The 57,382-nt window shown below is 60.0% G+C and carries 51 protein-coding genes and 5 pseudogenes (1 of these 56 cut by a window edge); 32 read left to right on the forward strand and 24 right to left on the reverse strand.

Going from position 1 to position 57,382, the window contains the following annotated elements; all coding sequences use genetic code 11:
• Window positions 1-919, reverse strand: a pseudogene (locus tag FHJ30_RS20640) (ParB/RepB/Spo0J family partition protein); the annotation flags it as partial.
• A 504-nt stretch (window positions 920-1,423) separates the two neighbouring features.
• Here FHJ30_RS20640 and FHJ30_RS20645 point away from each other — a divergent pair.
• Window positions 1,424-1,636 carry a hypothetical protein gene (locus FHJ30_RS20645; RefSeq protein ID WP_139031123.1) on the forward strand — a complete coding sequence of 71 codons (213 nt, stop codon included), beginning with the start codon at window positions 1,424-1,426 and terminating at the stop codon, window positions 1,634-1,636.
• A gap of 85 nt (window positions 1,637-1,721) precedes the next feature.
• Here the strand turns inward: FHJ30_RS20645 and FHJ30_RS21480 are convergent, their stop codons facing one another.
• From FHJ30_RS21480 to FHJ30_RS20690, 9 genes are all read right to left on the reverse strand, one after another.
• Window positions 1,722-1,871 carry a hypothetical protein gene (locus FHJ30_RS21480; RefSeq protein ID WP_171059156.1) on the reverse strand — a complete coding sequence of 50 codons (150 nt, stop codon included), beginning with the start codon at window positions 1,869-1,871 and terminating at the stop codon, window positions 1,722-1,724.
• A gap of 152 nt (window positions 1,872-2,023) precedes the next feature.
• On the reverse strand, window positions 2,024-2,707 hold the full coding sequence (locus FHJ30_RS20650; RefSeq protein WP_139031124.1) for an SAVMC3_10250 family protein: 684 nt from the start codon (window positions 2,705-2,707) through the stop codon (window positions 2,024-2,026).
• A 3-nt stretch (window positions 2,708-2,710) separates the two neighbouring features.
• Window positions 2,711-3,907 carry a hypothetical protein gene (locus FHJ30_RS20655; RefSeq protein WP_139031125.1) on the reverse strand — a complete coding sequence of 399 codons (1,197 nt, stop codon included), beginning with the start codon at window positions 3,905-3,907 and terminating at the stop codon, window positions 2,711-2,713.
• 203 nt (window positions 3,908-4,110) lie between these two features.
• Complete coding sequence (locus FHJ30_RS20660; RefSeq protein WP_139031126.1) at window positions 4,111-5,094, reverse strand: DUF4192 family protein; 984 nt, start codon at window positions 5,092-5,094, stop codon at window positions 4,111-4,113.
• Between the two features lie 658 nt (window positions 5,095-5,752).
• Window positions 5,753-6,028 carry a hypothetical protein gene (locus tag FHJ30_RS20665; RefSeq protein ID WP_139031127.1) on the reverse strand — a complete coding sequence of 92 codons (276 nt, stop codon included), beginning with the start codon at window positions 6,026-6,028 and terminating at the stop codon, window positions 5,753-5,755.
• An 80-nt stretch (window positions 6,029-6,108) separates the two neighbouring features.
• Window positions 6,109-6,537, reverse strand: coding sequence for a hypothetical protein (locus FHJ30_RS20670; RefSeq protein WP_139031128.1), 429 nt, complete (start codon window positions 6,535-6,537; stop codon window positions 6,109-6,111).
• Window positions 6,538-7,737: 1,200 nt separating this feature from the next.
• Window positions 7,738-10,494, reverse strand: a complete 2,757-nt coding sequence (locus tag FHJ30_RS20680; RefSeq protein WP_171059157.1) for a class I SAM-dependent DNA methyltransferase — start codon at window positions 10,492-10,494, stop codon at window positions 7,738-7,740.
• Between the two features lie 195 nt (window positions 10,495-10,689).
• The gene (locus tag FHJ30_RS20685) at window positions 10,690-11,037 is read right to left on the reverse strand and encodes a DUF2188 domain-containing protein (RefSeq protein ID WP_139031131.1); all 348 of its coding nucleotides are present in this window, start codon (window positions 11,035-11,037) and stop codon (window positions 10,690-10,692) included.
• A gap of 269 nt (window positions 11,038-11,306) precedes the next feature.
• On the reverse strand, window positions 11,307-11,804 hold the full coding sequence (locus FHJ30_RS20690) for a hypothetical protein (RefSeq protein ID WP_139031132.1): 498 nt from the start codon (window positions 11,802-11,804) through the stop codon (window positions 11,307-11,309).
• A 234-nt stretch (window positions 11,805-12,038) separates the two neighbouring features.
• On the opposite strand from FHJ30_RS20690, the gene FHJ30_RS20695 reads away from it, so the two are divergent.
• Both FHJ30_RS20695 and FHJ30_RS20700 read left to right on the forward strand, forming a co-directional pair.
• Window positions 12,039-12,986 (forward strand): hypothetical protein, encoded by a 948-nt coding sequence (locus tag FHJ30_RS20695; protein ID WP_139031133.1) that lies wholly within the window; start codon window positions 12,039-12,041, stop codon window positions 12,984-12,986.
• Window positions 12,987-13,894: 908 nt separating this feature from the next.
• The gene (locus tag FHJ30_RS20700; protein WP_139031134.1) at window positions 13,895-14,278 is read left to right on the forward strand and encodes a hypothetical protein; all 384 of its coding nucleotides are present in this window, start codon (window positions 13,895-13,897) and stop codon (window positions 14,276-14,278) included.
• Window positions 14,279-14,437: 159 nt separating this feature from the next.
• Here the strand turns inward: FHJ30_RS20700 and FHJ30_RS20705 are convergent, their stop codons facing one another.
• The 4 genes from FHJ30_RS20705 to FHJ30_RS20720 form a co-directional block, all read right to left on the reverse strand.
• On the reverse strand, window positions 14,438-15,121 hold the full coding sequence (locus FHJ30_RS20705; RefSeq protein WP_139031135.1) for a hypothetical protein: 684 nt from the start codon (window positions 15,119-15,121) through the stop codon (window positions 14,438-14,440).
• A gap of 15 nt (window positions 15,122-15,136) precedes the next feature.
• Window positions 15,137-15,505 (reverse strand): hypothetical protein, encoded by a 369-nt coding sequence (locus tag FHJ30_RS20710; RefSeq protein ID WP_139031136.1) that lies wholly within the window; start codon window positions 15,503-15,505, stop codon window positions 15,137-15,139.
• 274 nt (window positions 15,506-15,779) lie between these two features.
• A complete protein-coding gene (locus FHJ30_RS20715) occupies window positions 15,780-16,571 on the reverse strand; it encodes a TIGR04255 family protein (protein WP_171059158.1) in 792 nt (263 codons plus the stop codon).
• A 462-nt stretch (window positions 16,572-17,033) separates the two neighbouring features.
• Window positions 17,034-17,615 (reverse strand): recombinase family protein, encoded by a 582-nt coding sequence (locus FHJ30_RS20720; RefSeq protein WP_139031200.1) that lies wholly within the window; start codon window positions 17,613-17,615, stop codon window positions 17,034-17,036.
• Between the two features lie 116 nt (window positions 17,616-17,731).
• Here FHJ30_RS20720 and FHJ30_RS20725 point away from each other — a divergent pair, with 116 nt between their 5' ends.
• The 4 genes from FHJ30_RS20725 (at window position 17,732) to FHJ30_RS21820 (ending at window position 21,758) form a co-directional block, all read left to right on the forward strand.
• Entirely contained in the window at window positions 17,732-18,151 is a 420-nt protein-coding gene (locus tag FHJ30_RS20725; protein WP_139031138.1) for a hypothetical protein, read from the forward strand.
• 451 nt (window positions 18,152-18,602) lie between these two features.
• On the forward strand, window positions 18,603-20,270 hold the full coding sequence (locus FHJ30_RS20730) for a DUF262 domain-containing protein (RefSeq protein WP_139031139.1): 1,668 nt from the start codon (window positions 18,603-18,605) through the stop codon (window positions 20,268-20,270).
• A gap of 198 nt (window positions 20,271-20,468) precedes the next feature.
• Window positions 20,469-21,068, forward strand: a complete 600-nt coding sequence (locus tag FHJ30_RS20735) for a recombinase family protein (RefSeq protein ID WP_139031140.1) — start codon at window positions 20,469-20,471, stop codon at window positions 21,066-21,068.
• A gap of 432 nt (window positions 21,069-21,500) precedes the next feature.
• Window positions 21,501-21,758: a hypothetical protein gene (locus tag FHJ30_RS21820; protein ID WP_240793791.1), complete on the forward strand. Its 258-nt coding sequence runs from the start codon at window positions 21,501-21,503 to the stop codon at window positions 21,756-21,758.
• Window positions 21,759-21,993: 235 nt separating this feature from the next.
• Here FHJ30_RS21820 and FHJ30_RS20745 read toward each other — a convergent pair whose 3' ends face one another.
• From FHJ30_RS20745 to FHJ30_RS20765, 5 genes are all read right to left on the reverse strand, one after another.
• Window positions 21,994-22,365: a ParB family protein gene (locus tag FHJ30_RS20745; protein WP_043439434.1), complete on the reverse strand. Its 372-nt coding sequence runs from the start codon at window positions 22,363-22,365 to the stop codon at window positions 21,994-21,996.
• Window positions 22,362-23,276 (reverse strand): ParA family protein, encoded by a 915-nt coding sequence (locus FHJ30_RS20750; protein WP_139031141.1) that lies wholly within the window; start codon window positions 23,274-23,276, stop codon window positions 22,362-22,364. Before FHJ30_RS20750 ends, FHJ30_RS20745 begins: the two co-directional genes overlap by 4 nt.
• Window positions 23,277-23,882: 606 nt before the next feature.
• Window positions 23,883-25,502: a hypothetical protein gene (locus FHJ30_RS20755; protein ID WP_139031142.1), complete on the reverse strand. Its 1,620-nt coding sequence runs from the start codon at window positions 25,500-25,502 to the stop codon at window positions 23,883-23,885.
• A gap of 353 nt (window positions 25,503-25,855) precedes the next feature.
• Window positions 25,856-26,059: a hypothetical protein gene (locus FHJ30_RS20760; RefSeq protein WP_012311495.1), complete on the reverse strand. Its 204-nt coding sequence runs from the start codon at window positions 26,057-26,059 to the stop codon at window positions 25,856-25,858.
• A gap of 83 nt (window positions 26,060-26,142) precedes the next feature.
• On the reverse strand, window positions 26,143-26,466 hold the full coding sequence (locus FHJ30_RS20765) for a helix-turn-helix domain-containing protein (protein ID WP_139031143.1): 324 nt from the start codon (window positions 26,464-26,466) through the stop codon (window positions 26,143-26,145).
• Window positions 26,467-26,920: 454 nt separating this feature from the next.
• Here FHJ30_RS20765 and FHJ30_RS20770 point away from each other — a divergent pair, with 454 nt between their 5' ends.
• The 15 genes from FHJ30_RS20770 (at window position 26,921) to FHJ30_RS20840 (ending at window position 41,314) form a co-directional block, all read left to right on the forward strand.
• Entirely contained in the window at window positions 26,921-28,000 is a 1,080-nt protein-coding gene (locus FHJ30_RS20770; RefSeq protein WP_139031144.1) for a CHAP domain-containing protein, read from the forward strand.
• Window positions 27,997-28,509: a hypothetical protein gene (locus FHJ30_RS20775; protein ID WP_139031145.1), complete on the forward strand. Its 513-nt coding sequence runs from the start codon at window positions 27,997-27,999 to the stop codon at window positions 28,507-28,509. Before FHJ30_RS20770 ends, FHJ30_RS20775 begins: the two co-directional genes overlap by 4 nt.
• 34 nt (window positions 28,510-28,543) lie before the next feature.
• Window positions 28,544-29,977 (forward strand): chromosome partitioning protein ParA, encoded by a 1,434-nt coding sequence (locus FHJ30_RS20780; protein ID WP_139031146.1) that lies wholly within the window; start codon window positions 28,544-28,546, stop codon window positions 29,975-29,977.
• Between the two features lie 45 nt (window positions 29,978-30,022).
• Entirely contained in the window at window positions 30,023-30,613 is a 591-nt protein-coding gene (locus FHJ30_RS20785; RefSeq protein ID WP_139031147.1) for a DUF6668 family protein, read from the forward strand.
• Window positions 30,614-30,656: 43 nt separating this feature from the next.
• Window positions 30,657-30,926 (forward strand): hypothetical protein, encoded by a 270-nt coding sequence (locus FHJ30_RS20790; RefSeq protein WP_139031148.1) that lies wholly within the window; start codon window positions 30,657-30,659, stop codon window positions 30,924-30,926.
• A gap of 22 nt (window positions 30,927-30,948) precedes the next feature.
• Window positions 30,949-31,698, forward strand: a complete 750-nt coding sequence (locus FHJ30_RS20795) for a hypothetical protein (RefSeq protein ID WP_139031149.1) — start codon at window positions 30,949-30,951, stop codon at window positions 31,696-31,698.
• 1 nt (window position 31,699) lies between these two features.
• Window positions 31,700-32,989 (forward strand): hypothetical protein, encoded by a 1,290-nt coding sequence (locus FHJ30_RS20800; RefSeq protein ID WP_139031150.1) that lies wholly within the window; start codon window positions 31,700-31,702, stop codon window positions 32,987-32,989.
• Window positions 32,976-34,484, forward strand: a complete 1,509-nt coding sequence (locus FHJ30_RS20805; RefSeq protein WP_139031151.1) for an SCO6880 family protein — start codon at window positions 32,976-32,978, stop codon at window positions 34,482-34,484. The genes FHJ30_RS20800 and FHJ30_RS20805 overlap by 14 nt, the downstream gene beginning before the upstream one ends.
• The gene (locus FHJ30_RS20810; RefSeq protein ID WP_139031152.1) at window positions 34,485-36,080 is read left to right on the forward strand and encodes a helicase HerA domain-containing protein; all 1,596 of its coding nucleotides are present in this window, start codon (window positions 34,485-34,487) and stop codon (window positions 36,078-36,080) included.
• On the forward strand, window positions 36,077-37,846 hold the full coding sequence (locus FHJ30_RS20815) for a type IV secretory system conjugative DNA transfer family protein (protein WP_139031153.1): 1,770 nt from the start codon (window positions 36,077-36,079) through the stop codon (window positions 37,844-37,846). Before FHJ30_RS20810 ends, FHJ30_RS20815 begins: the two co-directional genes overlap by 4 nt.
• On the forward strand, window positions 37,843-38,271 hold the full coding sequence (locus FHJ30_RS20820) for a DUF4913 domain-containing protein (RefSeq protein ID WP_240793792.1): 429 nt from the start codon (window positions 37,843-37,845) through the stop codon (window positions 38,269-38,271). The genes FHJ30_RS20815 and FHJ30_RS20820 overlap by 4 nt, the downstream gene beginning before the upstream one ends.
• A 262-nt stretch (window positions 38,272-38,533) precedes the next feature.
• Window positions 38,534-38,794, forward strand: coding sequence for a ribbon-helix-helix domain-containing protein (locus FHJ30_RS20825; RefSeq protein ID WP_139031155.1), 261 nt, complete (start codon window positions 38,534-38,536; stop codon window positions 38,792-38,794).
• Window positions 38,794-39,033 (forward strand): toxin, encoded by a 240-nt coding sequence (locus FHJ30_RS20830; protein WP_139031156.1) that lies wholly within the window; start codon window positions 38,794-38,796, stop codon window positions 39,031-39,033. Before FHJ30_RS20825 ends, FHJ30_RS20830 begins: the two co-directional genes overlap by 1 nt.
• 119 nt (window positions 39,034-39,152) lie before the next feature.
• On the forward strand, window positions 39,153-40,394 hold the full coding sequence (locus FHJ30_RS20835) for a UPF0158 family protein (RefSeq protein ID WP_139031157.1): 1,242 nt from the start codon (window positions 39,153-39,155) through the stop codon (window positions 40,392-40,394).
• Between the two features lie 170 nt (window positions 40,395-40,564).
• Window positions 40,565-41,314, forward strand: coding sequence for a hypothetical protein (locus FHJ30_RS20840; RefSeq protein WP_139031158.1), 750 nt, complete (start codon window positions 40,565-40,567; stop codon window positions 41,312-41,314).
• A 1,499-nt stretch (window positions 41,315-42,813) separates the two neighbouring features.
• Here FHJ30_RS20840 and FHJ30_RS20845 read toward each other — a convergent pair.
• On the reverse strand, window positions 42,814-44,037 hold the full coding sequence (locus FHJ30_RS20845; RefSeq protein WP_139031159.1) for an amidohydrolase family protein: 1,224 nt from the start codon (window positions 44,035-44,037) through the stop codon (window positions 42,814-42,816).
• Window positions 44,038-44,141: 104 nt separating this feature from the next.
• Between FHJ30_RS20845 and FHJ30_RS22070 the strand changes: the two are divergent.
• Window positions 44,142-44,320, forward strand: a pseudogene (locus FHJ30_RS22070) (aldehyde dehydrogenase); the annotation flags it as partial.
• Between the two features lie 1,084 nt (window positions 44,321-45,404).
• On the opposite strand, the gene FHJ30_RS20850 reads toward FHJ30_RS22070, so the two are convergent.
• Window positions 45,405-46,106, reverse strand: coding sequence for an isochorismatase family protein (locus FHJ30_RS20850; RefSeq protein ID WP_139031160.1), 702 nt, complete (start codon window positions 46,104-46,106; stop codon window positions 45,405-45,407).
• 241 nt (window positions 46,107-46,347) lie between these two features.
• Here FHJ30_RS20850 and FHJ30_RS20855 point away from each other — a divergent pair.
• A pseudogene (locus FHJ30_RS20855) lies at window positions 46,348-46,902 on the forward strand (transposase); the annotation flags it as partial.
• A gap of 37 nt (window positions 46,903-46,939) precedes the next feature.
• On the opposite strand, the gene FHJ30_RS20860 reads toward FHJ30_RS20855, so the two are convergent.
• The gene (locus FHJ30_RS20860) at window positions 46,940-47,839 is read right to left on the reverse strand and encodes a MurR/RpiR family transcriptional regulator (RefSeq protein ID WP_139031161.1); all 900 of its coding nucleotides are present in this window, start codon (window positions 47,837-47,839) and stop codon (window positions 46,940-46,942) included.
• 187 nt (window positions 47,840-48,026) lie between these two features.
• Between FHJ30_RS20860 and FHJ30_RS20865 the strand changes: the two genes are divergently transcribed.
• From FHJ30_RS20865 to FHJ30_RS20880, 4 genes are read left to right on the forward strand one after another with little or no spacing between them, the layout of a single operon-like run.
• Entirely contained in the window at window positions 48,027-49,571 is a 1,545-nt protein-coding gene (locus FHJ30_RS20865) for an ABC transporter substrate-binding protein (RefSeq protein WP_139031162.1), read from the forward strand.
• Window positions 49,571-50,566: an ABC transporter permease gene (locus FHJ30_RS20870; protein WP_139031163.1), complete on the forward strand. Its 996-nt coding sequence runs from the start codon at window positions 49,571-49,573 to the stop codon at window positions 50,564-50,566. Before FHJ30_RS20865 ends, FHJ30_RS20870 begins: the two co-directional genes overlap by 1 nt.
• A complete protein-coding gene (locus tag FHJ30_RS20875; RefSeq protein WP_139031164.1) occupies window positions 50,563-51,411 on the forward strand; it encodes an ABC transporter permease in 849 nt (282 codons plus the stop codon). Before FHJ30_RS20870 ends, FHJ30_RS20875 begins: the two co-directional genes overlap by 4 nt.
• Complete coding sequence (locus FHJ30_RS20880; protein ID WP_171059160.1) at window positions 51,404-53,044, forward strand: ABC transporter ATP-binding protein; 1,641 nt, start codon at window positions 51,404-51,406, stop codon at window positions 53,042-53,044. The genes FHJ30_RS20875 and FHJ30_RS20880 overlap by 8 nt, the downstream gene beginning before the upstream one ends.
• Before the next feature lie 616 nt (window positions 53,045-53,660).
• On the opposite strand, the gene FHJ30_RS20885 is transcribed toward FHJ30_RS20880, so the two are convergent.
• Window positions 53,661-54,764 (reverse strand): IS110 family transposase, encoded by a 1,104-nt coding sequence (locus FHJ30_RS20885; protein ID WP_139031166.1) that lies wholly within the window; start codon window positions 54,762-54,764, stop codon window positions 53,661-53,663.
• 554 nt (window positions 54,765-55,318) lie between these two features.
• On the opposite strand from FHJ30_RS20885, the gene FHJ30_RS21485 reads away from it, so the two are divergent.
• The 4 genes and pseudogenes from FHJ30_RS21485 to FHJ30_RS20900 all read left to right on the forward strand — a co-directional run.
• On the forward strand, window positions 55,319-55,489 hold the full coding sequence (locus tag FHJ30_RS21485) for a hypothetical protein (protein ID WP_171059161.1): 171 nt from the start codon (window positions 55,319-55,321) through the stop codon (window positions 55,487-55,489).
• A gap of 209 nt (window positions 55,490-55,698) precedes the next feature.
• A complete protein-coding gene (locus FHJ30_RS20890) occupies window positions 55,699-55,899 on the forward strand; it encodes a hypothetical protein (RefSeq protein WP_139031167.1) in 201 nt (66 codons plus the stop codon).
• A gap of 217 nt (window positions 55,900-56,116) precedes the next feature.
• Window positions 56,117-56,278 (forward strand): annotated as a pseudogene (locus tag FHJ30_RS20895) (ATP-binding protein); the annotation flags it as partial.
• Window positions 56,265-56,516: pseudogene (locus tag FHJ30_RS20900) on the forward strand (transposase); the annotation flags it as partial. The pseudogenes FHJ30_RS20895 and FHJ30_RS20900, both read left to right, overlap by 14 nt.
• A gap of 544 nt (window positions 56,517-57,060) precedes the next feature.
• Here FHJ30_RS20900 and FHJ30_RS20905 read toward each other — a convergent pair.
• Window positions 57,061-57,382: the 3' end of a proline racemase family protein gene (locus FHJ30_RS20905; RefSeq protein WP_205677063.1), read on the reverse strand. Its footprint extends 842 nt past the window's final position; the window shows 322 of its 1,164 coding nt (coding positions 843-1,164); the start codon falls outside the window, past its right edge; it ends in the stop codon at window positions 57,061-57,063.

Genomic DNA, 57,382 nt, shown 5'->3' on the forward strand with positions numbered 1-57,382 from the left:
CACAATCAGGGTCTTCCGCTCGGCCTTCTGCTCCTCGGTCATCGGTCCTTTCGGAGCCGACGATGTACCGTAACCGCTGTAGTAGCGCAGAGTGAAGCCGAGATCTTTCCAGCCGCTAACTACGGCGACGGCGGAGTGCTCGCCCCGGTAGTCCGTCTCGATGTAGACGGCATTTCCGTCCTCGTCCGTGGCCGCTTCCCCGTCCGCCCTTTTCAACAACGTGACCCGAAGCGTTTCGCTGTCCTCCCCGTAGCCGCATTCCGGAACCACGATGGTTCCTGCCGCTTCCAGTTCTGCGGTCAGTGCGGCCAGCGCGGCCGTGCGGTCGCGTTTGTCCCGCAACTGCTGGGTGACATGCAGGAGCATGTCGGGTTCGTCCATGATGACCGATTCCAGCTCCTCGGTGGCGTCCTCGTCGCCTAAAGAATTCGGCCAGAATCAGGGCTTCTTCGATGGTGCATCCCCTGCCCAGGGCGGCGTCACCGGCGGTGGTGGACTTGGCCTTTAGGGCATCTTCGACGTTGATTTTGGTCCGCCCGGTCTTCTTCGCGATCGCGGCCGCCGAAACCCCGATCAGGGACAACTGGTGGTACGCCTCGGCCTCGTCCGCTTCGGTCAGTTCGGCGCGCTGGATGTTCTCCACCACCTGCGTCACGATGCGCTCGGCTTCCTCCGGGCTGTCGATGATCATCACCGGGATAGCCTCGCGTCCTGCTTCGACGGCGGCGCGGGTGCGGCGCTGGCCCATCAGCACATGCACGGTACCGTCGTCCTTGCGGTGGGCGATCACCGGTTCCATCACGCCGTGTTCCTTGATGCTGGCAATGAAATCCGGAGTCAGTGCGGCGTCCTTGCGGACGTTCACGTCAACGGTCAGGGTGGCCGGGTCGAGCATTTCAAGCGTGGGTGTTGCAGTCATGAATGTATGTCCTTCTTGTCCGAGAAGTGGGGTGGGTGGGGCGGCAATGGTGACCGGCCAGCTCCCCGTCTCCCCCGTTGTTTTTTGGCTGCTGGCAAGCTTGCTTGCTCGGCGGCCGACGGAGGCCTGTCTACCCGTCAGGGCAAGGGCAGAAAAATCTTGCGGGATCCGAGCGTGCGAGGATCCCTGGCTAAAGAATTTTCGGACCGCAGGCCCCGGTGGAGCCTGCGGAATCCGGGGCTAGACAGGCTGGAGCGGACGCCTAGAATCCGCAGGACAGCAACCAGAAAACGCTTGTAAACAACAGGTGATGCCGGGCAGGAGCTCTGCGACGGACCAGCGTCACCCAACAGCCGGCCGCGCCAGCGGATGCCCGATGAACTGGTTGAAGCGCAGCGCAAACCAGTGCGAGCCCTGCGAGCATGCCCTTCCCCTGGCCACCGATTCGCCCGGGCCGGCCACTCCCCTATCGCTTACGCTTCCTGCCCTGCTTAGGGTGGGGGCATGACTGATCCGGCGCCGCGTCCTAGCCGCCCTCACAGGGTGCTGCGGATCCTGGCTGCGGTGTTCATGGTTGCTGCAGTCGAATCGCTGGTGCTGGTGGCCGTGGACCTGGCCATCGGTCGGTCTGCTTCGGGCGATGTTTTCATCGCGTTCCTCAACAGTGTGGCGGCCGTGACGTTGTGGCGATGGAGATCTGAAAACGAGCTGACATGACGAAAGGCCGGCACGTAGGCCGGCCTTTCGCGGTTTTTCCTCGGACAAAGGAAATCTGTGGTGCAGCGTCCTTGCTGCCTGGGTGCTAAAAGTTGTGGTGTTCCCGGGCGTGGCCAACGTCGATGGGCCCGGTCTTGTCGCCGGCGGTGAGCAGCTGCAGCTCGAGGATGTCTTCGGCCAGGCTGGCGTCGGCAGCCGGCTGGTCGTCCTCGGTCAGGATGTATTCGTGTCCCACAGTGCGTGCCCTCCCGTTTGTAATGCTTGTGCCTACTGTAGTCCGGGACCCTGGATGGGGCGAACGACCTCTGGCTTGGTCGCCGGTCCGACCTTCACTTGAGCATTTTCCGCTAATAGGCCCGCTGGCACTAAGGCCTATTCGATAGGGCCCTAACCGGGGACATCAAGGGATACAAACAGCGGCGTTCCGATGAGATTTCGGGTTCCATCCTCCTCTACCGAAATGCGCGATACACGGCCAAGGAAACTTACGGGATGCGTGCCTGTCTGACTGAGCGCACTGTATAAATTCAATATCGGATATCCGTCCTCCAACCAACTGGCGGGACCAGGCGGCGAAAAATCTGATGTGGGCTCCGGATCAATGCTGCGAAGCAAGGTATAGATGGCACTAGGGTCCGACATTGAAGACCCGGCGTCCAGCTCAGGTAACGACCGGTCCAGCAGATAGGCTGCGGATCCGCACAAGAGCAACCTCTGGTACCGCTGTTTGCACACAAAAACAGCGGCATTTAGCGATTTTCCCCGAATACTGGGAACTCCGTAAACCACCTCCAACCCTTTCGCTTCGAACCAATGTCCTACTCGAATGCCAGGGTCCTCGTACCACTTCACACTGTAATTTGCCCGTAGGGCTGCCTCTACTTCCGATACAGCTGCCACCACGCCGTCGTGTGCTCTCTTGTCGAGCACGATGCCAGCACCAACGGGACCAACACTGAAATTCAGTTCAGCCAAACGGTTCAACCTACTGGCCGGCAATGCCCCGGCCAGGCGCTCTACCTTACGCTGAGATACGTACAGGTAGTCACGGAAAGACGCTTCTTTCACCATCGGTCATCCCGCCAGATTGCTGCGGAGCAGGTCGGCGATGTCCTTGTCCAAAATGTTCCGGAGGGCTCCATCCCGTCTTCTGATTTCATCTGAGCCTTCACGTTCCGCTTCAGGCAGCTCTTGCAGACTTTGGTTCAGGTGCAACACTTCCCGGGCCATTACGAAGTCGTTGTAGGCGGTGAGTATGCCAACCAAGTCTTCGCTGCCGTCATTGTTTTGGGAGTTGATAAATCGCTGATAGTTGGCTGCAGTTACTGCCGCGGCTGTCCAGTCCTTGAGCTTGCTTCTCTCCGCACCATCCAGGACGGCAAGGACGTATGGTTCGTCGCTGAGGACTTGCTCGTATTCACCGCGGTGGTTTTTCTCGGCATACCGAAGAATCCCTTTCCTCGTGTCGACCACGTACTGCTCGTCGCGATACCTGAACTCAGGGCCGATTATTGATCCACCAATGCCTTCCACTTTCGCTGGAGCTTCGTCCCCGAAAAAGAGCAAAAAGGACGATTGAGCGGCAGTAAAACCGCTCATGTGGATACGTAAGGTCTCGCTTGCGATCCAATCAGGCGTGGCGTCGAGCCACCGGTCAAAGAGGTTTGCCGCAAATTTCACCGCGTCGGCCGCAACCATAATTATGGCGGCTGCACCCTTCGCCTTTGGGATCGCTGCAAAAATGGGTAGGCTCGCGATTTGTCCAGCGGCGTCAGTTAGCTTCGACAGCTTGAGCTCATCCCTGCTGTCAAATGACATCCTGACTTCCACCTTAAGCCCATCATCAATCAGTCCTGGAGTGTAATAAATGACATCTGATCCGCTAATAGTGGGGCGGGCATCAAGGTCCTTTCCCGCTGGCCTTTTCTGAAAGAGATAATGCATAGCAAGCGGAGAATCTTCACGGCTGTCCACACTCCTGACGGACGATGTAACCAGAACAGAACCAATGTACTTAGGATCAATATCCCTTCCAAAGTGCTCTTCATGCCAAACAGGGCCACCCGGATACATGCTCACAATTTTTATGCCCAAAGGCCTGCCCAAACCTACTCGTTCCCAAGGAACTACCCCTGAGGCCTCGTCCTGCGGAATGCGCTCTGCGGGCATCCCCAGCGTTTCTGTTCGGTAGGGCTTTTCTTCGTCGCCAGGTATGGCGACCGCCTCAAAGTCCACATTCACCGACGGTTCATCGGGTTCCCTGCGGTTCATGATCTGCCTTTCTGGACGTCCTGTTCGACGTGCTCCCCCAGCCAGCTCACGCGCCAATCGTAAGAGCGTTTCGTTCCGCTAACAAGGCCACGGCCTTTAGAGCCAAAGAACCGGCAATTAGGCGAATGCGCGTAAGACCGCCCCGCCGCCGGAAGAGGCCGGGCCGGATTCCTCGAGGGTGATCCGGCCCGGCCTCCTGCGTTTTAGATCAGGCGACGGTTGTAGGAAATGTTTTCGTTGCGGGCGACGTCGGCGATGTGGCCGCGGTTGATCAGTTCCCGCAGCAGGACCGCGAGCCGGAAGCCGGATACGTCCTCGGCTGCGAGTTTCAGGTAGCGGTCTGCCTGGCTTCCGTGGCCTTTGAGCCATTCCAGCCAGCCCATCAGGGTCAGCATGGGTGCCCGCTGTCCTGCCGGTACGACCTTCATCAGCTCGAAGGCGATGGCTTCGGCGCGGTCAACGCGTGCCCAGTCGGGGCGGCCGGTGAATTTTCCGGTCAGGATGTCGCCGAAGCTGCCGTTGTGGGTGGTGATGGTGTCCCGGAACAGGTAGTCACGGAGGTGCCGGTGCTGGAATGCCGCCGCCAGTGCGCGGGCGGTTTCGGTGTCAGGCATTCCATCTGCGTCCAGGACAGCCTGCCACGTCAGGCAGGCCATTTCGAGGTCCTCGAAAGTTCCCTCGGGCGCTTCCACCGGAAGTGCCCACCTGCCCAGCAGCGCCGGGTCGTACACGTCAATGTCCGTCGCTGAGCCGAAGTAGGTCAGCGTCGCGTTGGCCTGGCTGTCCTTGATAGCGTCCAGCGGGTTCCTCTCCGCGGTGCCGTAGGTTCCCCAGTGGGCGCTGGTGACCAGCAGAACCTGCCGCACAGGCATCCGTGCTGTCGCCAACTCGATGCTCAACGCCGCGACGTGCTCCGCATAGGGGAACGGGCCGTCCCCGCCGGTTTCGTCGGTGTAGATGATGACGTAGCTGGCCGTGGCCTTCTCATCATTGGCGGCGTAGGTGGACATCATCTGCGCGTAGTCCAGCGGCGCGGCCGCGGCCGGGGCGTCCATCCGCAACGTCGCGCCCAAGGTGTTCCCGCGTGCGGTGAGGACCACGAAGGATTCCTTCGGCTGGTTGCCCAGCAGGTGCGGGACGATGGCGATCAGGTCAGCGGGACCGGTGATGGTCAGTTTTTCAGTCATGGTGGTGTTCCTTCTTGTCCGAGAAGTGGGGTGGGGTGGGGCGGCGTTGGTGACCGGCCAGCTTCCCTGCTCCCCCCCGTTGTTTTTTGGTTGCTGGCAAGCTTGCTTGCTCGGCGGCCGACGGAGGCCTGTCTACCCGTAAGGGCAAGGGCAGAAAAATCTTGCGGGATCCGAGCGTGCGAGGATCCCTGGCTAAAGAATTTTCGGCACGCAGGCCCCGGTGGAGCCTGCGGAACCGGGGCTAGACAGGCTGGAGCGGACGCCTAGAATCCGCAGGACAGCAACAAAAAACGCTTGTAAACAACCAGGTGATGACGGGCAGGAGCTCTGCGACGGACCGCCAGCACCCAACAGCCGGCCGCGCCAGCGGACGCCCGATCAACCGGTCGAAGCGCAGCGCAAACCAGTGCGAGCCCTGCGAGCATGCCTTTCTCCTGGCCACTGATCCGCGCGGGTCGGCCACTCCCCCAGGCTTGCCGCCGACACCAGGTGATCCGCCCGGGGCTGTTGGCGGGAACGGCGGTCCGCCGCCGGCGACCACCAGCCCGAGCCAGCCACCGGCGGCGGACCGCCCGCGCACGTTGGCGACGGTTAGGCAGCGATGACGGGGACTCACTTACTCCATTGAGTATTTGAAGTAAGTGAGTCCCCGCGGGGTTTAGTGCATTGTGGGCCTGTGTTCCGGGGCGAACAGGACGGCGACGAGTTCGTTGTGCCAGTCCAGCGTGGCGTACTGCCGGATCACGTCCAGCAGGCCAGGCTCTACGCGGGCATCGCTGGTCACTGCTTCGGCCATGCCGCGGATGTGCGCGGCGAGATCTTTCGCGGCGGCCGCGCTGTAGGTGACTGGGGATTTTTCAACGAGCTTGGCGAGGGTTTCGAGGAACACAACGGTCTGCGCGGTGTTTTCGGTGATGCGGCTGTTTTCGGTCATGGTGCTTTGTCCTTTGGTGAAGATGGGCGGGGCTGTGGCCTTGCCGGGCGGGGTTTCCGTCCTGCAAGGGGTTCCTGTCGTTAGGCGGCGTGGACGGCGTAGGGCATGCGGTACCTGCTGGGCAGTTCGGCGGCTGCTTCAGGCAGGTCGTCCGGGCCGTGAGCCTGTCCGTTCTTCCAGTGGAAGAACGCCTGTTCACTGATCGCGTCCCAGAACCTGGCCTTGGTCCGGTAATACGTGCAGGTCACGTCACCCTCGCAGTACGTGGCCATGCCGAACAGGTTGCCGATGGCGTCGGCGGTGCGGATCCCCGCGACCATGACGTAGGGCCACTGGCCCAGGTCCCAGCCATCGTGCCCCCAGCTGGGGATCACAGCCCAGCCGTGTTCGCCGATGAGTTCCATCCAGTCGTAGCCCCCGTTCATGTGGTAATCCCCGAGGACGGTCACGCCGTCGATGGTCTCGCCGGTGTCGGCGGTGGTCACGGTCTTGGTGGTGATTGCGTTCATTGGTGGTGTTCCTTCTTGTCCGAGAAGTGGGGGTGGGTGGGGCGGCAATTGGTGACCGGCCAGCTCCCCTGCTCCCCCCGTTGTTTTTTGGTTGCTGGCAAGCTTGCTTGCTCGGCGGCCGACGGAGGCCTGTCTACCCGTGAGGGCAAGGGCAGAAAAATCTTGCGGGATCCGAGCGTGCGAGGATCCCTGGCTAAAGAATTTTCGGACCGCAGGCCCCGGTGGAGCCTGCGGAACCGGGGCTAGACAGGCTGGAGCGGACGCCTAGAATCCGCAGGACAGCAACAAAAAACGCTTGTAAACAACCAGGTAATGACGGGCAGGAGCTCTGCGACGGACCGCCAGCACCCAACAGCCGGCCGCGCCAGCGGACGCCCGATCAACCGGTCGAAGCGCAGCGCAAACCACGCCTGGCAGGCGTAAAGCGAGAGTGTCCTCCGCCATCGGACATTCCTCCAGCCGGCCCGATGACGGCAGGACCCAAAACCTCCCACTCAGCCAGTCGATGTGTCATGCTCGAAGACGTAAGCAGCAGGATGTTTACCAACAGAGGGCCCGCATTCCTCGGAATGCATGCCCTCTGTCCTAGTCAAAAGGGATTCGCCCGTGTTGATACGGTGGAACGGCCCCACCAGGGCAGGCCGTTCCACCCATGCGCCCGGCCCTGGCGGGTCATTCATTCCATCAAGCAGGGGGTTTAGGCATGGGTCTGAGGAGCTTGTTCGGCAGACGCCAAAGAGGGTCAGGAGCGGCTGATGCTCCAATCATGGCGAGTGAGTCGCCGGCGGCCGACGAGCCATTCACCCCTGAACAGCTCGCGGAGCTGCAGGAGGCCTGGGCAGAATTTAACGAAGCGGCTAAAGGCTCCGGCGCCAGCAGCGTTCACGCCTGTACCCGTAACAGCAAGCCCTGGCAGGAAGACGCCGCGTCCGTGCGCAGTATGGCGGCTTTGCTGCGTCGCGTACGGGATGAGGAGACAACACCTGGCACCCAGCCAGCCGGGTAGTCGGCCGGTCCTGGTCGGGCGGCCAGCCTGCACCAGGTCTAGGTTTCCTGGTCCTTCCGGACCTTGGAGATGGCGCGGTAGGCGGTGATGGAAGCGTCCAGCGCTGCCAGCGAGCCCCGCCGTACCGGGAGTACGCTGAAGGACGGTGATTCATTGCCCCAGGTCGTTGAATCACCGGCCCCGCGGGAATCTACTTACGCCGCTGCTTTCTGGGCAGCAGCCAGGGTTTTATAGAGTTCAAACAGCAGTGTTAGACGCCGCTCATCCGTCTGTACCGACTTGCGGCCAAAGAACGCTCGGTCCACGGCTTTATCGAGTACGGCGTGTGCCCGTATTAGGTCCAGAGGCATTGCATCTGGGTCGTACATCTGCGCCAAAGAGAGTCTTGGGTGATTCTCACGGGCAGCCTGTACGGCTACGCCGGCCGCCACAATCTCTTTGCGCATCTCGGGCGTTACAGCTGGCAAGGGAAGGGTGTTCCATACTCCTAGCTTGGAGAACCGCAGATCACTCTTGATTCGGCCGCCAACCGTCTTTTGCCAGACGACATATGCCGTCGAAGAGATCACTGCGAACATGAAGCCATCCGGGTCATCGGCGACAAAGTTTGCGTCGCCGGAGATTGTCTCCGGTGCTAACCGCTTAGCCGTGAAGAACAAGCGCCGCTCCAGGACATGCCGGGGGATACAAAGGTAGTTGGTTTCAGGCTGGGCTATTTGGCGGAACAAGCGGGCCATCGTGGCGTATTCGCGTGTAGACGCCGCATCGCTTGCAAGGCGGAATGCTTTTACACGCTCAAGCCGCTCACGCAGCAGGGGTGAGTTTTTTAGGTCAGAGGGGTTAAGATCGACCATCCAGAGGCACCAGCGGGGAATATCGTGCAGCAGTTCCTTAGTGCCGACAAAGGGACGCACGTACTTGGCAGCGGCTGGATCACTTATAAAATCCTTGTATTCATCGGGGCCGATGAAAAATCCACCTCCATCAGTGGGCTTGCTGCCGTATCGAACCTCTCCCAATGCTGGACTCAAGGGCTTCGATTGCGGATAAACAACCACGGATGGCCCTTCAACCAAGTAGGGCGAGATGTTCGATACTTCTCTCACGATGGGTTCGCCCTTAATATTCGGGTAATCGAACAGCGTCTTGCGTCCAAGCACGCCACCTTGTGAGAACGCCACGATTACGACGTGGACAGAGGCTTTGCCACTGGCCTCGGATGTCCAGGCAAAAGTGCGGTGAGCAAAATCAATCTCAAATCCGTGGTCCAAGATCGGCCCCCAGAGTGGAGCTACCTGCTCGCCTTGGCAAATGGACGACGTGGAAACGAAGCCAACTCGTCCCTTGTGCGAGCCCATATAGTTAGCGGCTTTGATGTACCAGCCACTGACGTAATCGAGGCTGCCGTGATAGTGCTTTTTCCCCCACACCGCCTTCAATTCAGCGGTTTGTTGATCAGTTCTTAGGCTGATTCCTATAAAAGGGGGGTTGCCGACCACAACAACGCTGTCCCCGGCGGGCAGTACGAGATTCCAATCGAAACCAAGGGCGTTGTCCCTGACGATCTTTGCGGATGTGGTCAGAGGCAAGCGATCAGGAGCGGACCCAACTGTCTCCATCATGTGGCGGTTGGCTTGGTGGTCAGCAATGAACAGGGCGACCTCTGCGATCCTGGCCGGCCATTCTTCCAGCTCAATCCCGTGCATCTGCGCGAGGTTTACTTTCAGCCCCATGTCTTCCCCGAGCAAGACCGTCTGACCACCGCCCGCTCGAAGCTGCTGCAGCTGCTCGATTATCCTCAGTTCCAGGGCTCTCAATTCCCTGTAAGTGACCACTAGGAAGTTCCCGCATCCACACGCTGGATCGAGGAACTTGTAAGACGAAATCTTGTCCCATAGGGCGTTTAGACTCTTTACGCTGAATTGTGCAGCCTGGAACTCCGAGTGGAGCTGGTCAAGGAAGAGCGGCCCGATGGCGCGGAGTATGTCTCGTTCTGTGGTGTAGTGCTCTCCCAGAGCTCGACGTGCTTCCTTTGACTTCACGGACTGGAACATCGACCCGAACACGGCCGGGGAAATCAACCCCCACTCAAAATCGCAGGCCGACAAGAGCGCATCGCGCATATTGCGGTCAAAGTGAGCCGTGGGAATGACTTCTGTGAAGATCGACCCGTTCACGTAGGGCAGCCGCAGGAGCATTTCATCTGTACGGGAAGAACGATCGATCTGAGCGGTGTCGAGGGTTTGGAAAATGTGTTGAACCCAGGCGCCAAGATCCGAGCCGTCTGCGGCAGTTTTGTCCGCGATGATCTGACGAAACAATCCACGTTCGAGCAGGCCGGTGTCTTCCCCGAACAACAAGAAGAGAATGCGGGTGAGAAACACAGAGACGTGGTGGTCTGAGAGCTTGTCATCCGTCAGTGCGTCATACAGCTGTGCCATTTTGGTGACTGCTTTGGCGTTAGCAGCTTGCTCGGAAACGGCAACGGACGGCTCCCGCGTGTAGCCGGCCATCCAGGTAAAAAGACCGATGCGGTTAGGCAGGGATTTCAGGTCAAACTCATGTGTGACCTTGGGCGTTACTGATACGTCGTGGACGACAAACTTGTTGAAGTCGCAGAGGACGATCAGCCTTGGCAGGTCTTTGTCGTCTAACGAGTCCAAGTAGTCATAGGCCTGGTCAGCCGCTTTTCGCAGGTCTGCGCCGCGTGATTTCTGTTCTACTAGGAGCTCGCCCGGCCAAAAGACGTCGATGCGCCCTGACCTGCCGGTAGTGAAGCGGCTCGCGTGATGTTCAAAAACCACAAAGCGGCGGGCGTCTATGCCAAACGCAGCAAAGAACTCTGCCCAAAACATCTGAGTGTCAGCATTTTCTCGGCCAGCATCGCTCCACCGCCTCGAAAAACGCCCCGCGTTGGCTCTAATTTCTGCAAGAGAAAGCTTTGACGCCACACCACACCCCATTTTGAGAACCACAACAAGTCGAGCCAAATCTATCTCAGCGGTTAGCACCTAGCCGCCGCGGCATCGTTCAGCACACGGAGTGTCCGTACGCTCCCCCAATCGGCGGGCTTTCGTTAAGTGTCCGAGGGAATTGCAATCGGGTGGATCAAGACGGTAGCCAGCCTTCCGCCAATCAAGCAGCAGTCAGTGTTTCTTGTCTTTCGTTTTAGACTCATTGCCCGGTTTCACGGTGTCGGAGTCACGGATTCTCCCATCCCGACCGTGAATCCTTACTTCCCCGCCTCCTGCGTTTTTCACCTGTTGCTTTGCCAGAACCTCCGCTTTCTTCTGTGTTGGAGCCGCCGCTGTGTGACCCGCCTTCTTCGGCTCGTTTACCTTCCAATCGCCGGCCTTCTTGTCCGGAACGACATGACGCAGGTTGTTTGTAGGTTTGGCACTCGGCTTCGCAGCCAGCTTGGCCGCTGGTTTAGCTGCCCCGGCCTTTGAACCGGATTGCCTGGGACCTGACGTGCCTGACGATTTGCTTGGCATCTGAGACCTCCTAGTAGGTGCAACAAACACTACTGTTGCTGGTCAGAACGGGCCACCATGACCAGGTGAGGGGAAAGAATCTCTGCAAAAGTTCTGGACACCACAGCAGCGACAGCCGATGACGCCGGGACTACCGTAGGCGACTAGCCTCGTAAGGGCGGCGTCCCAGTTTCCTTGGAGCTGGGACGCCTTGCTGCGGGCGTTCATTGCGGATCCGCATGTCCGCTTCCGGAGGTCTGTTCAGGGCAGGTCTAAAGGCTCTTCCTTCGCTACTGAGAACGCTCAAGGAATGCCTTCACACGCTCCACATACTGTTGAGCGTGTAGCTTGTACTGCTGTTCGTACTGAGGGAAGTACCCTGCCGCTTCGGCCGGCAACGTGAAGTACGAGCCATGCTCCAAGACCGTTGTTCCGTTCTCGCCGTCGCGTAAAAAGTCACGCCCGCGAGCTGCCGTGTCGGTGTCACCGATACTCCGTGTAATAGCCAGTTCCTGCGGAACTTCATGCACGACTTCTATAGCCGACACGGTTTCCACCCCATCGCGCACTGAGATGAAAACTTGGATCTCGCCTTCGCCTTGTCGGCCAGGAGCCCGGAAGGCGCGCACAACATCGGGATCGACGAGAACACTGTTCTCCGCCGGCTTGATGAAATCCCCCACCTGCTGCCTCGAAGCCTTAATGGCCGTGGACGCGCCTACATAATGCACCGGAGGCGCAACTGACGGTAGTGGTGCGGACTGCTGGCGGTCTAACCATGGGCTCATGGAGTGAGTGTTTCACTGGCTGCCCGGACCGGCAATTCGCCACGCACAACTCCCAGAGCGACCGCATCGGTGAGGCTGACAAAGCCGATCGCGGGTCCTCGGCACATTCCAGGAGGCAGCAGGTGCCTTGCAGCCGTTGGAATACGAGGCGTCTCATGACAGGCATCCGCACCCTTGAGAAAACGCTCTACAAGGGTTCCACCGGGAGAAGCTGCGGAGGAATAATGAGCGGTTATGGATCCTGATGCAGAAACCATTCCTACTCCAGCCCCAGGACAGGAATGGGCATATCGCTTACGCGATGAATCACCATCACAAAGGGTCCAAGTCCTGGCGTTGAACCAACAGGCGCGCAAGTTCCGAGTTGAGATTCGTCATCTTGATGGCGACGTCTCAGGAAAGGAAGAGAACGTCCCTCGTGGCAGGCTCAAGGTGCCATGGGACGAGGTAGCCCAGTATGACGCCAGCATGGACGACTGGAAGCGTCTACGGGACGAGTCCATCGACCAGAACGAGTCCTCGGCCATGTGGACAGCAGTTGAACTGCTTATACCCTCGGCAGTCGCCGAGCTATTCCTCACCCCCGTTGACGATGCATTGGTGATCCACGATCAATCGGCGTTGGAATCCCTGACAGGCCAACCATTGGCTGCCCTCCCAACGAATCATTCATGGATCACTTACAACGGCAAGCCATGCCTTTCACCACTTGCATCCCTCACTATCTCGAAGTGGGCCTGTTGCCAGAACCCAACTCCAGTTCTTGAGCTGATACAGACCGAAGAGGCCGAGGCCCGCGAGAAATCCAAAAGAGGCGGCACCGCTGAGGACTGGGAAACCAGGAAACCCATAGAAACTTCACCCCAGTACGAATACGAACGCTACCTACGCCTGAAGAAACCCATACACGAGATTCTTCGCCAGTGGTGCGGGTATCGTTCCGTCACCGCTCACGAACGGCTTATGGCAGCAGAGGCAGAGGTCAATCGTCTGGACGTCCTCCTCGCTTGGTCAGTGGACTACATCCGCCGGTCTAACGAAAGCACCGCTGCCGCCATTGAGAGCGAGCACGAGAAGGACCGCATCACCCCGTACAACATTCGCCCCGTTCCCCAACGTCCACTTGAGCCCCATGAACTCCCCGTCATTGAAGTCCCCAGCCGCCGACGTTGGCCCCGCTAAATCCGCTCTCCTGAAGTGATACAGGTGAAGACGAGCGTCCTCCCAACTTGTGTTCCACATCCTTAGAACTCGGACACTCCTGATGGGACACTCCCCCGTGGCGTAGTTGTCATTTTCAGAAGTCGTCTGCACTGGTGCCCTGCTGATGGCTGCGGCGTCGCTCTGGGACGGGGCACGGGAGCGCCTCGATGCTATTGGGGGATGCATCGAGGCGCTTGCAAGAGCGTATTAGGAGGACTTTTTCAAGTCAAACTGCTTGCGGCGGCATCCGAGTATCCGCACCACCGAGCCGAAGCACCGCCACGGATTCGCGGCCTTTTCATTACGCTAATGGGCGATTTTTGTGTTCGGTAACCGATCTCGTTATGGCGCAACTGGCTGTCGGACGGTCCCGGCTCGCCGGACCGGGCACTGGAAGACCGCTACTTGCCAAACTTCTTCAATGCCGTGTCCAGGTCCCTGAGAGCCTTAGATGCCTTTCGGGCGCCACCGCCTTCGTCCTGCAACTTCACCAGGTGCCCCCGCATGCATCCCACCGTGCGCTGCTTAGCAACGTCATCGAGCGTGAAGCGGACCCTACTCCCGCAGTCAGGGCACTCGATTTCAATCTTGTCGGTCATTGCGTGCTCACCCTTCATTAGGAACTACCGACCATGATGCTCCCGACCCCCGACAGTTTTGGATCTGACACGGCCGGTAGCCCATCGTGCCCACTGGACAGACTCGCTGGGAGATCCCTAAGTCGCCGATGCCGAGGAAAATCGGCGGAACGCCGTGAACAAGCAGGGGAGGGGCCGCCGCCCGGGCCTGCGCCGACTAGACATCGAGGCCTCACATTTTGCGGAGCCCCAGCAAAAGAACGGCTTGAGAAATCGGGGTGTCAAACCTCAGTGCCATACTCAGGTCCTATGAAGACATTGCTTGTAGTGATGAATATTCTGGCCTTTGTTATCTCGTTCGGGGCGATTCTGTGGGCTTGGTTCATTGTCCACAAGGACATGCGTGAGAACTCCGCATTATTTGCTCGGCTGAAGGAGATCGAGCAGCGGTACGCCAATGAGCCCCCTTCGATCTTCGGCGGGGGGTCGCGCACTGAGGAGATGCGAGCAGAGCAGCGGGCGGCGGGGAAGACAATGTTCACATACAGCGATATGGACAACATGCCTGAGCTGGTCAAGCATCTTATCTACAGCCACGCTGTTAGCGGCCTTGGTTTGCAGGTCTGGCTTGTTGGGGCGGGTCTGGCATTAGGTACAGCAGCGAACATTCTGTCGCTATTCGTGCCGGGGTAACGAGGCAAATGGAGGGCATGGCCCGTGAGACGATCCTTCACCGTGCGCTCAAATACCGTACGAACGTAAGCCGCGTGCCCGCCGGCATCATTGTTGTCTTGCCAGCGGGCTCATCCGTCAGGCGCGTTCTCCTAAGAGCAACAATGTCGCAGACGAACCTCAGCCTCTGAGTCCCCGAAGGTGGACGCTCATGGCCCGTCTTATCGCTGCCCGGGTCTGGGGGTCTCTTAGCTGTTGCTGTCTCGTCAGCGCCGTTTCAGGGTTTACATCTCTTATCCACTCATGGAACTCTGCTTCAGCATTGGCCCCACGTTCGGCGCACCACTCCGCCGCTAGATCAGCTTCTTCGAACTCGCCGGTTGTTTGTGCGTTGTAAGTCATTGTTGGGACGACAACGCGGCTGTTGTGGTGGACCCACCGTTGAAGTAGCAGATTTACCCCCAGCTGGGAGAGTACGGCCGCCCGTTTGTTAATATCCAAGTCTGCCCGTTTAGCTAGCAGTAGTTCAGTGAAACTCGCGGCAAACGGCCTCTTGTCCGCAAAAAGATTGGGTAAAGGCATTTGGCGCACCGGGGCCTTCGCCCAGTCGCTGCGGAAGCCCTGAACCTGGGAAATGCGCGCACAGAGAATGGGATCGACCAGATCAACCCCTCCAACTCTAAGGGCACATGGATGCTGCAGCACGATGAAGGCGTCTGTCTCCACAGCCTCGTCCCCTCCGTGGCTCCAATGGGGAGCAAACACGTCCCCAGTGAATACGGGACGGTTAACATCAACGTCATCGCCTTGAGCGTAGTAGAGGGCGTTGATGCTGCTGGGGGTTTCAAGCTGGGGAGAACTCACCTGCTGATTATCTCCTCAACTCAAATGTCGTGGGCGGATGGACAGCTCGCCATCTTCCGCCACAAATGTCTCAAAGTTTTCATCTACGTGCGTTTGTCGCCAATCCGCGTCGAACTTATCTAGGACAACAGTTGCATCAACCTCGTGGTGACTGGCCCAATCCAGAAGCAATTCAACGCTGCCGGCGACATACAGATCAATCGGAGTAACGGCTACACCGTCCACGATGGGCATCTCGAACCAGGAAGCGGGGTCCGATATGAGGTACTCGTCAGTAACCATTTGAAGGACAGCCAGCAGTTGAGTGAGCCGGGCCCGGTTATCCCCCGTAATACGCTCGCCGCGGCGCCATTTTTGGATCGCGGGAACGCTGACTCCGATCATGCGAGCAATGTCTCGCCATGCGAATCCCAGTTCCGACAGATGTGCCAGGAGATCCGCCGGCGATTTCCGGCCCCAATCATTCCGTGATAGAGAAAGTGCATAGTCCCGGGTTCTATGGTGGAGACTCGTAGAGGTTGAATGGAGATCCCCCGCTTGGGAGCGAATCACGGCGGCATCGCCATTCAGTTCGCGAACGCTCTTGCTCGTGCTGGATGTTTCATCGATGGATGGGAGAAATGATTTTCCGCCTGTCGATGACAACGCCGGACCAACGCTAGCCGTCATTGCGAAGCACCTCGTTTCTTAGTTTTTCTGAGATCAATGATTCAAAAACGTCCTTGATGGGGCTGTGCAGCCTGTCGCACACCTGCAAAATTTCTTCCACATCAAATTCGGGGATCACGCCGGTCGGAGGAGTCCACGCACCGTCGATGTCTATGAGGAAGAAGGGTCCCTCGAACACTCCGGGACGTACGAGGTTGGGGGTACTACCTACAGCTTGGCCTACTAACGGACCATAACGTAGCGTCAGAGAGTCGCCCGGCGTCCCAGACTGGAATACGGTGATTCCCTGCTGCTGCACTATTGAAAGTCCCGGAAGAGACGCAGGAACTCCTGGCCCGAGGAGCTTGGGTGATACCCAGTCTTCCCAGGAAATGCTGGCATCTTCGGGTGCGCGTATCTCGTCGACGTATCGAAGGCCTACCCTCTCGATGGCATCCAAAGGATCCACGCCATGCCGAGCCTTTGCTGCAGTCTCCAGCAGAGAGCGAAAGCTCTCATAACTCTTGTACTTTGTCGTTTCGACAACCACCGCATCCGGACGAAACGTGACAGCCGTCTGCTGATCCCGGGAGACAAATTTAGGAACAGATGCGACTTCCTGAGTTCCAGTTTGTATATTCAAGGTCATTGAGTCTTCCCGGCGCTGGATCGGCGTAACGGAAGATAGCGCTTTTTTGATAGCGCTCAGGGCTGGCACTGTCAGGGGCTCGGAGGCTGGATGCCTCAACTCCACTAAGGCGAGAGCCAGCGGCGAATGTGGGTAAACCTCATTGGAAGACACTTCCTCACCATACTGGAATGGAAACTGAAAATACAACCACTTTGGAGTATGGAGTAGATCGGTTGGAGAGCGGCCATTGGCTGGCTATGATCGCCCGTAAGCCGGCCGATCAACGGGCGCAAGAATTTCGGACACTTGTCCACGCCACGGCGGGAGTCGAGAGGCACGAATGCCCCGCACGATTCATTGCGCGATGAAGGTCTCCCAACTGCAGCTAGGGCAAATGACTGGCGGTGTCCCACTTCCTTAGAACTGGGACACCTTGGCGGGACACTCTCCCGCGGATCCGGATCTGTCGTTTTCACAAGTCGCCTGCACAAGCACCCGCGGAATTCCGGGGTTGTGCAGATGAGTATGGATATTGAAATGTCAGAAGTGCCCTGCACGAGACCGCATTCTGCTCAACAGTCCTCTGCGCCAACAGTCATGTTTTCCGAAGCTGCCTGCACTGAGCCGCCGGGGCTACTTCTCTGGCGCTTGGGTCCCTCCTGTTGCCGGGACCCATCGGTAGAGGGTGGGCACGGAGACTCCTAGGGTGTCGGCGACCTCCCGAGGTGGTGTTCCCTGCTTGAGGAGTTTGCGGGCTGAGCGGATCTTGGCATCCGTCATGACGCGTTTGCGGCCGCCGACCCGCCCTTGTTGGCGTGCAGCCTGCAGGCCGGCCTGCGTTCGTTCGACCATGAGCTCCCGTTCCATCTGGGCCAGGGACGCCATGACGTTGAAAAAGAAGCGTCCGGAGGCCGTTGTGGTGTCGATGGCGTCAGTGAGGCTGACGAATCCCACACCGCGGTCGCTCAGTCCGCCGGCGAATTCCAGGAGGTCTTTCACGCTCCGGCCCAGGCGGTCCAGCTTCCACACCACGAGAGTGTCACCGTGGCGCAGGTTGTCCAGAGCCTGGTCGAGACCGGGACGTTGGGATTTTGTGCCGCTGATGGTGTCTTTGTAGATCTTGTCGCATCCGGCCCTATTCAGGGCTTCGACCTGCAGGTCCAGGTTCTGGTCCCGGGTGGAGACCCGGGCGTAGCCGATGCGGTGTGCGGCCACCACGGCCCACTGATTGGGATCTGCTTGCCGGTGCCGGGGGTCAATGACGGACCAGCGGCGGGCGCTCCACCTAGGAACAGAGGCAGCCTCCAAGGGCGAAACTCTAACCGGTCTTCGTGCACAACGAAACACGCAACATCTTTGACCGTGATTTTGGTCAGGACGGCAGCAAGAATGGAGTTGCGGCTTGGAATTGGGGGCCCGGATCAGGAGGGGTCATGAATGTACCTGAGATTCACGAACTCGACGAAGAAGCGCTGGACGCGGTCCAGTGGGGAGAGGCCGTGCCATACGTTGGTGGAAGTCGTGACACTTCGAATTGGATTCTGGTCCTGCTCGATGGCAGCGGGAAGGTACTGGCAGAGCAAGAGTTTAGCTTTGCCGGCGACTTCCTCAATCAAGGCCTGAATGTGGTAGCGGCTATTCTCGACCCGGTGAAGCTGGGGTATAAAGGTGGCTCTTGGGTAGAAACCGCGCAGGGATACAAGGCGCCGGTAAGACAAATAAGCTTTGGTGGTGATCAAGCCCATGGCTAATTACTTTCGTGGACCAAGTACTCCCCAAATGAGATTGACCATGCTGCTGGTCGGTACCTCTGCGTTGCTCGCCGGTATTTACAGCGGAAACCACGAAGTGGAATCGAGTGCCACAGCCGATTGGGGTGGCCAGGTGCACGCTTCATGCGGATCAGCATTTGACCCATACCCCAGCAGGCAATTTTTCCCGGAACTGGCAGCCGCCTGTAATGCTGCCATCAGCCCATGGCTTCCCTTGGCGATTGCTCTACTGTCTATAGCCGCCGTCGTCCTCGTTCGCTTCCTCTACATGCTTATCGGACCGAAAACATCCACGCGATAGCATGCTAGGCCCAGTTCCGGCCTCGAAGACAATGACGGCTTCTCGCGGCGTTTCGGTTAACGACTATGGGGAAACTTTTCACGTTTGAGGTTCGATAAGGACGTTTCCCCCGGCCATTACTCTTAGACCATGGCCCAGACGAATCCCCCCACTGCTCGCGACCCAAAACCAACGCCGGAGCGGATTCTCCAGCTTGCAAATCGTGTCCTCACTGGCGACATCGTGCTTCCCGAGTTTCAGAGGCCATTCGTCTGGAAACGCCAACAGATTCTCGACCTGATGGATTCCATCTACAAGAACTACCCCATAGGTAGTCTTCTCGTGTGGGAGTCCAAGCAGGATTTGGCGAGCAAGAGGGCTATCGCAGATCTTGATATCGCTGAACGCAGCGAAAATTACCCAGTCAACTATCTGCTTGACGGGCAACAACGCCTCTCCGCGATATGCGGCGTGATTCATTGGACGCCTGGGGACCCCAAGAGTGTCTGGAACGTCTACTTCGACCTCAAGACAAACCGCTTTCACCATTCAGACCACGCTGACGAGCTCCCTGTACATCAGATACCACTTCGGCGGATGGCAAATGCTCCCGACTTCTACCGGCGTCTAACACCTATTGATGATGAAGGGATGAGGGCGCGAGCGGACCTGCTGTTTACTCGCTTCCTTGAGTACCAGGTTCCCTTGGTAACGCTTGGTGACATGTCGATCGAAGACGTTGCACCTGTTTTCGAACGAATCAATTCCACGGGCACTCGTCTGACGATCTACGACTTGATGCGCGCCGCTACCTGGAGTCCTGAATTCGACCTAGGGAATACGGTCGATGGCATCAAATCTGCTCTGGAGGCCAAAAAATACCACACCTTGGACAGCAAGACTTTTTTGCGAACACTGGGGGCAGCGGCTGGCGGAGACTTTTCGGCACAAAGCATAGATGCCCTGCGAGATCTGAGCCGAGAGAAACTAACTGCTTCAGCTGACAGCATGAAGGCTGCAGCGCTACGAGCAGCAGACTTTCTGGCCACCGAAATACGTGCACCCAGAGCGGAGTCGCTTCCCTACGCAAATCAGTTCGCGGTCCTCTGCGAGGTGTTTCGATGGATCCCTACTCCTTCGCACGCGCAGCTCGTAGAGATCAAGAGATGGTTTTGGCGCACGACTCTTTCTGGCTACTTCGGAGGCTGGGACAGCGGCCAAATGACTCAAGACACGAAAAAGATCCGGGCATTTGCTGCAGGATCCTCAGCATCTCTTGGAGACGGCGGCGTAGTTCCAACTGCTTCACTCTGGAAGCTAAAGCCGTTCCGCTCCAACAGTGCTGTGTCCAAAATGCTTGGGTTGATGCTGGCGGCGGGGTCTCCACTCGATCTGGTCAATGGCCAGAGAATTGACGTCGACAAGTCACTTGCATGGTCGAATGACAAGGAATACCACCACTTCTTTCCTCAGGCGTATCTTGCCCGACAAGGCGTGACGGGAACCCAAGCCAATGTCGTGGGAAACATCGTCTTGCTCACATCGATGAACAACATTCGCATCAAAGACCTTGCACCAAGCGAGTACCTCCGAGCAATTATCGCAGTTTCGGGCCGCGATGCTCTCGTCCAGAGGTTGGAGTCAAACCTGGTGCCAGCAGAGGCTCTCGACTACGCGCTGGAGGATGATTACGAAGGCTTCCTGAAAGTGCGGAGCGAGTTCCTTCACAACCATGTGCTATCCCTGACCGGGGCTGCGAGTGCTCAAGAGGAAGACGCCGAGCTTGTCGACGATGTCGACGAAGACACCACTGATTAGCTGCTAAAACGCCAATGACCGGTGTGCAGGGTGATGTTGCAGCTGGCCTTTAAGCGCAACGATGGCCAGTTAGTGCAGACGACTTCTGAAAATGACAGGATCGTCTAGATGCCGCTTAATGTGACTGTCCCGTTTGTTGTTCCAAAACCCCCGCCACAATGGCCCGTCACAGGGACAACTTTCGGTACGGTTTTAGGCATGGAGATTGGGTATGCGCGTGTGTCAACGGTGAAACAAGATCTGGCCCGGCAACTGGACGCCTTGGCGGCCGCCGGCATCGAAACGGTCTTCTCGGACAAGAAGTCCGGCGCCACCACCGATCGCGCGGGGCTTCAGGGCGCGTTACGTCACGCCAGAGCCGGCGACGTGCTTGTGGTCCACACGTTGGACCGGCTGGGGCGGACAGTGCGGGACACCCTAAACTTGATCCACGAACTCAAGGAACGCGGCGTCGGTGTCCGGACGCTGGCTGATCCCCTGCCCATCGACACTTCGAACCCGAACAGTCCCATGGCGCAACTGGCCGTTGTCATGCTGGCACTCTTCGCAGAGATGGAACGAACCTATGCAGCAGAACGCGCCTCACATGCCCGCGCAGTGGCATCTGCCAACGGGCGCCGCACTGGACGGCCTTCCGTGATCGATGCCGACAAGCTCGAACACGCCGCCCTGCTGCGAGACAAGGGCTTCTCCATGAAGGAGATCACCGCCAAGACTGGGCTGAAACGCACCACCTTGTACCGGCACCTGCCACCTCGCTCCCCCTCCCCTGACTTGTTGACCACTAATGCCCTTTGACACGGACACGTTGAGTTTTGTCCTGACCTATGGTGGAACGTTGGTCGTGGCGCTCCTGATGTTCATCGGGCAGCTGACCGCTGTGGGGATTCTTCTGACTCTTGCTGGGATTACCTGGCTGACTGCTTACCCCATCCAGGCGATCGCGCGGACATTCAGTAGATCTGACCGGACCAAAGCTCGGGGGACCTGCCGGCTCACGCCGTGGGCCGAGTCAGCCGTGACATGATGCACCTATGACGTTCACTCCCCAGGCGCTACGTGAACGGGCACGAGGCTCCCTCCCCTGCGAAGCCGCCACAGAACTTCTTCTCCGTGCTTTCAACGGGCGCTTCGCCCAGGCGGGCTGGCCCTGGATGCACAGCGATGAGCAAGGCCGGAGCTGGATCGATTTCGAGGCCATCCCCGAGAACATAGACGGGCTTTCCGGTGGTGAGCACCGATTTCCTGATGATCGCGGCATCCCTTGGAGGCGATGAGCAGGTTGCACTCTCCGACGTTGTACCGGGGCTCGACCGGGCGTTGCTGGATCTTGTGCTGGCGGCACTTGCCCATGCTGCGGGCTCCCACCAGGACTCTGTCATCCACGAAAAGCCTGAAGGCGTCCTGGGATTTGAGCGGGTCGACACCTTGTATCCGTGGCCGAAAGACGCCCCCGCCCTGCGCGTGATCGACGGCGGCCAGAACTAGCTGCTTCCCGGCGCAGGACAGCGTGGTCTCCACTCCGGCGGGGCGAGCCTGATAGGTCGCGGTGCAGCTAGCAGATCGGCTCTGCCACACGTCCGCCCAGTTCACCCCATAACGAATCTCTGGCAGCGTCACTGATGCACCCAGCCCCTGTCCAGGTTCTACGAATAAACCTGGCCACTGCTTTTCCGTCAGTCCGCAATACCCCAGTGTCGATCTTTGGACCTAGCGGTGCTGTTCAGCTGTCTTTGAGACGTCGGCCGCCGGGAAGTTTTTCTCCCCAGGATGGATACATCTCGCCCTGGTTGTGTTCGGCTTCACGGCGCGCGGTTTCTGCTTCGATGGCCTTGGTCACGAAATGGCTCCAGGTGTTGTCTCCTTCGGCATAACTGGTCGCCTTGTACGCGGCCCGCGCCCGGTTGCGGAGCGCAGCGGGGATACTCACCGTCATGTTGGCTGTTTCGGAATCCTTGGGTTCCTCCTTTTTCGGCGCCTCGGGTCGGTGCCCGGGGAGCATTCGGGCCAGGGGGGCATCTGTGGAGGGTGCGGCATTGCGTTTCGGAGGCAAGCCAAGTGCGGGCCGGCCGGGTGTTGTTGCTTCGGCGCTCACGCGTTGACCTCCTGGGATTCTGCGACAGCGATGCGGCGCGTTATTTCCATAGCAACTGCATGGAGGTCCTCAGCCACGCTGGAAGCCGACTTCGGCCCCGCGTTCCCGGCTTTCGCTTCCCCGCGGAGAACCTCCCACCATTTCGGTCCTTTGCTAAGTTCCCGTTCCAGTTCGTGGGCCAGCAATCCGCGTTCCCGACACGCCTGGGCGGTTGCTTCTGCATGCCGAATGGACATCGGAAACAGCACTTCATCAGTACCAAAATCTGCTGTGAGGTGGTCGCGGGTGACCTTGTGTACCTGCTTAGAATTCGTACCGGTCCCGACCAGGACGACGCCCAACAGATCCAACGCCGGGTTGAGTCCAACAACGCTGTCCATGCGCGCTGCGACTGCGGCGACGCCCTTACGACTGGACATGTCGGTCTTGAGCGGCACCAACGCGTACCGGGCGGCAGCCACAGCTGCAGCCTGCAACGGCTCGTTCCCTGGAGGACAATCGAGCAGAACAAGGTCGTACTCCCCCGCCACGCTGGCAAGTAGTTTAGCCAGAGCTAGCTGTGCAGCGTCACGATCCTTCTGGGCCTTGGCTCCAAGGAAAGCGGCAGCATCATCAAGTTGAGGACCTCCGGCGATGACGTCCAAATTAGGGCGCACGCTCAAGAGCAGATCTGGTTCTCCCCCAAAGCACAGCGAGGCTGCCAGGCTTCTACCTCCGTCACCTTGATCGGCATAGCCAAGGTCCTCGGCAAGGTTCCCCTGGGGATCAAGGTCCACGAGGAGCACTCGCGACCCGCCCTCGGCAAGAAGTCCCCCAACGTTTGCAACAAGGCTGGTCTTAAAAACCCCGCCCTTCCCATTTATTACCGCAATGACGCGGCTGAGGGCACCGCGGTCCACATCGAATTTCATATGTTCCCCTTCCAAAGTGATTCCAGCGTAACCAGCAACAGTGGCTCTACTTGGGAAGCTGGTTTCCGTGTCTTTACTTTTTTCACTTGTGAACCATGTAAAACCAGCAGGGTTTCAACTGCCGACCCGTCTTCACTGTTTATCCTTTCTTCACTTGTGAAACGGGCGGACCCTGCGAAAACAGCGAACCAAGTGAACCAAGTGAAAGAGGCTACCAAAGTGAACAAGTGAACCTTGCGAACTAGTGAAACCAGCAGAGCTCGACGTGCCAGCCTGTCTTCCCCGTCTAGGCTTTTTTCACTTGTGAAACCAGCGGATCCTGCGAAACAAGCGAACCATGTGAAAGCGGCGTGGTTCGACTTACCAGCCGTCTTCCCCGTCTATCCTTTCTTCACTTGTGCAACCGACGAACCCATGAACGACGACTAATGAACCCACGAGCCCAACATCTACGGGGTACTCGTTTACCGGGGTAGTCGCTTCCCGCCAAGGGACGTGACCCCAAGGACGTAGGCAGCAACAGTAGTTTTACTTGAGAAGCTGGCTTCCCTGTCTATGCTTTTTTCACTTGCGAAACCGCCGAACTCGACATCTACTGGGTATCGTCTAGGCTGCCCGCCACAACGCCGCGTCATCGGGTGGCATCCAATGTTCTTCACGCTCGGGATCGTAAAGGTCACCTTCGTTTACTCGGCCGTCCAAAAATCGATCCAAGTAAGCGTGCCAGGCAGCACGTTCCCGCCGGTTGCGGCTTATCTGGGCTTGGTAGTCCTCCATTACGCCCAGCCGTTCCGCGAGGGCGCGAAGATTAGCTGTGGCGGTGATCTTCCAGTGCCGGCCGTCCCGGTGGATCATGCCAAACCCTTCCATTGCGATGAGAGCCTTCTCAACGGTTGTGCGGCTGATTCCGCTGCTTCGTATGAGTTCTGCGCTAGTGGGGGAGTGGCGACCGCGCTCGATTGTCTCGTAGATAAGGGCTGCTGCGTCGCCGAGGGCGCGGAACACGGGCCGTATGGAGTGAATTTTGCCTTTTCGCCAGCTGAGTTCACGGGCCAGTTGTTGATACTGCTCGGGTAGCTGAATGAGATATACATCTGCTGCTTTGTGGCGGGCGTCAGCGACTTTGGTGAGGATGCCATCTGAGGCTTGGACCAAGGCGGGCAGGAGCCTCGCAATCGTGACGTGGTGCTTTCCCATAGCTGCGGCCAAAGTGCGGCATCCAATGTCCAGAAGATCGGTTTCCTTCGTCCTCATGTAGGCGAGGAGCGCGCGGATGAGGAAGCGGAGGCTCAGGCCTTCGCGGCCGCGTTCTTTGAGTCTGTGGTCGAGTACCGCGTAGAGCACATTTTCCAGGTCGTTCACGAGTTGGTGGATTGAAGCTGTGCTGCGGTTGGATGCCCCCCCTGTGGGTTTTGTGGGGCTTGTGTTGTTAATAAGTGCATCTTTTCCCCTTCCTTTGCGGGGTTCAGTTTTTGTCCAAGCTTCGGCGTTGGCCCATTCCTGCTTGATGAGGCGATTTTGCTTCGGAGTCGTGCCGTAGAGGGCGGCGAGGCCGGGGAACTGGCCGTTCAGTTCGTTCTCTACCTGGACGAGGGTCCAGCCGCAGGCGTTGAAGTGGTTGAGGACGGCCATGCGGGCCTCAGAGGGGCTCTTGTAGCGTGTTGTGTCGTAGAGGCCGGTGCGAGCGGTTCGGCGCAGCGCGGTCTCGCTGCCACTATGCAGCCGCAGCAGATGATGGGCCGCTGTGCGCTGCGCCGCAGCTGTTTTGGCCCGATGCGATTTCAGTGCACGGTTGCGGGCCAGTTCAGGCCCTAGCGCGGTCCTGAGGGCCGCGATAGCTGCAGGTGCGTTTCTACGCCGCAGGACGTCGTATGCCTGGGACAGGGGGGTGATGAGTACCTGGTGGCCACCGGTTTTGTGAGCCGAGCCAGGGACGCGGATACATCCGTCGGTGATGTTCTGGTGCGGGCTCGGATCCAAGCTCGCTGCTGTCAGGGCCAACGCTTCTACAAGTTCGCGCGCCTCGGCCGCATCTAGGCGTTGCCGAAGCGGGATGTACAGGTGCCGACCGCCGCTGGGGGAGAAGTCCTCCACAAAGACGACACCACAGGTGGTGAGCATGGTGCGCAGGCGTTCTGCGTCTGCGTCAACGACTGCTTTGACGGCTTTCGACGTGTCCAGGTCGATGCAGAGTGTGGCAACGCTGCCATCTGGCCCGTGGACCATGACAGCTGCCGGACGCGCCGGCAGCGCAGCAGTGATGTTGGCTACAGCTTTGGGTCGGGGGTACTGGAAACGGTCACCTATCCACCGGCCAAGACGGTATGACGCATGGCCTGCGATAAGTGGAGCAAGGACCCAGGCGTCAGCAGGCGCGACTTGGCAGCCGACACTGCTGTTGGGGTGCGTTGACGCGGATGCCAAAAGCGGTACGATAGGACCAGTTCCTTCCTCGGGGGGTACGACAAGATCCACCCACTGGGTGGGTGTTGGATAAAGTTCAGATCGTGGTCCGCCAAGATTTCGGATCTGAACTACATACGCTTTGAAGGCCCGCTTTAGTGCGGGCCTTCAGTTTTTTAACTGGCCTTTGCGATAGGCAAAGCCTCCTGGCCGTCTAGGGCATCAAGATCAATGGTCTTTAGGTGGTCATGCAGCAGCCGCGCAAGAAGTTCGGAGCGGCTTTCGGACGTGATCTCAACAACCCTGTTGAGCTTTTCGGCGTCCGCCCGCGGAATCTTAGATGTGACGGTCTGACGATCGCCTTTATGCATCCGTGCCATGGGTCCTCCTAGTTCGGGGTACTAAGCACTAGCCAATAGCAATCCGATTGCCTTAAGTGGGACGCTGTTACCCCGGCGTGTCGTTATGAGCCTTGTATGTAGGAAGCGTTTTTTTCGACCGCTTCCGCCAAGACGTTGGGCTTGATCTTAAAGACAACATGATGGCCCTGGCGCGGCGGTTTCACACTGGCTTTTACCGCCTTCAGCTCTTCCAACTGTTCCAAGTGTCGTTGAACTGTTTGGTAGCGGGTACCGATAGCGGCCGCTATTTCACCGGACGTTGCCCCGTCCGGGTGTTGCGAGAGGAAACGCAGGATTTCCGCCCGCAGCTGGGGAATGCCAAGGATTTCGGTCAACGTCGCGAGCTTCTTTGGCATCGGTGAGCTGGGACTGACATAGCGCGGCATCCTCCTATTTTGTCTTACCTACCCTCCCGATCATGCTAGTGCATTAAATGCACTACATGCTACGACTAATGCATTAAATGCACTAGACTGGGTCTTAGAAGGCACGCGTTAGCCATAGGAAAGGGGCAGGCGACCTAGTGAGCGCAGTGATGTCTTGGAGTTAGTTCCGTCTCAAAGAGCTCTTTTGACAAGCGTTTTGTTCTGAATTTGTGGAGAATGGCGGGCTGTGTCCACTCGGTGGAGAAATGTCCGCGGGTGCTGGTAGTTGTGGAAACGATGTCTTTTTTGGGGGAGTGCAGGCAGTGACCGACTTGTTGGCATTCGGCACACCGTGGCCGATGCACGGAGAGCTTCGTGAGCGTGCATCCCAAGAACTTGAAGCCTTCTATTTCGGGGTTGTTGCCCTGCGGCGCCAAGAGTCCCGGGTACGCAACCGGGACGGGGGACTGTCCTAATGCAGCGGAAGTCGCTTGGCGTAGTGGCAGTCATTGCCATCCCCGGCCTCTTCTTTGGCCTGATCTTCACCATGCTCCTGCTGCTAGCCCCGGCAAAGTCCGCTGTGGCGACCTGCGGGCCGGCCGTCGCTGTTGCTATCGACGGCGATACCAAGGTAGAGGGTTACACCGAAGCGCAGTTGAAAAACGCCGCGGCGATCATGGGTGCCGGTAACGCACTGAACCTGTCCGTGAAGGGACAGATGATCAGCGTCATGGTGTCCCTCGGGGAGTCGGGCCTGCGCGTTCTGGACTACGGCGACGGACCGGGCCCTGACTCCCGGGGGTTGTTCCAGCAGCGCGACAACGGTGCGTGGGGCTCCTATGCAGACCGTATGGACCCAACCACCAGCGCCACGAACTTCATCAAAGCCCTGCAGAAGGTCGAGGGCTGGGAACTCCTGGAACCGACCCTCGCCGGGAACAAGGTCCAGCGCAACGCCGACCCGTACCACTACCAGAAGTACTGGCCCGAGGCCGTCAAGCTCGTCCAGGCACTCGCGGACGGAAAGTTCACCCTCGAAGGCAGCGACTGCGCAATCCCGGGCCAGTCCGGTGCCGGGGATGACTACCCCTGGAAAGACTCTCCCACCTGGATGCAGGTCGGAGCTAGCACTGCCGCCGCATCACCGCTGGGCATGTTCTACCGCGAGTGTGTGGACTTCGCGTTGTGGCGGGTGAACCAGCAGATGGGGTCTACCGGTGAGCCGTTCAAGTTCCTCAACGGCACGTTCCGCCCGGACGGGCAGGGCCTTGGCTCGGCCCTGACGTGGAAGGCCGGTTGGGACGCCAAAGGATGGGCCACCGGCACCACACCTCGGGTCGGGGCGGTCGTCTGGTACGCACCGGGAGCCGGGGGAGCGGACCCTACCTTCGGTCACGTCGCCGTGGTCAAGGAAGTCAAGGACGACGGGACCTACGTCGAAGAGGGCTACAACGGCAACCCGCCCCCGGACGATCACAACTACTACACCCGAACGGTCAGCAACGCCGTTCCGTCAGCTTTCCTGTACCTGCCCACCCAAGAGGAGAAGAAATGAACAAGCCCCTGGCCCTCATCGCCGTGGCTCTGCTCTGCGCCGCGTGCGCACCGGCAGCGAACACCACGCCGGCACCGGCTGAGCCCACGGCAGCCACGCCTTCAGCGCCGGTTTCGCTGAGCGCCAGCAGCGGCCCACAGGCTCCCGGCGGCACAGTCCCGGCCACGATCGGCATCACCTGGGACCAGGCCAGCAAGGACGCAGCCGAGGACGTCGCTGAAAAGGCCATGGCGGACTTTGCCCGCCCCGGTCTGGAGGAAACGCAGTGGGCCAACGATCTTGCCCGCTGGCTGACGCCACAGGCCACCGCCGACTACTCGGCCGTGGACCCGGCCAACATCCCAGCCACCCGCGTCACCGGCCCGGCCACACTGAACGTCGATGAAGCCAACGGCTACGGAGTCATGGCAGCGGTACCGACCGACGCCGGGACCTACACGGTGCAGCTGCTCCGCACGGGCAAGGACGCCCCGTGGAAGGTCAACCGCCTCACACCACACGCTTCCTGACACTCCTAACCACGTTTCAGAAAGGTAGAACGCTATGGTCCTGAACCAGACAGATGTCCCGGCTTTCCCAAAGATCAACGCCATCGTCCGTACCAACGGCACGGCCGAGGTCGTAGTCGCCGGCAACTCCCGGAACGTGAAAGCCGCAGAATCCCTGCAGCAACTCCGCGACAACGCCCTGTCCCTCGTCGTCAGGGAAGCGAAGACGCTGAACCGCCCGGTCCGGGTCCAGGTCGATGACCCCGACGGCCAAGGTGAGCTGATCGTAAACCCGGACGGCACTAAGGAGTCCGTCACCTACGTGGCCAAAGCCCCCCGCCGCCGCATGGCAGAAGCTCCCACCCCCACGGCAGCACAGCCCGCTCCTGCGGCTGCAGAAACCATCCCAGCGCCCATCACAGACGAGCCGATCACTGACGGACCGGGAACCGTCCCATCAGCGACAGGAACATCCATGACTCTGACACCCGAAACCACATCCACGCCGACCCAGGAAGCGCAGGAGGCACTGACCCGGCGCAGCCTGAAGGAAACCTCCTTCCTGGTCAGCGCCCCGGTCCTGGAACCTGCCACGAAGGGCTGGCGCGGCGCCCTGACCCGGTTGGGGTTCCGGATGGACCCCTCCGCCGAAGAACTCTCCGAGCGGGAGGATATCCGCACGGTCAGCCAGCACTGGCCCGGCCCGCGGACCATTGCCGTGGTCAACCGCAAGGGCGGTGCGAACAAGACCCCCACCGTGGTCATGCTCTCGGCCATCCTCGCCCGATACAGCGGGGCCGCGACCGTCGCCTGGGACAACAACGAATCCCAAGGCACCCTGGGCTGGCGGACCGAAAAGGGCGCCCATGACCGCAGCGTCCTGGACCTGATCGACTCCTCAACCGAACTACTCTCCCCATCAACGAACGCCGCCGAAATCGCCAAGTTCGTCCACCACCAGACCGCAGACAAGTTCGACGTCCTGCGCTCGGACGAGAACGAAGAAGGCGACCACGAAGTCACCGCCGAGGAAGTCGACATCGCCCACCAGGTCCTCACCCGTTACTACCGCCTCGTGGTCATGGACTCAGGCAACACCGCCCGGGCAGCGAACTGGCGCCGGATGATCCACCACACCAACCAGCTCGTCGTACCTGTAACGGCAATCGAGGACCGCGCAGAAGCCGCCAGGCTCACGCTGCAAACCCTCGAATCCCGTGGCGGCCACGACGCTGAACTGGCCCGCAACGCCGTCGTCATCGTCTCCGAATCCACCGACGCCAAGCGCGCCATGTCGGGGGACGCGTTGAAGCGGGCCAAAGACGAAGCCCAGCGCATCGCGGACGGCTTCGAGCCGTTCGTCAGGGCCGTCGTCCGGATTCCCTACGACCCGGCACTGGTCAACGGACCCATCCGTTACGAAGCCCTCCAGCCCGCCACCCAGCGGGCATGGCTGGCTGCCGCGGCCGCCGTCGCCACCGGCTTCTAACTACCCCCTTGACCGCCACAATCCAGTCCTGAAAGGAGGATGCAGATGAACCAGCAACTGAACCCCTGGATCACCAGCCCAGAAACGGCAGAGCCCGAAGTGGCCACTGCAGATGAATACGTTTCTCCGCCGGCGATCATCAACGGCCCGGTCCTGGGGATGGTGGAACCGGACGCAGCTGACCGCCTCGCCCGCCGCACGGTCACCGGCACGGCAACGGTCTGGGTTACCGGCGTCCATGGAGGAGCGGGCGAAACCCGGCTCAGCCACCTCGTGGAGGGCGCACGCCCGACAGAACATGCCTGGCCCATCCTTGAAGACGACTTCAGCAAACCGGCGGTCCTGCTGGTTTGCCGCTCAGACATGCACGGACTGAAAGCAGCGCAAAGAGCTCTCATCCAATGGGCCTCCGGCGCAGCTCCAGACGTCAACCTGCTGGGCCTCGCGGTCCTGGCCGATGCACCGGGAAAACTACCCAAAGCTCTGCGGGAGTTCGCAGCTCTCATCGGCGGGGGAGCCCCCCGGCTCTGGATGCTCCCCTGGGTCGAATCCTGGCGGCTTGGGGACACCAACACCGGGACACTCAGCCGGGAGTATCAACGCCTGATCACCGATCTCGCAGCCCTCACCAACTAATCAATCAACAGCTCAACAGCGCCATACCTCGAAAGGTCTCACCATGAACTTGATCGCAGCTCTTCCCGCCAGCGTCATCCCGAACCCCACCCCTGTTGTGCCTCCCCAGGCACAGGGCCTGCTCACCGTACTGAACTGGGCCTCCGGCATCGGCCTGGTCCTAGGCGTTTTGGGCGTGATCATCGTCGGCATCGGCATGGTCATCCAGCTCCGACGCGGCGAAGGCGGCGAATCCATCGCCAAGCTCGGCTGGGTCCTCGCCGGCTGCATCATCATCACCGGCGCCTCCGGCATTGTCCGCGCATTCGTCTAAACCCGGCCCTCGGAGGTTCATCATGAGCGAATCCACACAGAACACCACCGAACAGAATCCATTCACCAAACCCGGATTCATCATTTCGGCCGCCCTCGTGGTCGCACTGATAGCAGCCGTCATCGTCCTCTTCCTCATCCCGAAAGGGGACGGTGACGCACACTCCGGGTCGGCACCCTCAGTGAACAGCTCTGCTTCCGACCCCTATAGGGCTGGAAGCGAAAGCGTATGCGGGCTAAAAGCAAGCTCTGAGACGGCGTTGGGACGTGCCCCTCAAACGGAATGGGCACTCGTCGGAAAAATCGCTGCACCAAACGAGCCTCAGAGTTACGGTCCTGGGGTAGAGGAGCAAGGCGGGTTCCGTTATTGCTATGCCCAGTCCCCAACGGGCGCCCTCTATGCTGCCGCAAACCTAATAGCCATGACGTCTGCAGGTAACCCCGAACTGACAGTCAAAGTCACAGAGAAGCTCCTGGTTCCCGGCCCCGGCAGAGACGCCGCTATGAAGGACGCCGCCACTGCATCCAGTTCCAGCAATGGTGCGGCGACTTCCGTTCAATTCCGAGGCTTTGTCTTGAAAAGCTACTCGCCCGAGAAGGCCAACGTTGACCTCGCCATGGAGGCTTCTAACGGAGTCCTTGGACATGCGGTGTTGCCGATGGAGTGGATAGACGGCGACTGGAAATTGGCCGTTGCTGACTCCGGAGAAATGGTCAATGACTTTTCACAAGTCAGAGACTTAAGCGGTTTCATTCCTTGGTCTGGGGTCTGACATGGCCGAGTGCGGATTTGGGGACTGGAGATGCGAAGCCGGAAACGTAGCCGCCGGTGTAGCCGACGACGCCATCGGAAACCTCGCTAAGGCGATTTTGGAGGGAATGAGCCAAGTGGTAACAACGCTCTCCACGTTCTGGATAAGTATGCCGACCACAAATCTCACAACGGAGGATGGTGTAACGGCCAGCCCAGTAGTGGGCTTCCTTGATTCGCAACTGGCCTACTGGACGCTGACGCTGGCCGTTCTTTCCGTCATTCTTGGCGGTACTCGGATGATTTGGGAGCAGCGGGGCGCACCTTTGAAAGACCTGCTCCGGTCTCTTCTAACCCTTACTCTGGTTGCGGGTCTTGGCTTGGGAGTGATCTCCATTCTGGTGATCGCAGCTGATGAGTTTTCAGCAGCCATCATCGAACGCTCCACGGATGGCAAGGGCTTCGCCGACGCCATGAGCGTCCTGATCATGGTGAACCAGCCCGGCATTGGGGTTTTCATCCTGATCATCCTGGGCCTGGTGGGCCTGCTCGCGTCGCTGGTCCAGATCGTCCTTATGGTCATCCGCAGCGGCATGTTGGTGATACTTGCCGGCATTTTGCCCACCACCGCAGCTTTCACCAATACGGAGATGGGCCGGCAGTGGTTTCAGAAAGCTATTGGCTGGACGATCGCGTTCATTCTCTATAAGCCGGCGGCCGCGATCGTGTACGCGGTGGCGTTTCAGCTCATGGGCTCGTTTTCCGGCACGAACGCTTTGATTGGTTCCATCACGGGTTTTGCCTTGATGATCGTCGCCCTGTTGGCCTTGCCGGCTTTGATGCGGTTTGTCACCCCGATGGTTGGTGCGGTCGCATCAGGCTCCGGAGGGGGAGCCGCTGCTGCTGCAGGGGCCATGGCCACTGGTGCTGTATCGCTGGGCCGCAGCGGAAGCGGCCGCGGGAATGCGTCCCCGACCCCGCCCAGCCAGCCGTCCAAGAATGGTGCGTCTCCTGCCGGCAGCCAAGGTCCCGGCGGGACCAACGGCGGCAACGCTAAACCTTCACCGGGATCCGCCCGAGCGTCCGGAGCCGGGGGAGTCCCCGGTAAGGGCACCACAGGTAGCTCCGGTGCTGCGACAGCAGGGACGGGGGCCGGAGCCACTGGTACCGGGGCCGCGTCGGGGGCGGCGAAGGCTGCAGGTCCGGCCGGTGTCGCTGTCGCCGTCGGCGCACACGTAGCTTCACGGGCTTCTTCGGCCGCAGAACAGACCGCGCAGGATTCAACGGGGGAGGGCCCTAGTGGCAGCAATTAATACCGAGTACAAGGAACCGTCCTACGGAAACTGGCGGGTCCCGAGGTCCGCAGGTCTGGGGGACCTTGGCGCTATCGGCACCGGCATTGTTATGGCCGGGCTGCTGCTGGGCATCATCAGCTTTGCCATCTGGGGCCTCTTCGCCGGTCTGGGCGTCCTGGCCGTCGCCGGGGTGCTGGTCCTGCTGCTGACCGTCAAGGACAAACACGGCCAGTCCGTGGTGGACCGTTTCGCTACCCGGATGAATTTCCGGCTCGCCCGATCCTCGGGGGCGAACTTGTACCGCTCGGGCCCGCTGGGAGTGACGGAGTGGGGCATGTACCAGCTCCCGGGGTTGGCGGCGAAGTCGCGCCTGTATGAGTTCAACGACTCCTACAACCGCCCCTTCGCCATGCTCCACGTACCGACCACCAGCCACTTCACCGTCATCTTCTCCACCGAACCCGACGGCGCCTCCCTCGTGGATCCCGAGCAGGTCGATGCGTGGGTGGCGAACTGGGGCGGTTGGCTCGCCGGACTGGGCGATGAGGCAGGGCTGGAAGCCGCCGCAGTAACCGTCGAGACGGCCCCGGACTCCGGCTACCGGCTGCGCAATGAAGTCGAGATGAACATTGACGAGAACGCCCCCGAAGCTGCCAAGGCCATCCTCCGGGAGGTTATCCGGACCTACCCGGAAGGATCGGCGACCGTGCGGGCCTGGGTGTCCCTGACCTTTACCGCTTCCCTCCGTGCAGGGTCCCGGAAGCGTGAACCGGAGGACGTCGCCCGCGATATCGCCTCGCGCATTCCTGGGCTGGGTGCACGGTTGCAGGCCACCGGCGCCGGGATCGCCCGGCCAATGTCGGCGCAGGAACTGTGCGAGGTCGTACGGATTGCCTACGACCCGCCCGCGGCGCTGATTATCGATGAAGCCCACGCGTCCGGTTCCCCGGTCGCCCTGACCTGGGGCGAGGTCGGCCCCACCGCAACCCAGGCCGGCTGGGACGAGTACCGGCACGACAGCGCGTTCTCTGTCTCCTGGACCATGACTGGTGCGCCGCGGGGTTCGGTGAACTCTTCTGTCTTGTCCCGGCTGCTGGCCCCGCACGGGGACGTTGATCGCAAGCGCGTCTCCCTGCTCTACCGTCCGATGGATTCGGCCCGGGCAGCTGCCGTGGTGGAGCGGGACCAGAACAACGCCAATGTCCGGATCACCTCCGGGAACCGTCCCAGCGCCCGTGCCCTGGTCGATGCCCGGTCGGCGGCCCAGACTGCCCAGGAAGAAGCCCAGGGTGCCGGGCTCGTGAACTTCGGCATGGTCGTCACGGCCACGGTCACCGACGCTGCCCGGCTTCCGGATGCGGTGGCCGCGATCGAGCAGACCTCCGGGACCGCCCGGGTCCTGCTTCGCCGCGCCTACGGCTCACAGGACACCGCTTTCGCCGCGTCCTTGCCGCTGGGCCTGGTGCTGCCCAAACACATCCTGCTGCCCAGCGAAATCAGGGAGGCCCTCTAAATGGCCCGCTTCACGTTCCTGCAAGCGAAAAAAGTGAAAACAGTAAACACAGCAAAAAAGTCTTCCGCCGGGCAGGGGGAGGAGGGGACCTCGCGTCCTGGCCGTGTCCGGGGTCCCGGTTCACGCGGTTGGGGCGGCCGCGGTGGGGGAGCAGCTGCCTTGGTTCCTGCGGTGCGGGAGTACCGGGGCACGACGGTGCAGGTGTGCGGGTTGTGGCCGTTCAGCTCCGGCACGTCGTCGCCGATGATTGGTGTGCCGCTGGGCCGGCATGAGGAAACCCAGGCGACAGTCTGTTGCGACCCGATCAGCTGGTTTCAGCGCGCCCACCTGATCTCCAACCCTTCTGCGTTCATCCTCGGAAAACCCGGGCTGGGCAAATCCACGCTGGTGCGACGGATGCTCCTGGGCCTTTCCGGGCAGGGCGTGCACCCCCTCGTGCTGGGGGACCTGAAGGCAGAGCACGTCGACGCGGTCCAGGCGCTGGGCGGTCAGGTCATCCGGCTCGGCCGGGGACGGGGCTACCTGAACATCCTTGATCCCGGTCAGGCCGTCGAGGTCGCCCAGCTGCTGGAAGAACAAGGGCACCACGACGCGGCCGTCCGGGTCCGGGCCGACGCGCACGGCCGACGGCTGAATATGGTCGTCTCCCTCATCACGATCAGCCGGAACTCACCCCCGACGGATCAGGAACAGACCATCCTGGACCGTGCCCTGCGGGTGCTCGATGACACGTTCGACGGCATTCCGGTCCTGAAAGACCTCCTGGACGTCATCACCGCGGCCCCGGCCGAGCTGCGCCAGGTCGCCCTGGACCGCGGCGACATGACCGTCTACCTGCAGGAAACCCGGGCGCTGGAAGCGACCCTGCTGGGCCTGACCGGTGGCGGGAAGCTCGGCGAAATCTTCTCCCGGCAGACCACTAACCCCATGCGGCGGGACCGTGCCGTGGTCTTCGATGTCTCCAGCATCGACGAAACCGAAACCGACCTGCAGGCAGCGGTCCTCCTGGCGTGCTGGTCCTACGGGTTCGGGACCGTCAACGTCGCCAACGCCCTCGCCGATGCCGGGCTGGAACCGCGCCGGAACTACTTCGTCGTCCTCGATGAGCTGTGGCGGGCGCTGCGCTCAGGCAAGGGCATGGTCGACCGCGTCGACGCCCTCACCCGGCTGAACAGGAGTGTTGGTGTCGGGCAGGTCATGATCTCCCACACCATGTCCGACCTGCTGGCCCTCCCGGCCGAGGAAGACAGGATGAAAGCCCGCGGCTTCGTTGAACGTTCCGGCATGGTCATCTGCGCAGGACTGCCGGCTTCGGAGATGCCGCTGCTGACCGCTGCGATCCCGCTCTCACGGCAGGAACAGCAAAAGCTCATCTCGTGGCAGGACCCGCCCGCCTGGGATTCCCGCGGTGGCGACGTCGAACCCCCGGGCCGGGGAAAGTTCCTGATCAAGGTCGGCGGCCGCCCAGGCATCCCCTTGACCATCGGTTTAACCTCCATCGAGGCCTCGCTCAATGACACCAATAAGCGCTGGCATGCACCGGCAGAAATTCTGCTGGATGCGGCAGCTCCGATCAGGGAAGAAGGTGCGGCATGAGTGCCCCGAACCGCAAGGGAACCGGCCTCGGTGACGCCTTGGGGATTTGGCTCGCCATCGGCGCCGGAACCATCTTCGGCGGCGGCACCTGGGTTGCCGCCCACCTGGGGTCGTGGATGGCCGGCCTCGCCGCCCCTCCGGCGCACCCGATTGACTTGATCGCCGGGCTCGCCAAGGGCCGGGTGCCCTGGCCGGACCAAGCAACTGTGGTGGCCTGCGTGCTGGCCGGTGTCCTGATCGCGCTGGTGGTGACGGTGCTGGTGGTCCGGTCCCGGACCGCGAGTAGACGCACCAGGGTGGACAAAGCAGCGGTGTACATGGGCCGGGGCAAGGACCTGAACCACCTCTCGACCAAGGGCGCCACGGCAACGGCCGTGCGCCTCGGCGTGGAAAACTCCACCGGGGTCCGCCTCGGCCGCAGCGTGGCCGGGAAGCGCCCGCTCTGGGCATCGTGGGAGGACATGCTGATCCTCATCGCCGGGCCGCGCACGATGAAGACCACCTCCTACGCCGTCCCCGCCATCCTTGACGCACCCGGTGCGGTGATTGCCACGTCCAACAAACGTGACATCGTCGACGTCACCCGCCCCATCCGCTCCGAGGCCGGGCAGGTGTGGGTCTTTGACCCGCAGGCCGTTGCGGAAGAAGAGCCGTCCTGGTGGTGGAACCCGCTGTCCTATGTGAAGAATGAAGCCACGGCAGGGAACATGGCCCAGCATTTCGCCGCAGGCTCCCGGGAACCCGGAACCAAGCCTGATGCCTACTTCGACCCTGCCGGGCAAAACCTGCTCAAAGCCCTGCTGCTCGCAGCGTCGCTCAGCGCCGCCCCGATCACGCAGGTGTACACCTGGCTGACCCGTCCGCACGACGAAGCACCGGCTGACATCCTCCGCGCCGCCGGGTTTGACCTGCTGGCTGACATGGTCATCGGCCACATCCGGGAGCCGGAAAAGCAGCGGGCCGGGGTCTACGGCACCGCCCGGCAAATGGTTTCCTGCCTCACCGACCGGGACGTCAGCCAATGGGTCACCCCCACACCGGGCACCACCGTCGACACGGACCCCCGTCCGCAGTTCGTCCCGGAAGACTTCGTCCGCGGCAAAGGCACGCTCTACAGCCTCTCCCGCGAAGGCGTCGGAACCGCAGGCCCCCTCGTCACCGCCCTGACCGTCGCCGTCGTCGAAGCGGCCGAAAAATACGCCACCTCCCAACCCGGCGGGCGCCTCGCAACCCCGCTGCTCGGGATCCTCGATGAAGCGGCAAACGTCTGCCGGTGGAAAGCCCTGCCGGACCAATACAGCCACTACGGCTCCCGCGGCATCATCCTCATGACCATCCTGCAGTCCTGGTCACAGGGCGTGGAAGTCTGGAACCTCGAAGGAATGCGGAAACTCTGGTCAGCATCCAACGTCAAAATCTACGGCGGCGGCGTCTCCGAAGTCGGCTACCTCGACGAGCTCTCCCGCCTCATCGGCCAATACAGTTACATCAACGTCTCCCGCAGCCACAGCAGAACTGGGTCGTCCTCCTCCAGGCAGGAAAGCAAGGACGAGATCCTGTCCGTTGCCGACCTGACCGCGCTGCCAAGGTTCCGGGCCATCCTGCTCGCCTCCGGCGCCCCGGCCACCATGATCGAAACCATTCCCTGGATGAAAGGGCCCCACGCCCAAAAGGTCAAAGACTCCCTCGCAGCCACGGAAACAATTGCGCGCGCCCCTGTGGCTGTTGCCACACGCAATCCATGGACGGACGGGGACAAGGCGTGAGTGAAGAGTTCGCGGACGCCTTCGGAGACGAAGAGGAGCAGTCCCCGGCCGGCGGGCACAGCCACGCTGAGCCCGAACCGGAACTGGTGTACTCCAGCGCAGTGGAGTTCTTCGCTGACCTCCTGGCCCAGTCCTACGTCCGCGAAGTCAACGAAGGCGCAGCCTCCGCGTGGTGCCCTGAGTGGTACAAACACCCCGAAGCCCTCATCCGGATGGAAGCGATCTGGCGGGCCTGGGAACACCTACGGTTGGAGCCTGCGCTCGGGGTCAGCACCTGGTGGTTGAACCACGCCGACCCACACATGCGCGTCCTCATGGACAAAGAAGGCCCCTTCAAAAAATGCGCCTACGACGGACACAAAACCCCCGCCCCGGACAAGACCGCCCTTCCCCACAAGACCCCCGAAGCAGGAATCTTCGACTAGCAGGGACTGCCCTCCAGTGCGCGCCTGGAAACCCTGCTTCTTCCAGCAGGCGGTCATGCTTTGCAAATCCTCGGGCGTGAGCTGCTTGTCCGAGCTGACGCGCCACAGGTCTACCTGATGAGGAGTGCCCCCTGGGGCGCGCTCCATGGAATCGTCAGCTGGCAGCCATAAGGACACGCTAAAGGGCGTTCGCATGGACGGGCCAGCACCGAATCTTCTTTTGGACCTTCCACCAGTTTCAATTTCGTAATACGATTTGGATGTGAGTGATGAAAAGATCAACGGGGTGCCGGTCACGGACGGGATGATCCAAGCGTGGGCCGACGAGGCTGAGCGGGGATACCCGGTCGAGCAATTGCGCAAGCGAGGCCGCCGCCCGGTCGGTGAGGGCCCCGGCGAAGTGGTACCGGTGCGCATGGACGCCTCGCTGTTGCAGGAGCTGACCGCTCGAGCCGAGCATGATCACCTGAGCCGTTCGGAAGCGATCCGCGCAGCCGTCCGGGCGTGGATCAGCGCCGCGTAGTGCAGGCGCATTCATCCGCTCTTAAACACGGCATCAGCGCGGAGGATGGGATTTACGCTGCAGATCACGCGGTGTACGTTGCGGACCTCGACGAGGACAGCCCGGCCCGGCAGCTCAGGCTCGGATTCGACCCCGCAGGCCGCCTGCTCGAACTCGTCGTCCTTCGGTTCGACAGCGGCAATGAGCTGCTGATCCATGCAATGAAAGCGCGAACCCAGTACCTGGACCTGCTCGCCTAAAATCACATCCCGTGCCCGCCCTCCCCGCGGCGCACCGCCCTCCTGCGGGATGAAGGCGCCCGGAGCCGTGCAGTAACGCGACGAAGGGGCGCCGCAGCGGTTCGTGCCATCCTTGGGGTATGGCGCGAACCTGGTTATCGGTGACGGTGGAACTGCTCGGTGGTCGGGGTGAGGAGCTGTGGCCCTGGCCGGGGCGCATCTTCGCGGTCGGACCCTCGCACACCTTCATGGATCTCGCCAACGCCATCAACGATGCCTTCGCCCGTTGGGACCGCTCGCACCTGTCAATGTTCACCCTGGTCGACGGCCGGGTCATAACCGATAAAGAAACGGGAGCCGAGTTGGCCGGATCCATCGGTGGGCCGGTCATCACAGCTATCGACATCGCGACCGCCAAGGTCGCCCGGACGCTGGATCCGGGGTCTGAGTTCCAGTTCATGTTTGACCTTGGTGACGCGTGGACGCACCGATGCGTGATTGGGGAGGCAAAGGTCGACCCGCTGGAGGAATTGGGTATCCGCCCTGATTCCCCTCTGGCCTACTGGGGCTGGGGCCGCATCCCAGACCAATACGGGCGCCGGTGGGCCACTGATGATGGGGAGAGCCGGGTCCCGGCGAAACCGCGCGAACCGCATCCGATGCTGCTGCATGCGTGGCCCGAACAGGTCTCGGTGCCGAGGCTCGCCCTGTCCGAAATGCGTGAAGCCATCGCGGCAGCAGACGCGGCCCGTTTCCTCGCAGCCCTGACAGGACGCGACATCGATGACACCCTCCAGCAGGTGGGTGCCGGCATACCGATGGCCCTGGAGCACAGGCGCCAGGAAGCCGAGCCAGTGGCGCTGTCGGTCATCAACCGGCTGACCCGGCGCGGCTGCGCCGGTGACCACGTGCTGGCCGAGGACCTGTTGGCCTCCCTGCGCCGCGTGCCGCTGCCATGCCGGGTTGTTCCCGTGGACCTCGACATGCTTAGCACCATCTTGGAAGGGGACCCCGATCTGTCCACCGGCGGCTACCTCGACCTTCACACCGGGCAGGTGTACGACGAGGCCGCCACTGACCCGATGATCGTCGGGCAGGACACCGCGATCGGCGTAGAGGATGAACCGGACCGATGGCTTCGGCTGAACCGCACGGGTTCCGGGAACGGCTGGCAGGACATGGCAGCTTTCGCAGACAGGCAGCACGAGGAAGCCCTCCGAGAGCGACTGGAGCGGGCGATCGAGGGCAAAGGCGCCTTCTTCCGGTTCCGGGAAATCGTCCACGACGAGAACCTCAGCGAACACTGGTACGCCTTCTCTACCGACCGGCAGATGGGCCGTGCTCGCGAATACCTCGCTGACAACGGTATCCACGTGGGCTGACCCGGGCTCGGCCGGTTGGTCCCTTCGACGTGCGGACCTACCCACCTGAATGGCCACCCGGAAATTCGGGAGGGCTTTACTGTCACGCCAGGGCCAGTGTCGGGTACGGTGAACCCGGCACACTGGACAACATTCAGAGCACCCCTGTCGGGGAGCGGGCAAGGAATCTCATGGCCGGTAACGAGCACACCTGCGGCAAAGAAGTGGATGCTGGCACGCGGCCAGAGGAGCACGACGAGATCAGCGACGCCCTTGAGTGGATGCGCCTGACGTATACCCTCGACTACGCCGCCCGCCCCGACTCCTGGGAACGTCCCGAAGACTACCCGCAGTCATGGAGCATTCGCGCCTACATCGACGCTGACATCCTCGAACCCGACTACGACACCCTCGACGCCGGCGCCCAAGGCCGGGTCACCGTCGCCGAAGCCAGCGTCCACCTCGTCCCGGACGTTGGCAGCGTCAACCTCTTCGACACCTTGGACGCCCACAGCGCTGACCTGTCCCGATTCGCCGAAGCGTTCATCGTCTCCGGATCCGAGCCCAGTCAGCTCAGCGTCGAGGGCGAACCGGTCCTCGAAGGCGATCTGATGATCGTGTCCTGGGTGAGCGTCCAGCCGCGGTTCCGTGGGCACCGGGCCGGGCACCAAATATTCAAGGCTATCCTCGGAGCAATCGGCCGCAGTACCGTCGTCACCGTCCTGCACGCGGCCCCCGGGCTCAAGGACGATACGGATGAAGGATCCCTGAAACACCGGAGGGAATGCCGCGCCCTTGCCAAGTACTGGGGCGAACTCGGATTCCGGCCACTGGACGGCAACATAATGGTCCTGACCTACGAGGACATGCTCGCCATGCTCGAGGACGAGGACCAGGAGGACACCGATTTCAACCTCGACGAGCTGCGTGATGTGCCCTAATGCAGCTCTCCCAAGAGCAGCGCGACGCGGCGTTTAGGAACCTCCGAACCAAACTCGACGAATTGCCCTGACGCCAGGAGTCCAAGGCACAAAGGTGGGACTAGAAGCTGTCCATAGTTGTGGTCAATCCGGGTTGTCCACAGCTGGAATTGGGAGCCCTGAGGATAGCTCCCTTCGCAGCAGTAGCGGTGGATAACCCATCAGGATTGTCCCCGGGTGTGGGCAGCGGAACCAATTGTCCAGACGGTTTCTGGACAATTGGGCAACAGGCTGTTGCCCAATTGCGTCCCTGCCCCGCGCAAGCTCCTGAGCCGGGCTGGCTGTCAGATTTGAACCTAAGACAGAAGGGTGGGGGAGTGTAAGAACTGCTCTGAAGACCCTATTCTGGCGCCCTTTTTTCTTGCTGCTGACGTCAGGTTGGGGTGTGCCCTAACCTGACGATGACGCCCGGCCGGTGAGCCAGGTTCTCAAGACCCGATGGGACCGGTTATAAAAGTGACTATTTTGCCAAGACCTTGAGCAGGCCTACGCCCTGCAGGGTCTCCAAAAGGCATAAATAGGTCGAAATCGAACATGCACGCGCACCAGTGACGGTGTCAGTGATGGTCGAAAACTGAGCCGTTTCGTGAGCCATCACAATACCTCAGTTTTCGACCGTCACCGACAGGTGTCTGCGGGGCTATGGCATAACTGGCGCCGACAGGGAAGCGGCTCACTCGAGCTTGGCGTGGCGCAGGTACTGGTTGCTGAAAGGGTTGTGGGCTCTGAGATATCAACCCAATCGTCCAAACACCTCTGGACATTGAGTCAAAAGTACCCGGCGCCGCTGCTAGGCGGGAGCGGGCGGCGATGCCTTCGGGACGTTCGAGATCAGGAGTGAGCCCAGCGATATATTATGTAGACCGCTACATGGCCCAACGTCCTCTCACCCACCCTCGTCAGGGAGGGCCCGGGCCTCTCATCGATCCGGCTGTCGTCCCGCGCAGGTTCACAGGAAACCCAAGGTCAAGGTACGCATAATGACCGGAGCTTCGCCCATTGCGGAGTGCCAGACCAGACATCCGAGGCTGCGGCGTTGTTTGCATAAAGGATGCAATGGCGCTCACACTCCTTCACAGCAGATCGAGCTCCCGGGTAAAACCAAACGGGGATGTCCGGGCTGATTGCGACCGTGAATGTTGTGAAGTCCACCCTGGTTACAAGAAGGCCCCAACCCGTGGCTCACTCACGAAGGATAGAACTGGCGTGCTCCAGTTCGCGATCTATTGAACGGGCGTCCTCGGCTTTGACAATGATCGTCGACGTCTTGTTGACATAGTGCAGTCCTTTTCTTTCGACTCGGCGCATGGTGTCGTTAGTCTTTTTCCACGGCCTCGGTGGCCATTAGTGGTTGTGGCCTTCGCACCTGCTCAAGGCATGGCGGAAGCTGCCTCAGGCGCCGCTGGCACCCCTGGTATCAAAACTGGTCGACGTGCCCGCCAGCGTGGCAGATTCAAGAATTATGCGATGATACGCCCCTCTTGAATAACATGCACACGATGCTCTTCGAAACGGGAGAGGACACCAATGTCTACAAGCGGGTCACCGTCGACGATGATGAGGTCTGCGATGGCACCCGGGGAGACCTCGCCAAGCTCGCCGTCGCGCTCAACAAGGTGGGCGGCGTGTAGTGTTGCACTCTGAATGACCGCAAGGTTACTTTGCACCTTCGATCGTAGTTCGAATTCGTAGTTCTGATGTTGCTGCAAAGCACCAAGCAAGTCAGAGCCGAAAGCAATCTTAACCCCCTTCTTATCTGCGAGCCGCAGCGCTTCAAGCCCCGCCTCCCGCACGGGAACGGCCTTCTCCCAACCCTCCTGCGAGAGACCGTGATCCCGGCCGAAGGTAACCATCGCCCAGTGCGTTACCAGAGTCGGCACAAGAATCGCTTCGTGCTTCAGAAACAGATCAACGCTTGACTGGTCGAGTAAACTTCCGTGTTCAATCGAGCGGACACCCAGCTCGAGGCAGCGATTTATCGCCTTCGGCATATAAGCGTGCGCAGCAACGTACCGGTTAGCGGCAGTGGCTTCTGAGACGATCGCTGCAATCTCTTCCTCGGAGTACTGTGTGGAATCGACCCGGTCAGTGGGCGAGGCGATTCCGCCTGAAGCCATGATTTTGATGTGGTGAGCACCTTGTCGCAGCTCATCACGTGCCGCCTCACGGACTGCTGAAACCCCGTCTGCAATGCGCCCGATTCCTGCGCAGCAGTTTGAGAATTCAGGCCGATGGTGCTCTCCGGGGCGCCGGAAATCCGCATGACCCCCTGTCTGTGAGATTGCCTTTCCCCCGTAGAACAGCCTTGGACCTAAGAAGAGCCCTTCCCGCTGGGCAAGGGCGAGACCAAAATCTGCCCCTCCTGCATCCCGAACAGAGGTAAAGCCCCGCCTAAGCATTTTTCCCATGCAGGAGATGGCGTGCGATGCAACGTACGAACGCGCCATTGAATCGAGGCTCTCGAATTGGGTGTTCAAAGCCGTCACGTGCACATGTCCATCGATGAGGCCTGGAAGCACGAACTTTCCAGTCACGTCGACCACCTGAACACCTGGTGGAACTGCTCCCGAAACGCCGACGTTCTCAATGCGGCCCTCGTTCATCACGACGTCGGCCTTGCGATAGTCACCTGAACGCACATCAAGCACCTGGGCATTTCTGAGCACTAACGAGACATGCTTCATTGCTCACCTTCTGATTGTTCTCTGCTTCAGTGGCGATCCGCCTTGATATACAATAGCGACAAAATTACACACATGCAAGGATTGTTTCAAAAGTTGTGCCGACCCTGAAGGCAAGTCGGGTGTGGCAGGTCGGTTCACCGACCACGCCTACCCGCCGGGGCGCCGCGTTCGGCCGGCTACAAGTCCTCAGGCATCGGACGCGAAAACCACTCCATGATGCTGGACCACTACCGGCAGACCAACAAACCTGCTGGTCAGCTACAACGAAAACAAGCTCGGCTTCTGCAAAGGACGCCTTGCTGCAGGCCCGGCCAGTCTCCCTGGCCAAAACTTCTCGCCGGAGGTGCTGGCCGCATCCGCCATGGAGCTCCTAGACCTGCTCGGGGGGAGTACGTGCAGCTGATGCGACGGGTCGTCGCCCCCATGTGCTACCCCGCCGGGCGAATTCCTCGCGTCTAACCAACAACAACGAGAACTGTCTCAAAAACTTGACGGCCGCAAACCGCTGGGCTGCTGGGTTTGGGCGGCCCTTAGTAGCAAGGAAGACCGCCCGTGCCCGCAGCCCGGGAACAAGAACTTCACCGCCCCGGCCCCGATCCAGATCTGGGTACCCATTTCAAATACGCGCGGGTCTACCGGAATCGTGTATGTCGGCCTGGTCATGCACCTGGGCTCCTGTGCCATCGTGGGATGGGAGACCTCAACCGTCAAAGCCAGGGCGTTCGTCGAACACTGCTTGCGTTCCGCTCTCGGGCGGCGCCAGCGTACCGACCTCTCGGTACCGGCGGTCGGATCCTCATTCAGAATGCGGGCAGCAGTACACCTCGACCCGTCGCGCCCGCCATTGCGGTCCGCCGTGTAATAACTGGCCGGCATTCCGGCAGTCCCAGGTGAAACAGCGTACTGGGCAGCGACGTGGTCGCGCAGCCGAAGCGAGGAACAGCTCTTTGCCGAGGACCGTATACGCCGATATCCCGCCCCGCTCCCAGGATTCGACCCGACGGGGCTTCCCGGCCGTTGGGGAACACTCCGGCAGGTCCGACAGCGTGATCATATTCGGTCCCGCCCTCCCGGAACCGGGCCATAGCCGCAGGACCCCACCGTCTCCGGTTAGTAATTCCTGTCCGCCAAACGCCCAAGGTACTCATCCGCGAGCTTGAACTGCGGCGTCTCCTGACCGTCCAACGCACAGCTGCCTTCACTCTCCTCAAGCCAAAGGCCGAAGGGAGGTCATGAAGAACAGGTGTACCCGTACTGACCCAAATAACAAGGAAAGCTCATGGCTGGCGTGTCACTGAGCTGGGGAATGATCAAAGTAGGAGGGCCGGGGGACGCCGGCCCTCCTACTCGACCTTCTGCAATGGGACTTACACCCGAGATGCATGCTCTGACTGCATTTGCGCGTTCACCTCATCGACAGGCTTCCGTGGCTCCCGGGCAGGCAGCGTACCGAAGTAAGCGAGAACCTGATCGCTCGATGTAACTTCGACGTACCGGCGATGGATGTCTCGCAGGTTGGACTCGTGGGCATCCTGACCATGATCGCCGACGGCGTCCTCGGGAACTAGGGTGCGGAACCCATAGGAAAAGGCATCAACGGACGTGGCCCGGACGCAACCAGATGTGGTGCACCCAGTCACGATGACAGTGTCGATACCTTCCGCCGTCAATAAGGAGTGGAGCGGTGTGCCATTGAAGAATGACGGCCAGAGCTTCGGCAGCATGACGTCCCCCTCGGCCCAGACCCGCTCGTCGGGCGTCGACCAACGCGACCCGGTGGTCATCTCACGCGTGTAGGGGAGCTTGATCGGCCAGAGACCACGCTCAATCTCATTGTCCCAGGCCACGACGGTGTGGAATACAGGTATATGCAGACGCCGGGCTTCTGCAGCGATTCGAGCCGCGTTGTTGGTGGCGCGGTCGATCAGAGGGGATCCGCCAGCGGTGAACGACGGATCTGTGAATGCGTACTGCAGGTCAACTATAAGAACTGCGGGGCGGCTTCCGGGCGCGATCTTGGCCTGTCCGTATCCTTTGTTGACCCAAGCGTCGCCTTCTTCTAGCTTCATGAGCTTCCTTTCGTTGCGTGACTCTGACTTGCTGCGCGGCCGCTGATTGCGGGTGCGTGCGGGATGCACGGGCCGCCTGCCAGCTCGATTTCGATCGGCGTGAAAGTGTGGCACTCCCGAGGGATATCGGCCCAAAAGCAACGTTACCTAGAAAACAAGGTTGTTGCAACAAGGCTATCAACAGTCCAGTCTTGCAAGCATTGTTTCATTTAGAAGAATGCCATCAGCGGAATCCTGCAAAGTCTCAAAGTGGCGTTCCCGCGAGGAAGAGCTTTCCTTGTCCATCGCCCGCGTCGAGGCCGTGCGGCTGGCCAAACACGTCCTGGCGCTGGATGAGCAACTCAAGGCCAACGAGAACCAGCTGGACGATCTGGTGAAGGTCAGCGAGGCCGCACCGCTGCTGGAGGAGACGGGGTTCAGGGCGATCAGCGCTGCGAAGTGCCTCTCCGCGTGGTCGCACGAAGGCAGGGTCCGTAACGAGGCAGCATTTGCCTCCCTGGCCGGGGTAAATCCAATACCCGCGTCCTCCGGGAACACTGTCCGGCACCGGTTAAACCGGGGCGGTGACCGGTCTCTGAACAGTGCCTTACACATGGTTGCGATCGTCAAGATGACCCATGACGGCGAAACCCGCGAGTACGTGGAGAAACGACGCGCCGAGGGTCGTACTGACAAGGAAATACGTCGCTGCATCAAACGCTACCTGGCCCGCCGCATCTACCGCACGCTCAGCGCGGTAGATGCGACGGACGCGGTTGACAGACATAGAAGAGTCGACCGGTTGAATCCGTCTTGATCACCTTGGTCAGGGTGCGCGCCCGCAGTCAGATTCGTCAGTAGGAGCGCAGAAGCCCGAACTGTTCCCAGCGCTTCTCGGTCCGAGCAATCGCATCCTTGGCTCGATCGGGGTCGAGGGCGATTAGTTCCGCGATGATTGCTTGAACGACGGACACGACGGTCGAGAGCGATGTCTGAAACCCAACAGCCTCAGATGGTACGCGAATCACTTCGGTGCACTGCTCTTCAATGTCATGCGTCAGGTTCTCGGACAAGAGGATGATTGGTACGCTCTGTTCGTTGCATGCCCGGATGGTTTGGAATGTTACTTCATAGAGCCGCCAGAAACTCATGATGATCACGAGGTCGTCCGGGCCCAATTGGGCGATGGTGTTCACTACCTGCATCTCTTCCGAGAGCAAACGTACATCGTAGCCATGTAGCCAGGCGGAATGGGCGAGAGCGTAGCCAACACCGTTGTAGCTCCCGAGCCCGACGACGAAAGCTCGCCGGCTCTTCTGGATCAACTGGGCGCACCTTCTTAATTGCTCGAGATCGCATGCCTTCATGAACGAGTTGATATTGTCGCGGTCACGAGTGAGCCAAGCGTATGCCGGTCGATCTTGACCGTGGCTGCGATGCTCCGCGATTTCCGCGGCACTCAACGAAGAGATGTAAATTGCCCGGAGTTCTTCTTGGAGTGCGGGCCACCCCATAAATCCCAAGGACTTCGAGGCCCTGGTCACTGTACCGATGCTTACGTTCGACTTCTCTGCTACCTCCCGTATGGATCCGTACGAACCGAGCCGGGGATGTGCTGCAAGCGAGTCCGCAACCGACTGCTCCTTCCGAGTGAGCACGTGGCGTTGAGAGAGCGAGCTCAGCCAGCTTGATACACCGGTAGCTGTAGGTGGCATCGTTGTTGTTCCTTCCCGGGATCCACGTATTGGGCTCATTGCGTTGCTCAGGCCCCCTTAGGCTACTGGATCGCATGCGAACAGGGGTCTGCGAACGAGGCTTTCTGAAACGATTCTATCTAAATCGGCAGATTTATACATATCTATTGATTTTCGGGGATGCCGCGAAATACGATGAGTAGCGGCTACAACGAAGTGGTGTTAGAGAGAGAGCAGGGGCAATGAAATGCAGAAAAAATCCTTAAGCTGGTCGGTTATGGCTTGCGCCGTGGCAGGGGCTCTTGCACTGTCAGGCTGCACGGGATCTGGCGCCGACAGTGATGCTGCAGTGGAACAGAAGCTGCACTTTGGTTTCAGTGCCGAGGCGCCGGCGCTGATTGCGGGGGCGGATCAGGGAGCATCAGGCATGATGATGAACTCTCTGCTGCACCGAGGACTTGTCGCGTACGACGAGAAGGGTGAGGTTGAGCCAGCGCTGGCCGCAGAGTTCGAACAGGTTGCAGCGAATGAGTATCGGTTCGTTCTGCGTGAGGGCCTTACGTTCCATGACGGTTCGCCGGTCACCCTCGACAACGTGAAAGCGACGTACAAGTACTATGCCGATCCTGGCAACGGAGCAGCCTTCGCCACTGCTTTTGCAAACATCGACTCAATCGAGGAAGGTGCTGACGGGGAATTTACCATCAAGTTGAAGCAGAACAATGGGGTATTCCTTGAGAACTTGGCCGACCCGAACACGCCGATTCTTCCTGATAGTGCCCTGAATAAATCGGTGGACAACGTAATCGGAGCCGGCCCCTTCACACTCGGTGAGAAGGTTACTGGCGTGGGGCTCACTGTTGAGCACTTCGACGGTTACTACGAGAGCGGGGAGGTCGCACTGGATGAAATCCAAATCACCTACTACAAGGACAGTGCGGCGCGAGTGAACAGCCTCCTCGGGGGTGACGTCGACATCATCGACTACGTGCCTTGGGAGAGCTTCGCGCAGATCGAGGATGCTTCCGGCTTCTCCCTTACTTCCAAGGATGGACCCGGAAACCAGATGCACTTCAACACCAACGTCGCGCCATGGGACAACCCGAAGGTGCGGCAGGCCGTCGCCTATGCCATTGACCGTGAAGCGATTGTCAACAGCGTCTTCTATGGCAACGCGAAACCAATATACGGGGTTGCAGTTGAAGAAGGCAGCGAGTATGACATTCCGGAAGCCACAGCTATGTGGGAGTACAACCCGGAGAAGGCTAAAAAGCTTCTCGCAGAAGCCGGATATCCCAATGGGTTCTCCAGCACCATGCTCGGAACGTCGCAGTACGAATTCTCGCAGGACATAACCATCAGCGTGCAATCCGACCTCAAGGAGATCGGGATCAATCTTGAACTTGAACTGACGGACTTCCCCACCATGGTGGAAAAACTTGGGGCATGCGACTATGCCACTAACGGCGGTGGTGCGGTTGTATCTCCCGTGACAGACCCGAGTTACCTGCTTAGCTACGTCACCGGAAAATTCATCTACCACCCTTGCGGCTACGAAAATGATGAGCTTACCGGGCTGCTGCAGAGCGGCCTCGCAGCGGAGACGGATGAGGAGCGACTCGCGGACTACAAAAAAGCCTTCCAAATCATTCAGGAGGAGGCACCGTTCGTGCAGCTCGCACAGCGTGGCCAAGCCTTCGGCGTGAGCGATAAGGTCAAGGGGTTCGAGATGCTACCAGGCTTCAAGGTCTCAATGTCCGGACTTAACTTCACGAACGTGACGGTGCAGTAATGAAGTTCACCCTCGGCAGCGTCCTCGAAAGGAGACCCATTTGGGTGAGCTTCTTCGTCAAACGGATCCTGATCGCAGTCGGCCTCCTGTTTGCCGTTGCGACAGTCGTGTTCGTGATGATTCAATCAGTGCCGGGGGACCCGGCAGCACTCTTGCTGAGTGGCGATGCCGGGGGTGCCTCTCCGGAAGCAATAGCGGCACTTCGTGCCGAACTTGGGCTGGATAGGCCGATCCTGATCCAGTTCGTCACGTACATCGGCGGGCTGTTGACCGGCGACCTGGGCATGTCATATGTGCATAGGCAGCCCGTGCTGGACCTGCTGTTGGAGAGACTTCCGAACACACTCGAGCTCGTTGCCTATGCGGGACTCGTATCGGTTGTTCTCGGGATCATCTTCGGCGTGGTGTCAGCAGCCATGTTCCGGGGGAACGGCACAATTTTCTCGGCCTTGACGTCCTTTGGGCTGTCGGCGCCGGTGTACGTGTTGGGTACGTTGCTCGTCTATTTCGTCTCAGTGAAACTGGGTTGGCTGCCAGCAGGCGGTTTTACCAGCTTCTCGGATGATCCTGCCCGACACTCCAAGCTGCTGATACTTCCCGTCATCTCGATTGCTATAGGCTTGACCGCCATCATTGCCCGCACAACCCGCAGCTCGGTGCTAGAGACCCGACAGCAGGATTGGGTCCGGACTGCACGGGCGCAGGGGCACTCGTCTCGTCGGGTGTGGGTGCACGCCATCCTGCGGAACTCACTGACGCCAGTACTCACCATCACCGGCCTTGAAGTAGGGATACTCGTGGGCTCCACGGTGCTGGTGGAGCGGGTCTTCAGCTGGCCAGGACTCAGCTCCCTGCTCATGGAGAGCGTGAAGGCTCGGGACTACCCGCTCCTGCAGGGTGTTATCTTGCTCACCGCAAGCATATTTATCATCATCAACGTCGTGGTTGATTTCCTCTACGGAGTGCTCGACCCACGCGCGAGGAGCGGAACATGAAGTTGACACTCAAGCGCCTTTTTCGAGGCTTCTCTGCGATGCACTGGGCAGCCATGGCCTTCATTGTGGTCCTGCTCGTCGTGAGCATGCTGATTGAATATATCTCTTCTGTTGATCCGCTCGCCCAAAATTCGACCAACCGGTTTCTTCCGGTAGGCAGTTCGGCTCATATTCTCGGAACGGATCAGTACGGCCGGGATATTCTTGCCCGTCTCATCTATGGTGCTCGCATTGAACTCTTCATCGCATTCTCGGCAACGGTCGGTGCACTCATTCTGGGCACTTTCATTGGCCTGGTTGGAGGCTACTTCGGGAAGTTCATCGGAGGGCTCTCCATGCGGTCCATCGATGTACTGATGACCATGCCGCCGCTGCTGCTCGCGATGTTCGTTGTCACGCTGTACGGGGCAGGAGAAGTCACGCTGACGGTCGCACTGGTCTTCATCTTCCTGCCTGCATTCGCGAGAATTGCATACGGACAGACACTAACAGTGCGAGCAAAGGAGTATGTCGAATCGGACGTGCTGTATGGAGCGAGTTCGAGTCGCATCCTCTTGAAAACAATCGTTCCGAACATTATGGCGCCGATCATCGTGCAATTCACACTCGTCATCGCGGCAGCGATTCTCATGGAATCAGGATTGAGCTTCCTTGGTCTGGGGGTTGTTCCACCGGCGCCCTCATGGGGATCCATGGTGGCCGAGTCGACCCGGTTCATGGCAACTCAACCTGCCGCGCTGATGACGCCGGCGATTACCGTGATCATCACCATCCTCGCTTTCAGCCTCGTCGGCGATGGCCTGCGCCGCTCCCTCGACCCGAGAATGGAGCTCCCTCATGCATAACTCGAAATCTACCCTTCTTGATATCCAAGATCTTCGCGTTTCCTTCGGAGGTGAGAAGGAAGCCGTACGCGGCGTGAACCTGCACGTGGCCGAGGGAGAGATCGCAGCACTCGTGGGTGAATCGGGTTCAGGGAAGTCCGCGACCGCAATGTCCATTCTGAGGCTGCTGCCTGAGACCGCGAAAACCGCCGGCTCTATCGGTTTCGGCAACGAAAATCTTCTTAAGGCTTCCCAATCGAGACTTCTAAGCGTGCGGGGCGGTGAAATTGGCACCGTGTTCCAGGAGCCGATGACGGCTTTGAACCCTGCCCTTCGGATCGGAAGACAGCTCGCAGGCGCTATTCGAGGGGCAGACAAGATAGGCCGAAAGGCAATCCTCGCACGATGCGTTGCACTACTCGACGCGGTGCACATTCGCGACCCGAAGTTGAAACTGCATCAATTCCCCCATGAGCTCTCAGGCGGTCAAAGACAACGGGTAATGATAGCGATGGCGATTGCGAACAACCCCAAGCTCCTCATCGCGGATGAGCCAACCACTGCTCTCGACGTAACGGTGCAGGCGGAGATTCTCAACCTGATCCGAGAGTTGCGCGATGAGCTCGGGATGGGCGTACTCCTTATTACTCATGATCTAGGCGTGGTGGCAGACATTGCAGACAGCGTCAATGTGATGCATCGCGGCGAGATCGTCGAGTACGGGTCCGTGTTTGATGTCCTCGAGCAGCCAAGGATGGACTATACGAGACATCTGCTGGAGAATTCGAGCACAGAGAATGTGCGTGTTGTTGCCCGGCTCGAGTCTGCAGAGGGGGCGCCGTCTAGTGAAGTGATGAGCGCAGCGCCAACCACGAGTGTCCTCTCGTTCAAGGGACTTTCCGTTCGATATCCGGGGATGCGCTCCTCACAGGAATCCGTTGTCAAATCAATCGATTTTGAGCTCTCAGCGCATGAGACTCTCGCCATTGTCGGGGAGTCCGGCTCGGGCAAGTCGACGCTCGGTAGAGCGATAGCGGGGCTCTTACCGTCGACATTCGAGCACGCGGCGGTGGAGGGCGAAGGCATCGCGCGTTCGAGAGATCTCCGTGGTGCGCTGACCGCTTCATTTGTCTTTCAGGACAGCGCCTCGTCATTGAATCCGCGACTTTCAATTGGTGACTCTATCCTGGCACCTCGACTGTACAGTGGTGCTCCTAAGGCGGAACTGACCGATGACGCCGCTGCCAAATTGCTAGAGAGTGTTGGTATCGACCCGGGATGGATAACTTTGTTCCCGCATCAGTTATCAGGCGGCCAACGTCAACGCGTGAGTATTGCGCGCGCGATCTCTAGGCCCCCGCAGCTTCTAATCGCTGATGAACCAACGAGTGCCCTCGATGTGGCGGTGCAGAAGCGGATCTTGATTCTTTTGGCACGCCTGCAGCGAGAACTACGGTTCAGTTGCGTGTTCATAACGCATGACTTGCATCTTGTGCGCGATTTTGCCGATCGTGTCATGGTGATGCAGGGCGGTTGTGTGCAAGAGGAAGGTCCGGTCGACGAGGTACTGTCACGGCCTAAGAGCGAATACACCCAAAAACTTCTGGCGTCCACACTCTCGACTGACCTTAGCGGTCGCAGGGTCTCGGGATAATGTTTCGCTTCCCGCTGGCTCTGTTTGTGCTGCGGAATGGCGGACAGTCAGATGTTGGTCCAGCAGGGTGCTGCCGATGGCGGTGACCGCGAATGCCGCACCAATCTAAGCAGTTGATACCAGGCCGAGTCCGGCGTCGAAGGCTCGGCCGGCTACCCGGAGGGCAACGGCGTGCGGCGCAGCATCGTCGGAGACTTGGAACGTCGGTCCCTCCTTACAACTAGATGTACTAACCCGGTTGGTTGGTGACGCGGCTTATTGGTGAGGCGCGTCACCAACCAACCGGGTTGTACAGCTGATATGTAGTTCCGGCCTGTCAAGAGCATGGGGAAGCAGTCCCAAGGTTTAAGGCCCTCGGGACTGCTTCCTTTTAGTTGCCGGGTGAGCACGGGTGTTGGGTTAGCATGTCGTTGGCGACGGCGCGGTCAGACTGATATGCGCGGGTTGGTTACCGCAGGACGATGTGTTCGGCTGGAGGTTACCGCTGGTCTAGCAATATCGGGCGTGGTCCTTTAAGGGCTGCCCATAGCTGTATCGCGGGTTTACTCCACGCGCTGCAAGAAACCATTTACCCGTTGCATCCCCGGCTGTTTCCGTTCCTCGGAAGGAACGGAGGTCAGATAGGCGAATGTCGTGTTGCTGGGTTTCCGGTTGCCAGGGACCAGCACCAGCCGGAGAGCTCGCGGGCGATGGCAACGTTGGCGATGACGGGGCGCTTGCGGCGTTCGAGGTATTTGATCCAGCGTTCGTGCAGGCGCCGGTTTCCGGCGTGGCCGCGGATTCGTGCTTCGGAGTTGGCTTCTTCCCAGCGGGAGCGCATGAGCCGGGACGGGGTGTTGTATGGTCGGCGGTGGTGCCAGGCCGCTTCAACGAGAAGCCGGCGGGCGTGGCTGTTGCCAGTTTTCGTGATGGAGCCTTGGGACCGGGACGCTCCTGAGGAATGCTCAGTGGGAACCAGACCCAAATAAGCGCCGATCGTGGAGCCGGTGAAGCGGTCCCAGTCGCCGATCTCGACAGCGAGGCCGAACGCGGTCAGCGTAGAGATACCGCGCAAGCACTGTAACGCTCGGACTACCGGCGTGTATCCGCTTCCATATGCCATGACCGTAATCGCCTGATCGAGGCGGTCACGACGGTCAGAGATCTCATGCATGGCCTCCAGTGAGGATTCATAGGTCAGTTGTCGTGCCGGAGCATCAAAATGTTGGCGGGCCAACCACAGTTCGTGAGCTGCGGTCCATGCCTGCCCACCCGAATATACGATGCCCTGGCGCAACAAGAGCTTGGAGATCCGGTGCCGGGAACGCATCAGGTCCCCGCGGAGATCCTCACGGGAGCGGACAAGATCACGGGCTGCCTCCTGCTCTACCGAGGGGACCTGGACCGCGGTGATCTCACCGAGTTTGAGTAAGCGGGCCAGGTGCAGGGCATCTTTCGCATCGGTCTTGACCCGGTCACCGGAGGGGCGCTGAAGCTTCGACGGCGCCGCGACCACGGTATCGATGCCGGCAGATCCCAGGAACCTGGCTAAACCGAAACCTGTCGGGCCCGCCTCGTAAACGACTTTCACCGGTGGCGGCAGCGAGATGATCCAGGCAAGAATCTCATCCCGGTCAGGAGTCAGACGGTGCCGGAAAACTTCCCCGGTCAGACCGTCCAATGCACAGGCTACGACGCTTCGGGCATGGACATCCAGGCCCACGCTTGTACGCTCGAACATAGCTGGAACCTCCAAAATTTCAAATGTGGCTCTACCTGTCCGCCAAGTGTGGCAGGCAACCCACGTCTTGCTTTGAAAAGGAGGTTCCAGCCCCTCAAGACGGTCCTTCCGGGCCCTTCTGATAGAGGCCATCCACGCCGGCAAACGATCCGGAGCGCCCCCAAAGCAACACCCTGGGATGCCCCCTCCTCGGAACGGGGCGCTCCGGGATCGGCGGCGGCGATAATGGCCTTCAGAAGGACCTGGAACCCACAACGGGCCCAGACTCCTCCTAACTCATATCGTCTAGACGCCGCCGTCAGCGCCGCACGCGCGAAGGGAGACTCCTGTGGGGTTGCCCGCAAGTCGTGGACAGTTGATCAGGCGGCTTGTGCCGGCTGAGGGTTATTCGTGGTGAGGAATTGTTCGTGTTCCACCGGTGTGGTGTAGCCCAGGGCTGAATACAGCCGGGCCCGGTTGTAGAACTCCTCGATCCGAGCACGCCGAATTCGCCTCTGCGAAGTTGGAAACGTCTTGTTGCGACGTCTCAATTCCTTCGACAGTTAGTGAGAGTCATGAAGCTACAAGTTTCGATTGTTGTCGGAAACCCTAAGCCTAATTCTCGTACCCGCCAAGTAGCCGAAGCACTGCTGGCCAAGTTGCTGGCGACGGCCGACTATGACTTACAAGTAATCGATCTCGTCGACTATCTTGATGAAGTTTTGGTGCTGAAACCAGCCAGGTAAGTCAGGGTGCAATCACCAAACCCAGCCGGTCCCAGGGATCCACGAGCCCCCTGCGGAAGGCGAGGTGGCCAAAACAAACAGCACAACCCCGAAATACGCAGCGGCGCCCGCGGCGACTCGCCATAGGATTTTGAGGATCCAACACTCTTCCGGCGACCAGCCAGCCAAAGGCTTTACCGCCCTCATGTATTGGACGATGGAGACTAACAATGTTGACCGACAACGCCATTATCATCGAAGCCCAGGATCGCGCATCCAGAGATCTGCAGCTTGAGGAGGCGACCCGCCTGCTCACCGAGAAGGCAACGGACCGCGGCATTCTGGTTACCCGACACAGTTTCAGGTCATTTACTGCCACCCTGAGCTCCGGCGTTGAATACGGACTCATTCAGGAATTGGATCTGCTGTGAGGCCAAGTACGAACCCCGGCCGCTCCCTCTCCGCCGAGAACAAGTCCCCAGCAGATAGCCGGATATCTGCGGCGCTCAGGCGGTTGGCCGGCCTCCTGGACGGATGCCCGCTCGAACTTGCCCAAAGACCCGAGGACCTCAATGCCATCGCCTGGATGTGGCAGTCCATGGAAGATCTTGAAGCAACCATCATCGGTCTTAGCCAAAGTAATTTGCCAGACGTCTAGTCAGGCTGCGCCGCTACGGGCTGATCATCGTGGATGAAGTCGGCTACATCCCCTTCGAGCAGGACGCCGCGAACCTGTTCTTCCAACTCGTCTCGTCCCGCTACGAGCACGCCTCGCTGATCCTGACCTCGAACCTGCCCTTCGCCCGCTTCATCTGGAAATACCGTCCGTCATAGGCTCAACCGCGGCGGTGACAGGACCCTGAACAAAGCCCTTCACATGGTTGCTCTTACGAGGATGGCGTTCGATCCAGCGACCATCGAATACGTAGCGAAACGGCAAGCAGAAGGGCGATCCAAGGAAGAAATTCGTCGGTGCGTGAAGCGCTACCTCGCCCGACGGATCTACCGCACACTCAATGCCAACAGTCCCCAGCCATTGCTACGTTGACAACCATAGAAGAGTCGATAATGGATATTTCCGTCAACATAACCCGCCTCGGACAAACGAGATCTGGTGACTGTGTTCTGTCCACAGTTGGGGTCAATTCGGGTTATCCACGGCTGGAAAGTGGAAGCCGTTAGGGGGAGCTCCCTTAGCAGCAGTAGCGGTGGATAACCTATGAGAATTGTCCCCGGTTGTGGGCAGGAACCGGGCCCTCGGTCGGTTGGAGAACCAAATCCGTCGTTTCTGGTAATGACGTCCAAGACGCACCGTGTCAGGTTGGGGTGTATGCCGGACGTCGGTTAGTGATCTCCACGCCCGGTACAGCTGGATCGCTTAGGACTCCTGCAGCTCTGGATGGTCCTTCGGGGGCGCGGAGAGCTGTGGATAGCGCAAGAACCGCCGTTTCGCGGCTGCCCAATCACCATCCTGATTGTTTCCGGTCCAGCTGCCGAGAAGGGTGAGAGCGGCGGCTGCGTCGGTTTCCGGCGCGGCCGTATACAAGCAGTCTAAAAGCCCTTGCACGGCTACTACAGCGTCGACGTCGCGGTCAGTACTCCGCTTTCCACGGTTTACCCACCACGAAGCCCTCCTGAAAAGGGTCGGAGGGATCCAGGACGAGTTGGTTGAAGGAGGTTATCCATGCGCTTCCGGAGATACTCGGGACTACAGCCTCGTAGGGACCGACAGTCACGATTTCTTCGATACGGGCGTCGAACTGACTACCGATGATTGATTCGTGCCGGAACAGCTGCCCCGCCTTCAGTTCTCCTCGCGAGTGCAGGAGGGCGAGGCGGGCTGACGTTCCAGTACCGCAGGGCGACCTGTCCAGCCTGCCAGGGGAGACAATCACTGCGTTGACGGACCTAATC

Origin of the sequence: Arthrobacter sp. BB-1, from assembly GCF_006151685.1 — a bacterium.
Lineage (GTDB): Bacteria > Actinomycetota > Actinomycetes > Actinomycetales > Micrococcaceae > Arthrobacter.

What these genes read in the sequence shown, in the direction of transcription:
- FHJ30_RS20665 (WP_139031127.1), bottom strand. Translation starts at nt 6,028, where the DNA reads ATGACCGAAAACAGCCGCATCACCGAAAACACCGCGCAGACCGTTGTG.
- FHJ30_RS20870 (WP_139031163.1), top strand. Translation starts at nt 49,571, where the DNA reads ATGAAGTTCACCCTCGGCAGCGTCCTCGAAAGGAGACCCATTTGGGTG.
- FHJ30_RS21485 (WP_171059161.1), top strand. Translation starts at nt 55,319, where the DNA reads ATGAAGCTACAAGTTTCGATTGTTGTCGGAAACCCTAAGCCTAATTCT.
- FHJ30_RS20670 (WP_139031128.1), bottom strand. Translation starts at nt 6,537, where the DNA reads ATGAACGCAATCACCACCAAGACCGTGACCACCGCCGACACCGGCGAG.
- FHJ30_RS20755 (WP_139031142.1), bottom strand. Translation starts at nt 25,502, where the DNA reads ATGGTCCACGGGCCAGATGGCAGCGTTGCCACACTCTGCATCGACCTG.
- FHJ30_RS20795 (WP_139031149.1), top strand. Translation starts at nt 30,949, where the DNA reads ATGAGCGAATCCACACAGAACACCACCGAACAGAATCCATTCACCAAA.
- FHJ30_RS20690 (WP_139031132.1), bottom strand. Translation starts at nt 11,804, where the DNA reads ATGAGCCCATGGTTAGACCGCCAGCAGTCCGCACCACTACCGTCAGTT.
- FHJ30_RS20645 (WP_139031123.1), top strand. Translation starts at nt 1,424, where the DNA reads ATGACTGATCCGGCGCCGCGTCCTAGCCGCCCTCACAGGGTGCTGCGG.
- FHJ30_RS20815 (WP_139031153.1), top strand. Translation starts at nt 36,077, where the DNA reads ATGAGTGCCCCGAACCGCAAGGGAACCGGCCTCGGTGACGCCTTGGGG.
- FHJ30_RS20700 (WP_139031134.1), top strand. Translation starts at nt 13,895, where the DNA reads ATGAAGACATTGCTTGTAGTGATGAATATTCTGGCCTTTGTTATCTCG.
- FHJ30_RS20710 (WP_139031136.1), bottom strand. Translation starts at nt 15,505, where the DNA reads ATGATCGGAGTCAGCGTTCCCGCGATCCAAAAATGGCGCCGCGGCGAG.
- FHJ30_RS20845 (WP_139031159.1), bottom strand. Translation starts at nt 44,037, where the DNA reads ATGAAGCATGTCTCGTTAGTGCTCAGAAATGCCCAGGTGCTTGATGTG.
- FHJ30_RS20655 (WP_139031125.1), bottom strand. Translation starts at nt 3,907, where the DNA reads ATGAACCGCAGGGAACCCGATGAACCGTCGGTGAATGTGGACTTTGAG.
- FHJ30_RS20790 (WP_139031148.1), top strand. Translation starts at nt 30,657, where the DNA reads ATGAACTTGATCGCAGCTCTTCCCGCCAGCGTCATCCCGAACCCCACC.
- FHJ30_RS20840 (WP_139031158.1), top strand. Translation starts at nt 40,565, where the DNA reads ATGGCCGGTAACGAGCACACCTGCGGCAAAGAAGTGGATGCTGGCACG.
- FHJ30_RS20730 (WP_139031139.1), top strand. Translation starts at nt 18,603, where the DNA reads ATGGCCCAGACGAATCCCCCCACTGCTCGCGACCCAAAACCAACGCCG.
- FHJ30_RS20760 (WP_012311495.1), bottom strand. Translation starts at nt 26,059, where the DNA reads ATGGCACGGATGCATAAAGGCGATCGTCAGACCGTCACATCTAAGATT.
- FHJ30_RS20860 (WP_139031161.1), bottom strand. Translation starts at nt 47,839, where the DNA reads ATGAGCCCAATACGTGGATCCCGGGAAGGAACAACAACGATGCCACCT.
- FHJ30_RS20810 (WP_139031152.1), top strand. Translation starts at nt 34,485, where the DNA reads ATGGCCCGCTTCACGTTCCTGCAAGCGAAAAAAGTGAAAACAGTAAAC.
- FHJ30_RS20785 (WP_139031147.1), top strand. Translation starts at nt 30,023, where the DNA reads ATGAACCAGCAACTGAACCCCTGGATCACCAGCCCAGAAACGGCAGAG.
- FHJ30_RS20800 (WP_139031150.1), top strand. Translation starts at nt 31,700, where the DNA reads ATGGCCGAGTGCGGATTTGGGGACTGGAGATGCGAAGCCGGAAACGTA.
- FHJ30_RS20865 (WP_139031162.1), top strand. Translation starts at nt 48,027, where the DNA reads ATGCAGAAAAAATCCTTAAGCTGGTCGGTTATGGCTTGCGCCGTGGCA.
- FHJ30_RS20775 (WP_139031145.1), top strand. Translation starts at nt 27,997, where the DNA reads ATGAACAAGCCCCTGGCCCTCATCGCCGTGGCTCTGCTCTGCGCCGCG.
- FHJ30_RS20750 (WP_139031141.1), bottom strand. Translation starts at nt 23,276, where the DNA reads ATGAAATTCGATGTGGACCGCGGTGCCCTCAGCCGCGTCATTGCGGTA.
- FHJ30_RS20765 (WP_139031143.1), bottom strand. Translation starts at nt 26,466, where the DNA reads ATGCCGCGCTATGTCAGTCCCAGCTCACCGATGCCAAAGAAGCTCGCG.
- FHJ30_RS20875 (WP_139031164.1), top strand. Translation starts at nt 50,563, where the DNA reads ATGAAGTTGACACTCAAGCGCCTTTTTCGAGGCTTCTCTGCGATGCAC.
- FHJ30_RS20780 (WP_139031146.1), top strand. Translation starts at nt 28,544, where the DNA reads ATGGTCCTGAACCAGACAGATGTCCCGGCTTTCCCAAAGATCAACGCC.
- FHJ30_RS20735 (WP_139031140.1), top strand. Translation starts at nt 20,469, where the DNA reads ATGGAGATTGGGTATGCGCGTGTGTCAACGGTGAAACAAGATCTGGCC.
- FHJ30_RS20880 (WP_171059160.1), top strand. Translation starts at nt 51,404, where the DNA reads ATGCATAACTCGAAATCTACCCTTCTTGATATCCAAGATCTTCGCGTT.
- FHJ30_RS20650 (WP_139031124.1), bottom strand. Translation starts at nt 2,707, where the DNA reads ATGGTGAAAGAAGCGTCTTTCCGTGACTACCTGTACGTATCTCAGCGT.
- FHJ30_RS20660 (WP_139031126.1), bottom strand. Translation starts at nt 5,094, where the DNA reads ATGACTGAAAAACTGACCATCACCGGTCCCGCTGACCTGATCGCCATC.
- FHJ30_RS20885 (WP_139031166.1), bottom strand. Translation starts at nt 54,764, where the DNA reads ATGTTCGAGCGTACAAGCGTGGGCCTGGATGTCCATGCCCGAAGCGTC.
- FHJ30_RS20835 (WP_139031157.1), top strand. Translation starts at nt 39,153, where the DNA reads ATGGCGCGAACCTGGTTATCGGTGACGGTGGAACTGCTCGGTGGTCGG.
- FHJ30_RS20685 (WP_139031131.1), bottom strand. Translation starts at nt 11,037, where the DNA reads ATGCCAAGCAAATCGTCAGGCACGTCAGGTCCCAGGCAATCCGGTTCA.
- FHJ30_RS20890 (WP_139031167.1), top strand. Translation starts at nt 55,699, where the DNA reads ATGTTGACCGACAACGCCATTATCATCGAAGCCCAGGATCGCGCATCC.
- FHJ30_RS20850 (WP_139031160.1), bottom strand. Translation starts at nt 46,106, where the DNA reads ATGAAGCTAGAAGAAGGCGACGCTTGGGTCAACAAAGGATACGGACAG.
- FHJ30_RS20770 (WP_139031144.1), top strand. Translation starts at nt 26,921, where the DNA reads ATGCAGCGGAAGTCGCTTGGCGTAGTGGCAGTCATTGCCATCCCCGGC.
- FHJ30_RS20695 (WP_139031133.1), top strand. Translation starts at nt 12,039, where the DNA reads ATGGATCCTGATGCAGAAACCATTCCTACTCCAGCCCCAGGACAGGAA.